56 protein-coding genes and 4 tRNA genes (2 of these 60 only partly in view) are annotated in these 54,649 nt (G+C 68.6%); 34 read left to right on the plus strand and 26 right to left on the minus strand.

The features are described from left to right. Together M3149_RS15770 and M3149_RS15775 are read right to left on the minus strand one after the other, a co-directional pair. Positions 1-227, minus strand: partial view of a response regulator transcription factor gene (locus M3149_RS15770; protein WP_251710572.1) — the 5' end (the start) only. Its footprint begins 787 nt before the window's first position; only the first 227 of its 1,014 coding nucleotides appear in the window; its start codon is at positions 225-227; its stop codon lies beyond the left edge, outside the window. Continuing rightward, positions 220-3,684: an ATP-binding protein gene (locus M3149_RS15775; RefSeq protein ID WP_285887183.1), complete on the minus strand. Its 3,465-nt coding sequence runs from the start codon at positions 3,682-3,684 to the stop codon at positions 220-222. The genes M3149_RS15770 and M3149_RS15775 overlap by 8 nt, the downstream gene beginning before the upstream one ends. Positions 3,685-3,743: 59 nt before the next feature. Between M3149_RS15775 and M3149_RS15780 the strand changes: the two genes are divergently transcribed. The 8 genes from M3149_RS15780 (at position 3,744) to M3149_RS15815 (ending at position 8,295) form a co-directional block, all read left to right on the plus strand. Then, a complete protein-coding gene (locus tag M3149_RS15780) occupies positions 3,744-4,046 on the plus strand; it encodes an urease subunit gamma (protein WP_251710501.1) in 303 nt (100 codons plus the stop codon). A 15-nt stretch (positions 4,047-4,061) separates the two neighbouring features. Then, on the plus strand, positions 4,062-4,226 hold the full coding sequence (locus M3149_RS15785) for a hypothetical protein (protein ID WP_251710502.1): 165 nt from the start codon (positions 4,062-4,064) through the stop codon (positions 4,224-4,226). A gap of 7 nt (positions 4,227-4,233) precedes the next feature. Continuing rightward, positions 4,234-4,539 (plus strand): urease subunit beta, encoded by a 306-nt coding sequence (locus tag M3149_RS15790; protein ID WP_251710503.1) that lies wholly within the window; start codon positions 4,234-4,236, stop codon positions 4,537-4,539. Beyond that, positions 4,539-6,257, plus strand: coding sequence for an urease subunit alpha (gene ureC / locus M3149_RS15795; protein WP_251710504.1), 1,719 nt, complete (start codon positions 4,539-4,541; stop codon positions 6,255-6,257). The genes M3149_RS15790 and ureC overlap by 1 nt, the downstream gene beginning before the upstream one ends. Further along, positions 6,257-6,838, plus strand: coding sequence for an urease accessory protein UreE (gene ureE / locus M3149_RS15800; RefSeq protein WP_251710505.1), 582 nt, complete (start codon positions 6,257-6,259; stop codon positions 6,836-6,838). Before ureC ends, ureE begins: the two co-directional genes overlap by 1 nt. Continuing rightward, positions 6,822-7,517: an urease accessory protein UreF gene (locus tag M3149_RS15805; RefSeq protein ID WP_435370753.1), complete on the plus strand. Its 696-nt coding sequence runs from the start codon at positions 6,822-6,824 to the stop codon at positions 7,515-7,517. The genes ureE and M3149_RS15805 overlap by 17 nt, the downstream gene beginning before the upstream one ends. Further along, entirely contained in the window at positions 7,514-8,176 is a 663-nt protein-coding gene (gene ureG / locus M3149_RS15810; protein ID WP_251710507.1) for an urease accessory protein UreG, read from the plus strand. Before M3149_RS15805 ends, ureG begins: the two co-directional genes overlap by 4 nt. Before the next feature lie 31 nt (positions 8,177-8,207). Further along, positions 8,208-8,295 (plus strand) — tRNA-Ser (locus M3149_RS15815). Between the two features lie 71 nt (positions 8,296-8,366). On the opposite strand, the gene M3149_RS15820 is transcribed toward M3149_RS15815, so the two are convergent. Next, a complete protein-coding gene (locus tag M3149_RS15820) occupies positions 8,367-8,735 on the minus strand; it encodes a DUF4148 domain-containing protein (RefSeq protein ID WP_251710508.1) in 369 nt (122 codons plus the stop codon). A 208-nt stretch (positions 8,736-8,943) separates the two neighbouring features. On the opposite strand from M3149_RS15820, the gene M3149_RS15825 reads away from it, so the two are divergent. Continuing rightward, on the plus strand, positions 8,944-9,624 hold the full coding sequence (locus tag M3149_RS15825; RefSeq protein ID WP_251710509.1) for a heavy metal response regulator transcription factor: 681 nt from the start codon (positions 8,944-8,946) through the stop codon (positions 9,622-9,624). Between the two features lie 64 nt (positions 9,625-9,688). Continuing rightward, positions 9,689-11,065, plus strand: a complete 1,377-nt coding sequence (locus tag M3149_RS15830) for a heavy metal sensor histidine kinase (protein ID WP_251710510.1) — start codon at positions 9,689-9,691, stop codon at positions 11,063-11,065. 6 nt (positions 11,066-11,071) lie between these two features. On the opposite strand, the gene hemW is transcribed toward M3149_RS15830, so the two are convergent. The 5 genes from hemW to M3149_RS15855 are packed head-to-tail and all read right to left on the minus strand — an operon-like array spanning position 11,072 to position 15,594. After that, positions 11,072-12,292, minus strand: coding sequence for a radical SAM family heme chaperone HemW (gene hemW, locus M3149_RS15835; RefSeq protein ID WP_251710511.1), 1,221 nt, complete (start codon positions 12,290-12,292; stop codon positions 11,072-11,074). A gap of 17 nt (positions 12,293-12,309) precedes the next feature. Then, positions 12,310-12,921, minus strand: a complete 612-nt coding sequence (gene rdgB, locus M3149_RS15840) for an RdgB/HAM1 family non-canonical purine NTP pyrophosphatase (protein ID WP_251710512.1) — start codon at positions 12,919-12,921, stop codon at positions 12,310-12,312. Positions 12,922-12,928: 7 nt separating this feature from the next. Continuing rightward, positions 12,929-13,657, minus strand: coding sequence for a ribonuclease PH (rph, locus tag M3149_RS15845; RefSeq protein ID WP_251710513.1), 729 nt, complete (start codon positions 13,655-13,657; stop codon positions 12,929-12,931). Between the two features lie 27 nt (positions 13,658-13,684). Continuing rightward, the gene (locus tag M3149_RS15850) at positions 13,685-14,587 is read right to left on the minus strand and encodes a PP2C family protein-serine/threonine phosphatase (protein WP_251710514.1); all 903 of its coding nucleotides are present in this window, start codon (positions 14,585-14,587) and stop codon (positions 13,685-13,687) included. Next, positions 14,584-15,594, minus strand: coding sequence for a serine/threonine protein kinase (locus M3149_RS15855; RefSeq protein ID WP_251710515.1), 1,011 nt, complete (start codon positions 15,592-15,594; stop codon positions 14,584-14,586). The genes M3149_RS15850 and M3149_RS15855 overlap by 4 nt, the downstream gene beginning before the upstream one ends. Before the next feature lie 59 nt (positions 15,595-15,653). On the opposite strand from M3149_RS15855, the gene M3149_RS15860 reads away from it, so the two are divergent. The 4 genes from M3149_RS15860 (at position 15,654) to M3149_RS15875 (ending at position 19,810) form a co-directional block, all read left to right on the plus strand. Then, positions 15,654-16,565, plus strand: coding sequence for a YicC/YloC family endoribonuclease (locus M3149_RS15860; RefSeq protein WP_251710516.1), 912 nt, complete (start codon positions 15,654-15,656; stop codon positions 16,563-16,565). Between the two features lie 7 nt (positions 16,566-16,572). Then, the gene (gene gmk, locus M3149_RS15865) at positions 16,573-17,193 is read left to right on the plus strand and encodes a guanylate kinase (protein ID WP_251710573.1); all 621 of its coding nucleotides are present in this window, start codon (positions 16,573-16,575) and stop codon (positions 17,191-17,193) included. Between the two features lie 15 nt (positions 17,194-17,208). Continuing rightward, entirely contained in the window at positions 17,209-17,412 is a 204-nt protein-coding gene (gene rpoZ / locus M3149_RS15870) for a DNA-directed RNA polymerase subunit omega (protein WP_251710517.1), read from the plus strand. A gap of 136 nt (positions 17,413-17,548) precedes the next feature. Next, positions 17,549-19,810 carry a RelA/SpoT family protein gene (locus tag M3149_RS15875; protein ID WP_251710518.1) on the plus strand — a complete coding sequence of 754 codons (2,262 nt, stop codon included), beginning with the start codon at positions 17,549-17,551 and terminating at the stop codon, positions 19,808-19,810. Here the strand turns inward: M3149_RS15875 and greB are convergent, their stop codons facing one another. The 4 genes from greB to hrcA all read right to left on the minus strand — a co-directional run bounded on the left by greB (position 19,811) and on the right by hrcA (position 21,660). Next, positions 19,811-20,368, minus strand: a complete 558-nt coding sequence (gene greB, locus M3149_RS15880) for a transcription elongation factor GreB (RefSeq protein WP_251710519.1) — start codon at positions 20,366-20,368, stop codon at positions 19,811-19,813. Positions 20,369-20,430: 62 nt separating this feature from the next. Further along, positions 20,431-20,507, minus strand: a tRNA-Arg gene (locus M3149_RS15885). A 27-nt stretch (positions 20,508-20,534) separates the two neighbouring features. Next, positions 20,535-20,611: transfer RNA gene (locus M3149_RS15890), tRNA-Ile, on the minus strand. 38 nt (positions 20,612-20,649) lie between these two features. Then, entirely contained in the window at positions 20,650-21,660 is a 1,011-nt protein-coding gene (hrcA, locus tag M3149_RS15895; protein WP_251710520.1) for a heat-inducible transcriptional repressor HrcA, read from the minus strand. A gap of 91 nt (positions 21,661-21,751) precedes the next feature. Between hrcA and M3149_RS15900 the strand changes: the two genes are divergently transcribed. From M3149_RS15900 to rapZ, 3 genes are read left to right on the plus strand one after another with little or no spacing between them, the layout of a single operon-like run. After that, positions 21,752-22,669: an NAD kinase gene (locus tag M3149_RS15900; RefSeq protein ID WP_251710521.1), complete on the plus strand. Its 918-nt coding sequence runs from the start codon at positions 21,752-21,754 to the stop codon at positions 22,667-22,669. A 40-nt stretch (positions 22,670-22,709) separates the two neighbouring features. Next, positions 22,710-24,353 (plus strand): DNA repair protein RecN, encoded by a 1,644-nt coding sequence (gene recN, locus M3149_RS15905; RefSeq protein WP_251710522.1) that lies wholly within the window; start codon positions 22,710-22,712, stop codon positions 24,351-24,353. After that, positions 24,353-25,234, plus strand: a complete 882-nt coding sequence (gene rapZ / locus M3149_RS15910) for an RNase adapter RapZ (protein ID WP_251710523.1) — start codon at positions 24,353-24,355, stop codon at positions 25,232-25,234. Before recN ends, rapZ begins: the two co-directional genes overlap by 1 nt. 4 nt (positions 25,235-25,238) lie before the next feature. Here the strand turns inward: rapZ and mutY are convergent, their stop codons facing one another. From mutY to mutM, 3 genes are all read right to left on the minus strand, one after another. Continuing rightward, positions 25,239-26,285 carry an A/G-specific adenine glycosylase gene (mutY, locus tag M3149_RS15915; RefSeq protein ID WP_251710524.1) on the minus strand — a complete coding sequence of 349 codons (1,047 nt, stop codon included), beginning with the start codon at positions 26,283-26,285 and terminating at the stop codon, positions 25,239-25,241. Continuing rightward, positions 26,282-28,225 carry a dynamin family protein gene (locus tag M3149_RS15920; protein ID WP_251710525.1) on the minus strand — a complete coding sequence of 648 codons (1,944 nt, stop codon included), beginning with the start codon at positions 28,223-28,225 and terminating at the stop codon, positions 26,282-26,284. Before M3149_RS15920 ends, mutY begins: the two co-directional genes overlap by 4 nt. A gap of 72 nt (positions 28,226-28,297) precedes the next feature. Next, positions 28,298-29,113: a bifunctional DNA-formamidopyrimidine glycosylase/DNA-(apurinic or apyrimidinic site) lyase gene (gene mutM / locus M3149_RS15925; RefSeq protein WP_251710526.1), complete on the minus strand. Its 816-nt coding sequence runs from the start codon at positions 29,111-29,113 to the stop codon at positions 28,298-28,300. A 104-nt stretch (positions 29,114-29,217) separates the two neighbouring features. Between mutM and M3149_RS15930 the strand changes: the two genes are divergently transcribed. From M3149_RS15930 to pth, 7 genes are all read left to right on the plus strand, one after another. Then, entirely contained in the window at positions 29,218-30,999 is a 1,782-nt protein-coding gene (locus M3149_RS15930; protein ID WP_251710527.1) for a tetratricopeptide repeat protein, read from the plus strand. Next, positions 30,999-31,478, plus strand: a complete 480-nt coding sequence (locus M3149_RS15935; RefSeq protein WP_251710574.1) for an outer membrane lipoprotein LolB — start codon at positions 30,999-31,001, stop codon at positions 31,476-31,478. The genes M3149_RS15930 and M3149_RS15935 overlap by 1 nt, the downstream gene beginning before the upstream one ends. Positions 31,479-31,480: 2 nt before the next feature. Continuing rightward, entirely contained in the window at positions 31,481-32,347 is an 867-nt protein-coding gene (locus M3149_RS15940) for a 4-(cytidine 5'-diphospho)-2-C-methyl-D-erythritol kinase (protein WP_251710575.1), read from the plus strand. 87 nt (positions 32,348-32,434) lie between these two features. Further along, positions 32,435-32,511 (plus strand) — tRNA-Gln (locus M3149_RS15945). Between the two features lie 96 nt (positions 32,512-32,607). Then, positions 32,608-33,582 carry a ribose-phosphate pyrophosphokinase gene (locus M3149_RS15950; RefSeq protein ID WP_251710528.1) on the plus strand — a complete coding sequence of 325 codons (975 nt, stop codon included), beginning with the start codon at positions 32,608-32,610 and terminating at the stop codon, positions 33,580-33,582. Positions 33,583-33,668: 86 nt separating this feature from the next. After that, a complete protein-coding gene (locus M3149_RS15955) occupies positions 33,669-34,298 on the plus strand; it encodes a 50S ribosomal protein L25/general stress protein Ctc (protein ID WP_251710529.1) in 630 nt (209 codons plus the stop codon). Positions 34,299-34,364: 66 nt separating this feature from the next. After that, positions 34,365-35,006 (plus strand): aminoacyl-tRNA hydrolase, encoded by a 642-nt coding sequence (gene pth / locus M3149_RS15960; RefSeq protein WP_251710530.1) that lies wholly within the window; start codon positions 34,365-34,367, stop codon positions 35,004-35,006. Here pth and M3149_RS15965 read toward each other — a convergent pair. The 5 genes from M3149_RS15965 to M3149_RS15985 are packed head-to-tail and all read right to left on the minus strand — an operon-like array spanning position 34,967 to position 39,103. Next, on the minus strand, positions 34,967-35,254 hold the full coding sequence (locus M3149_RS15965) for a YfhL family 4Fe-4S dicluster ferredoxin (RefSeq protein ID WP_251710531.1): 288 nt from the start codon (positions 35,252-35,254) through the stop codon (positions 34,967-34,969). The genes pth and M3149_RS15965 overlap by 40 nt on opposite strands. A gap of 10 nt (positions 35,255-35,264) precedes the next feature. Further along, positions 35,265-35,765, minus strand: a complete 501-nt coding sequence (gene coaD, locus M3149_RS15970) for a pantetheine-phosphate adenylyltransferase (RefSeq protein ID WP_251710532.1) — start codon at positions 35,763-35,765, stop codon at positions 35,265-35,267. Between the two features lie 21 nt (positions 35,766-35,786). Next, positions 35,787-36,368 (minus strand): 16S rRNA (guanine(966)-N(2))-methyltransferase RsmD, encoded by a 582-nt coding sequence (gene rsmD / locus M3149_RS15975; protein WP_251710533.1) that lies wholly within the window; start codon positions 36,366-36,368, stop codon positions 35,787-35,789. A 9-nt stretch (positions 36,369-36,377) separates the two neighbouring features. Beyond that, complete coding sequence (locus M3149_RS15980; RefSeq protein WP_251710534.1) at positions 36,378-37,721, minus strand: M16 family metallopeptidase; 1,344 nt, start codon at positions 37,719-37,721, stop codon at positions 36,378-36,380. Then, positions 37,718-39,103 carry a M16 family metallopeptidase gene (locus M3149_RS15985; protein ID WP_251710535.1) on the minus strand — a complete coding sequence of 462 codons (1,386 nt, stop codon included), beginning with the start codon at positions 39,101-39,103 and terminating at the stop codon, positions 37,718-37,720. Before M3149_RS15985 ends, M3149_RS15980 begins: the two co-directional genes overlap by 4 nt. A 29-nt stretch (positions 39,104-39,132) precedes the next feature. Between M3149_RS15985 and ftsY the strand changes: the two genes are divergently transcribed. Next, positions 39,133-40,146, plus strand: a complete 1,014-nt coding sequence (ftsY, locus tag M3149_RS15990) for a signal recognition particle-docking protein FtsY (protein ID WP_251710536.1) — start codon at positions 39,133-39,135, stop codon at positions 40,144-40,146. A 14-nt stretch (positions 40,147-40,160) separates the two neighbouring features. Here the strand turns inward: ftsY and M3149_RS15995 are convergent, their stop codons facing one another. The 3 genes from M3149_RS15995 to M3149_RS16005 all read right to left on the minus strand — a co-directional run bounded on the left by M3149_RS15995 (position 40,161) and on the right by M3149_RS16005 (position 41,405). Further along, positions 40,161-40,373 (minus strand): zf-HC2 domain-containing protein, encoded by a 213-nt coding sequence (locus M3149_RS15995; RefSeq protein WP_251710537.1) that lies wholly within the window; start codon positions 40,371-40,373, stop codon positions 40,161-40,163. Beyond that, positions 40,370-40,942: a sigma-70 family RNA polymerase sigma factor gene (locus tag M3149_RS16000; protein ID WP_251710538.1), complete on the minus strand. Its 573-nt coding sequence runs from the start codon at positions 40,940-40,942 to the stop codon at positions 40,370-40,372. The genes M3149_RS15995 and M3149_RS16000 overlap by 4 nt, the downstream gene beginning before the upstream one ends. Before the next feature lie 94 nt (positions 40,943-41,036). Continuing rightward, entirely contained in the window at positions 41,037-41,405 is a 369-nt protein-coding gene (locus M3149_RS16005) for a hypothetical protein (RefSeq protein WP_251710539.1), read from the minus strand. Between the two features lie 151 nt (positions 41,406-41,556). Here M3149_RS16005 and M3149_RS16010 point away from each other — a divergent pair, with 151 nt between their 5' ends. The 8 genes from M3149_RS16010 (at position 41,557) to M3149_RS16045 (ending at position 50,751) form a co-directional block, all read left to right on the plus strand. Continuing rightward, positions 41,557-42,774, plus strand: a complete 1,218-nt coding sequence (locus M3149_RS16010) for an ABC transporter substrate-binding protein (protein WP_251710540.1) — start codon at positions 41,557-41,559, stop codon at positions 42,772-42,774. Positions 42,775-42,781: 7 nt separating this feature from the next. Beyond that, positions 42,782-44,404: an ABC transporter permease gene (locus M3149_RS16015; RefSeq protein ID WP_251710541.1), complete on the plus strand. Its 1,623-nt coding sequence runs from the start codon at positions 42,782-42,784 to the stop codon at positions 44,402-44,404. Further along, complete coding sequence (locus M3149_RS16020; RefSeq protein ID WP_251710542.1) at positions 44,401-45,033, plus strand: ATP-binding cassette domain-containing protein; 633 nt, start codon at positions 44,401-44,403, stop codon at positions 45,031-45,033. Before M3149_RS16015 ends, M3149_RS16020 begins: the two co-directional genes overlap by 4 nt. Continuing rightward, positions 45,026-45,631, plus strand: a complete 606-nt coding sequence (locus M3149_RS16025) for a CDP-alcohol phosphatidyltransferase family protein (RefSeq protein WP_251710543.1) — start codon at positions 45,026-45,028, stop codon at positions 45,629-45,631. The genes M3149_RS16020 and M3149_RS16025 overlap by 8 nt, the downstream gene beginning before the upstream one ends. A gap of 77 nt (positions 45,632-45,708) precedes the next feature. Further along, positions 45,709-47,880, plus strand: a complete 2,172-nt coding sequence (locus tag M3149_RS16030; protein ID WP_251710544.1) for an FAD-dependent oxidoreductase — start codon at positions 45,709-45,711, stop codon at positions 47,878-47,880. Next, entirely contained in the window at positions 47,877-48,650 is a 774-nt protein-coding gene (locus M3149_RS16035) for a DUF3047 domain-containing protein (RefSeq protein ID WP_251710545.1), read from the plus strand. Before M3149_RS16030 ends, M3149_RS16035 begins: the two co-directional genes overlap by 4 nt. Before the next feature lie 23 nt (positions 48,651-48,673). Continuing rightward, the gene (locus M3149_RS16040; RefSeq protein WP_251710546.1) at positions 48,674-49,876 is read left to right on the plus strand and encodes an FAD-dependent oxidoreductase; all 1,203 of its coding nucleotides are present in this window, start codon (positions 48,674-48,676) and stop codon (positions 49,874-49,876) included. A gap of 59 nt (positions 49,877-49,935) precedes the next feature. Continuing rightward, positions 49,936-50,751 (plus strand): DUF4399 domain-containing protein, encoded by an 816-nt coding sequence (locus tag M3149_RS16045; protein ID WP_251710547.1) that lies wholly within the window; start codon positions 49,936-49,938, stop codon positions 50,749-50,751. A 2-nt stretch (positions 50,752-50,753) separates the two neighbouring features. Here the strand turns inward: M3149_RS16045 and M3149_RS16050 are convergent, their stop codons facing one another. From M3149_RS16050 to senB, 3 genes are read right to left on the minus strand one after another with little or no spacing between them, the layout of a single operon-like run. Continuing rightward, positions 50,754-51,452, minus strand: coding sequence for a haloacid dehalogenase type II (locus M3149_RS16050; RefSeq protein ID WP_285887186.1), 699 nt, complete (start codon positions 51,450-51,452; stop codon positions 50,754-50,756). 2 nt (positions 51,453-51,454) lie between these two features. Continuing rightward, positions 51,455-52,528: a selenide, water dikinase SelD gene (gene selD, locus M3149_RS16055; RefSeq protein WP_251710549.1), complete on the minus strand. Its 1,074-nt coding sequence runs from the start codon at positions 52,526-52,528 to the stop codon at positions 51,455-51,457. A 16-nt stretch (positions 52,529-52,544) separates the two neighbouring features. Then, positions 52,545-53,564 (minus strand): selenoneine biosynthesis selenosugar synthase SenB, encoded by a 1,020-nt coding sequence (gene senB / locus M3149_RS16060; RefSeq protein ID WP_251710550.1) that lies wholly within the window; start codon positions 53,562-53,564, stop codon positions 52,545-52,547. On the opposite strand from senB, the gene senA reads away from it, so the two are divergent. Then, positions 53,563-54,649: the 5' portion of a selenoneine synthase SenA gene (gene senA, locus M3149_RS16065; protein WP_251710551.1), read on the plus strand. The gene runs 107 nt beyond the window's last position; only the first 1,087 of its 1,194 coding nucleotides appear in the window; the start codon lies at positions 53,563-53,565; its stop codon lies beyond the right edge, outside the window. The genes senB and senA overlap by 2 nt on opposite strands.

Consider the following 54,649-nt stretch of genomic DNA (forward strand, 5'->3'; position numbering starts at 1 on the left):
TCGATGCCGGGCATCACGGCGTCGAGCAGCACCATGTCGGGCAACGCCTGGCGCGCACGGCGGATCGCGCTTTCGCCGTCAAGCGCCACCAGCACGGTATAGCCGGCGTCATCCAGCGCGTCGTGCAGGGGCGCCACGTTGTCCGGTACGTCATCGACGATCAGCACCACGCGGTGCTCGCCGCGCGGCAGGCGGGCGCTCTCGCCCAGGTTGTCGACCTCAGGCATGGCCATGCAGCAACCTCTGCTCGATGGCTTCGAAGCGGAACTCCCGCGCGAGTGTGGCCAGTGCGGTGGCGAGCGCGGCATGCTCGGGACGGCGGCGCACCCACTCGTCCAGCCATTGCAGGATGCCGCGGGTGTAGCCCAGGCGAACCAGCTCGAGCAGCGGCTCGATCTCTTCGCGTGCGGGCCGCTCGGTCTGCGTTGGCGGCTCCGCCGGCGCAGCGCCGGTCTCGATCCAGCGCAGGCCAAGCCGTTGCGCGAGCCAGGCAAGCAGTTCCTCGCGGCGCACCGGCTTGACGATGAAGTCCTGCGCGCACACGCCGTCCTCGCCATCGAGTTCCACGTGCAGACCCTTGTCGAAGGCATTGGCAGACACGATGGCCAGGGGCACATCGCCCCAGCCGCGCGCGCGCAAGCGCCGGCGCGTCTCCCAACCGTCGATACCGGGCATGGCGAGATCCAGAAAGATCGCGTGCGGGGCATCCGGGTCACCCGGTGCCATGCCGTCGAGCAGCGCCAGCGCATGCAAGCCGCTGGTAGCGGGTTGCACTTCGAATCCCAGTGGCACCAGCCAGCGCTGCAACAGTTCGCGGTCGGCCTCCTCGTTGTCGACGACCAGCACGCGGCGGCGGCGGCCTGCATAGCCCACGGGCTGTATCGCCAGCGGACGCACCGGTGGCGCCTCGCGCAACTCGGGCAGGAACAGGCGCACCGTGAACACGCAGCCCTCGCCGGAGGCACTGCGCACACCGAGTTCACCCCCCATCAAGTCGGTCAGCATCTTGGCGATGGTCAGGCCCAGGCCGGTTCCAGTGGCGTCCGCACCCTCGCCCTGGCCGCGCGCGAACGGTTCGAACACGCGCTCGATCTCGCCCGGGGTCATGCCCGGACCGGTGTCGTGGACCTCGAAATGCGCCATCTCTCGCGCGTGGCTCACGCGCAGGCGCACCTGGCCGGCACGCGTGAACTTCACGGCGTTGCCCAGCAGGTTGATGAGGATCTGGCGCAGGCGCTTCTCGTCGGCGCGCACCACCTCAGGCAGGCGGCCGTGCGCGTCGTAGACGAAACGCAGCCCCTTGGCCGCGGCCTGCAGCTCGAACATGCCGGCCACCTCGGCCAGCGTGGCGGCGAAGGGCACGGGCTTCACGTCAAGCGCGAGCTTGCCGGCCTCGATGCGCGCGATGTCCAGCGTACCGTCGATGAGCGAGAGCAAGTGCTCGCCGCCGCGCTGGATGACCCGCAGTGCCTGCGCGCGGTGCGGCGGCAAGCCGCTGTCTTCCTGCAGCAGCTGCGCGTAACCCAGGATGCTGTTGAGCGGCGTGCGCAGCTCGTGGCTGATGGTGCTGATGTAGCGCGTCTTGGCCTGGTTGGCCTGCTCGGCCGCGCGGCGCGCCTGCTGCAGCGCCTCGTCGGTGCGCTTGTGCGATTCGATCTCCTGCATCAGCAGGCGCGTCTGGCGGTTCGATTCTTCCTGCGCCACCACGCGGCTCTTGTGAGCCAGCACCAGCCACCAGGCCACGGTGGCGGCAATGAGCAGCAGCACCGCGTAGACACGCAGGAAGCCCGAGCGCAGCGCGGTGTCCAGCAGCGAGAGGTTGCCGCCCACGTCGTCGGCCAGGCTCTGCAGCTCCTGGCGGTACAGCAGGCCCAGCACGGCTGCCAGCAAGGGCGCAATGACGACCATGATGAGGAGGTAGTGCGCGAGCCCCGCATCCAGGTAAGGCCATACGCGTTGTGGCATGAGGCGCCTCAGCGTCGCCGTCCACTGCTCCGACAGCCGCGCATGCGGTTTGCACAGGTCGCCGCAACGCGCGTCCAGCGTGCAGCACAGCGAACAGATCGGCCCCTGGTAGGCCGGGCAGTGCGCCATGTCGGGGCCTTCGTATTCGCGTTCGCAGATGACGCAGCGCTGCGTGCGCAGCCGCGCGTAAGGACCCTGTGCCGACGCATCGGCCTCGCGGGCGATGTAGTAGCGCCCCTTGGTGGCCCAGGCGATCAGCGGTGCGGTGACGAAGGCGGTGACCATGGCGATCACGGCCGAGAACGCCTCGGCCGTGGGGCCCATGAGGCCCATGTGAGCCGCGATCGACACGACCGAGGCCAGCACCATGGCCCCCACGCCCACCGGGTTGACGTCATAGAGGTGCGCGCGTTTGAACTCGATGCCTTTCGGGCTCCAGCCCAGCGGCTTGTTGACCACCAGATCGGCCACCACGGCCATGATCCAGGCGATGGCGATGTTCGAGTACACACCCAGCACCTGGCCCAGCGCCTGGAACACGTTCATCTCCATCAGCATGAAGGCGATGAAGGTGTTGAACACCACCCACACCACCCGCCCCGGGTGGCTGTGCGTGAGGCGCGAGAAGAAGTTGCTCCACGCCAGCGAACCTGCATATGCGTTCGTGACGTTGATCTTCATCTGCGAGACCACGACAAACAGCGCCGTGGCCGCCACCGCCCAGCCGTAATCGGCAAACACGTACTCGTAGGCGGCCAGGTACATCTGGTTCGGGTCCACCGCGCGATCGGGCGGCACCATGTGGCTGATGGCCAGGTAGGCCAGCACGGCGCCGCCGAGCATCTTGACCACGCCGATCACCACCCAGCCCGGTCCGCCCGCCAGCACGCCCGCCCACCAGCGCCCGCGCCGCCCGGGCTGGGCAGCGGGCATGAAGCGCAGGTAATCGGCCTGCTCGCCCATCTGCGTGATGAGGGCGATACCCACGGTGAGAGCAGCACCAAAGAGGTGCCAATCGAACGATGCACCGGCGCCGGACGCACCACCGTAGTGCATCACCTCGGTGAACGCCTGCGGCGCCATCACGCCCACGGCCACGAAGGGCACCACCATCATCAGCAGCCACAGCGGCTGGGTCCACACCTGGAAGCGGCTGATGACCGAGATGCCGTGCGTGACCAGGGGAATCACGACCACCGCACAGATCAGGTAGCCCCAGTGCGGCGGAATGCCCAGCGCCAGTTCGAGCGCGTAGGCCATGACCGCAGCCTCGAGTGCGAAGAAGATGAAGGTAAAGGATGCGTAGATCAGTGAGGTGATGGTGGAGCCGATGTAGCCGAAGCCGGCGCCGCGCGTGAGCAGGTCCATGTCGACGCCGTGGCGTGCCGCGTACACGCTGATGGGCAGGCCGGCCAGGAAGATGATGAGCCCGGTGGCCAGGATGGCCAGCGCCGCGTTGACGAAGCCGTACTGCACCAGCAGCGTGGCGCCCACCGCCTCGAGAATGAGGAATGACGCGGCGCCGAAGGCGGTGTTGGCCACGCGCCACTCGCTCCACTTGCGAAAGCGCTGGGGCGTGAAGCGCAACGCGTAGTCCTCCAGCGTCTCGCGGCCGACCCAGCTGTTGTAGTCGCGGCGCACCTTGATGATGCGCTGCGGGGCGTCGGCGGGCACTTCGCTGGAGGTTGCGTTCACGGAGGCTGGTGGTGCAGCTTTCATGCCACGGCGCCCACCGGGTATGGCTCTTGCTGACCCCTTGCCCGAGGAGAGACGAACGAATGGACCTGACCCCGCGCGAGAAAGACAAGCTGCTGATCTTCACCGCCGCGTTGCTGGCCGAGCGTCGCAAGGCCCGCGGCCTGAAGCTCAACCACCCCGAAGCCATCGCCCTCATCACCGCCGCGGTGATGGAAGGCGCGCGCGACGGCAAGAACGTGGCGCAATTGATGAGCGAAGGCCGCAGCGTGCTCACGCGCGCCGACGTGATGGATGGCGTGGCCGAGATGATCCCCGACATCCAGGTCGAGGCCACGTTTCCGGACGGCACCAAGCTCGTTACCGTCCACCAGCCCATTCCCTGATACCCGGAGGACCCCATGCGAAACCCTTTCACGCTCGTTACGGCCCTGATCGCGGCCACCCCCGCCCTGGCCCACGAGGGCCATGGCCTGTTCGGGGCCCACTGGCACGCCTCGGACGCCTGGGGCTTCGTGGTGCTGGCTGCGCTGGTCGGCCTGGCCATCTGGTCATCGCGCAAGTGAGGCCGCGTTGATCCCCGGCGAGTACCTCATCGACGACGGCGAGCACGCCCTCAACCCGGGCCGGCGCACGCTCACACTGGTGGTTAAGAACAGCGCGAACCGGCCGATTCAGGTCGGCTCGCACTACCACTTCGCCGAAACCAACGGCGCCCTCGACTTCGACCGTGCAGCGGCGCGCGGCATGCGCCTGAACATCGCCAGCGGCACCGCGGTGCGCTTCGAACCCGGGCAGCAACGCACGGTGGAGCTGGTGGACTACGCGGGCGAGCGTGTGGTGTACGGCTTTCGCGCCCTCGTTCAAGGAAAGTTGTGATGGCCACCATCAACCGACGCGCTTACGCCGACATGTTCGGCCCCACCGTGGGCGACCGCGTGCGCCTGGCCGACACCGGCCTGCTGATCGAGGTGGAAAAAGACTTCACCCTGTCCGCCGGCGGCTACGGCGAGGAGGTGAAGTTCGGCGGTGGCAAGACCATCCGCGACGGCATGGCGCAATCGCAGCGCTCGCGCGCGCAGGGCGCCGTTGACACGGTGCTCACCAATGCGCTCATCATTGACCACTGGGGCATCGTCAAGGCCGACATCGGCCTGAAGGACGGCCGTATCGCCGCCATCGGCAAGGCCGGCAACCCCGACACGCAACCGGGTGTCGACATCGTGATCGGCCCGGGTACCGAAGTGATTGCCTGCGAGGGCATGATCGTCACCGCCGGCGGCATCGACAGCCATATCCACTTCATCTGCCCGCAGCAGGTGGACGAGGCGCTGGCCTCGGGCATCACCACCATGCTCGGGGGCGGCACCGGCCCGGCCACCGGTACCTTTGCCACCACCTGCACACCGGGGCCCTGGCACATCGAGCGCATGCTGCAGGCGGCCGACGGGCTACCGATGAACATCGGCTTCCTGGGCAAGGGCAACGCCAGCCGGCCGGACGCGCTGCGCGAGCAGATCGAGGCCGGCGTGATCGGCATGAAGCTGCACGAAGACTGGGGCACCACGCCCTCGGCGATCGACCAGTGCCTCGCGGTGGCCGAAGAAAGCGACACGCAGGTCGCCATCCACAGCGACACGCTCAACGAATCGGGCTTCGTGGAGAACACCATCGAAGCCACCAAGGGCCGCACGCTCTGCGCCTTCCACACCGAAGGCGCGGGTGGTGGCCACGCACCCGACATCATGCGCGTGGTGGGCGAGGCGAACTTCCTGCCCTCCTCCACCAACCCCACCATGCCCTACACCGTGAATACGCTCGACGAACACGTCGACATGCTCATGGTCTGCCACCACCTGGACGCCGGCATCCCCGAGGACCTGGCCTTCGCGGAGAGCCGAATCCGCAAGGAAACCATCGCGGCCGAGGACATCCTGCACGACCTGGGCGCGATCAGCATGATGAGCAGTGACAGCCAGGCCATGGGCCGCGTGGGCGAGGTGATCATCCGCACCTGGCAGACCGCGCACAAGATGAACGCGCAGCGCGGCACGCTGGCGGAGGACTCATCGCGCAACGACAACTTCCGGGTCAAGCGCTACATCGCCAAGTACACGATCAACCCCGCCATTGCTCACGGCATCTCGCACATCGTGGGCTCGCTGGAGGTGGGCAAGTGGGCCGATCTCGTGCTGTGGAAGCCGGCGTTCTTCGGTGTCAAGCCCTTCTTGGTGCTCAAGGGTGGCAGCATCGCGCTGGCCGCCATGGGCGACCCGAACGCCTCCATCCCCACCCCGCAGCCGGTGCACTTTCGCCCGCAGTTCGGCTCGCTCGGCGGGGCGCTCGCGCGCAGCAGCCTGAGCTTCGTCTCACAAGCGGCGCTGCAGGCTGGCGTGGGCCAACGCTACGGACTGCAGAAAACCCTCTCGGCTGTGCAGGGCTGCCGCGGCGTGACCAAGCGGCACATGGTGCACAACGCCTGGCTGCCGACCATGGAGATCGACGCGCAGACCTACAGCGTGCGCGCCGACGGCCAATTGCTCACCTGCGAGCCCGCCACCGTGCTGCCCATGGCGCAGCGCTACTTCCTCTTCTGATGCTGCAAGCCGCAAAGCTCATTCCCCGGGGCCAGGGCCTCGCCGCCGTGCTGTTGCGACGTGCGCCCACGGTCGAACTCGATTGGGACGTGCGCCAGAAGAGCCGCTTCGATGCGCCGCTCAGCGACGGCCGCCAGCTCGCCGTCTTCCTGCCGCGCGGCAGCGTGGTGCGCGGCGGCGACGTGCTGGTCACGGCCGACGGCGAACTGGTGCGCGTGGTGGCGGCGCCGCAGCCGGTGCTTTGCATCACCCCCTGCCCCGACCACCCCGCGGCCGAGCAGGCCTTCGACCTCATGCGCGCGGCCTACCACCTCGGCAACCGCCACGTGCCTATCGAGTTGCGAGCGGACCACCTCAAGATCGAGCCCGACCATGTGCTGGCCGACATGCTGCGCGCGATGCACCTGACCGTGGTGGAGGCGAAAGAGCCCTTTGAACCGGAGAGTGGCGCGTATGGCGGGCATGGCAATTCGCACGGGCACGGGCACGGGCACGGTGTCCACGCTCACGGCCACGGACACGAACAACCGCACCAGCACCACCCCCACGATCCCCCACACTACGATGACCATGGCCACTGATGGCGCCCTGCTGCGCACGCTCTGGCTGGCCTCGCCCGCGCTGCCGGTCGGCGGCTTTTCGTACTCCGAAGGGTTGGAGGCCGCGGTCGACGCGGGCCGCGTGCACGACGAAGCCACCGCCGCGGCCTGGCTGGTCGATCAATTGCTGATCGGCCCCGCGCGCAGCGACTTCGCGGTCGCGGCGCAAGCCATCATGGCCTGGCGTGCGAACGATCTGGCACGCGTGCGCGACCTCAACGCCTGGGTGCTCCACACACGCGAGACGAGCGAACTGCGGCTGCAGGCCGAACAGATGGGCCGCTCGCTGCTGGCCTGGGCGCAGTCGCTGGGCGACTTCGGCGCGCCGCTGCTGCGGCAACTGACCGATGCGCGACTGGACCCGCCCACCTGGCCCGTGGCCAGCGCCTGCGCCGCCGCGCACGGCGAGGCCACACCGCGCGACGCGCTCGTTGGCCTGGCCTTTGGTTGGGCCGAGAACATGGTGCAGGCCGCCATCAAGGCGGTGCCGCTGGGCCAGGGCACTGGCCAGCGCCTGCTGGCGCGCCTGGTCCAGGCCATTCCTGCTGCGGTGGACGAAGCGCTCGCCCTGGAGGACGATCAACGCCAGGCCTTCACCCCCATGCTCGCCATCCTCTCGTCACGCCACGAAACCCAGTACTCACGCCTGTTCCGATCATGACGCTGCACCACATCCCGAACCGCACCAAAGCCCTACCCCCGTTGCGCGTGGGCATCGGCGGTCCGGTCGGCTCCGGCAAGACCACGCTGCTCGAAATGCTGTGCAAGGCCATGCGCGAGCGCTACGACCTCATCGCCATCACCAACGACATCTACACCAAGGAAGACCAGCGCCTGCTCACCATCAGCGGCGCGCTGGAGGCCGAGCGCATCCTGGGGGTGGAAACCGGCGGCTGCCCGCACACCGCCATCCGCGAGGACGCCTCGATCAACCTCGAAGCAATCGACCGCATGCTGGAGCGCTTCCCCAATGCCGACGTGGTCTTCGTGGAAAGCGGCGGCGACAACCTCGCTGCCACCTTCAGCCCCGAGCTGAGCGACCTCACCATCTATGTGATCGACGTCGCCGCGGGCGAGAAAATTCCGCGCAAGGGCGGGCCCGGCATCACCAAGAGCGATCTCTTCGTCATCAACAAGACCGACCTGGCCCCGCACGTGGGCGCGGACCTGGCCGTGATGCAGGCAGACACCGCACGCATGCGCCCCGACCCGCAACGCCGCCCCTGGGTGATGACCAACCTCAAGACGCTCGCGGGCGTCGACGACGTCGTGCGATTCATCGAAACGCGCGGCCTGCTGCGCCACGCACAACCCGCCTGAACGTCCTCCGCACTAGAATCCCACCCGCTGCGGAGACGTGGGTGAGTGGTTTAAACCAGCAGTCTTGAAAACTGCCGACCCGCAAGGGTCCGTGAGTTCGAATCTCACCGTCTCCGCCAGAACGAAAAAAAGGGCAGCCCGTGGGCTGCCCTTTTCAACTTGGAGGAGACGAAAACGCGGGGCGCGGCGATCAGTTCGCGGCGGTGATGCTCTGCACGGCACGCAGGCCGGCCAGGCGGATCTGCTCGGCTTGCTCGGCGGTCGGCACCGGCAGGATCTCGCCGCTGGCGACCACGCCCAGGCGGTAAGCTGCGGCGGCTTCGGCCTGCACTTGGGCGCGGGTCACGTTGCTGGCGATGGTGGTGGCCTGGTCCTGGCCGCCGCTGGCTTCGCCGCGGGCGATGACGTCGGCCTTGTAGGCGGGTGCCACCTGGGCTTGCACTTCGGCGCGGCTCAGGGTCGACTGGAAGTTGAACACTTCGTTGCCCTGGATCGGGCCTTCGGCGAAGGCGGCACCGGCGGTCAGGGCGAAGGCGATGGGGAGAAGAGCAGCTTTCATGACAGTTCCTTTGAAGACGACAGACAGATTGAAGGGGGGACACACCACATGCCGTTTTGTGTCGGCATGGGGTGAACTGTAGAAACCGCATCTGTCAGATTCCGAACGCCAGAATTACCGATCCGTAACCCAAAAATGGGTCACTTTCCGTGACAATTTCGCATCGCGCGAACTGCGCCATGCCCTGTCACGCCCCTGCCCCATCGCCATGCGCATCCTGGTCATCGAAGACGAAGCCAAACTGGCCGACTACGTCAAACGTGGTCTGTCGGAGGCCGGCTATACGGTGGACGTGGCGCGTGACGGCATCGAGGGCCGTTACCTAGCCACCGAGGGCGACTACCAGCTCGTGGTGCTCGACATCATGCTGCCCGGGGTGGACGGTTTCGGCGTGCTCGCGTCCCTGCGCGAGAAGCACAACACGCCCGTGCTCATGCTGACCGCGCGCGATCTGGTGGAAGACCGTGTGCGCGGGCTGCAGGCCGGGGCCGACGACTACCTCGTCAAGCCCTTCGCCTTCTCCGAACTGCTGGCACGCGTGGCCGCACTGCTGCGCCGCGGCCCGGCGCACACCGAAGCCACCAACACGAAGCTCACGATCAACAACCTCGAGATGGACCTGATCGGCCGCAAGGCCTGGCGCGACGGCCAGCGGCTGGAACTCACCGCCAAGGAGTTCTCGCTGCTGGCGCTGCTGGCGCGGCGCAAGGGGCAGATCCTCTCTCGCACCACACTGGCCGAGCAGGTGTGGGACATGAACTTCGACTCCGACACCAACGTGGTCGAGGTCGCCATCCGGCGCCTGCGCGCCAAGATGGATGACCCGTTCCGGCCCAAGCTGCTGCACAACGTGCGCGGCATGGGCTATGTGCTGGAGGACCGTACATGAGCATGAGCGCCGCCCGGCCGCCCGAAGACGCTCGCACCGCAGTGCGCTGCACGGAGGTTTCCGAATGAACACCCAGGCCGTGGCCGCCGCCGCGAGCGACCTCAAGGTGCCGCCCACGCCGTGCACCTACTCGATCGGCAAACGCCTGTCGCTGCTGCTGGCGCTGCAGACCATCATTGGTCTGGGCGTGCTGCTGGCCGCCATCTATGGCGTCACGCACATGATGTTCGTGTCCAAGCAGGACGAACACCTCCAGGGCTATTCGGCGGTGCTCGCCGAGGTGCTGCGCGAGGCCGACGCCAAAGGCGGCGAAGCCGAGATGGCCAACAAGCTCGCCTGGCTGGGCGAACGCCAGCCGGGTACCTTCGTACAGGTGCTGCGGGCCGACGGCAGCGAGTTCTACCGCGATGCGTCACCTACCTTCGACCCACAGACGGCGCCCTCGCGCGAGCGGCGCTTCGAGGTTGCGCGCGCCGATGGCAGCGCGCCGCTGCAGGCGCGCGTGGTGATCGACTGCACCAGCGACGCGCAGTACGGCCAGCGCATGGCGCTGCTGCTGATCGCCGCCACGCTGGCCGGTGGTGCCTTTGTGGCATGGGCCACCTTCTGGCGCGTGCGCTGCAGCCTGCGCCCGCTGCAGGATCTGGCCGCGCAGACGCGCGCCGTGGACGTGCGCCGCCTCGACCAGCGCCTGTCGCTGCCCGAACCCATCGAAGAGCTGCAACCCCTGGTCGACCAGTTCAACGGGCTGATGCAGCGGGTGGAGCGCACCTATGTGCAGCTGGAGGGCTTCAACGCCGACGTGGCGCATGAGTTGCGCACGCCGCTGGCCAACCTGATCGGCCACACCGAAGTGGCGCTCAGCCGTGAGCGCACAGCGCCCGAGCTGGAAGAGGTGCTGCTCTCCAACCTGGAAGAACTGCAGCGCATGGCGGGCATCGTCAATGACATGCTGTTCCTCGCGCAGGCCGACCGCGGCGTGAAGGCGCGGCGTGGCGAACCAGTCAGCCTGGCCGAACTGGTGCGTCAGGTGGTGGAGTTCCACGAGGCGCCGATGGAAGACGCCAACCTGGGCATCGACATCGTGGGCGACGCGAAGCTGGCGGTGGACGAGCCGCTGTGCAAGCGCGCGCTGTCCAACCTGCTGGGCAACGCCATTCGCTATGCCGAGAAGGGCTCGCGCCTGTGCGTGCGCATCCTGCCCGAGGGCGAGCGCGGCGCCCGCCTGTGGGTGGAGAACGTGGGCCCGGCGATCGAGCCCTCACACTTGCCGCGCCTGTTCGACCGCTTCTTCCGCGCCGACGCTTCGCGCTGCGAGCTGGAGAAGCCGCACCATGGCCTGGGCCTGTCCATCGTTGCGGCCATTGCACGCATGCACGACGGCTTTGCTGCCGCCGAATCGGACGCAGGCCGCACCCGCGTGGGCTTCAGCCTGACTTGACGGGCCTCATGCCGGCAGGAACAGTTCCTGCAGATCGCTGAGGAAGTCAAACCCGCGCTCGCTGGGGCGCACCCAACCGCCGTCGCGCACGATCAGGCCCTTCGTTTCGGCCTCGCGCAGCGGCGCGTCGATGCTGGACAGCGGCAGCCCGGTGCTGGCCATGAAGTCGGCCAGCGCGAAGCCCTCGCGCAGGCGCAGGGCGTTGAGCATGTATTCAAAGGGCAGCTGCGCACGGGGCACTTCGTCCATGCTGCTCACCGCATCGCCAGCCAGCGCGCGTTCCATGTAGAGGCGCGGCTCGCGCACGCGCACCGTGCGCGCCACGCGGTGCGCGAAGCTGAGCTTGCCGTGTGCTCCGGCGCCGATGCCGAGGTAATCGCCGAAGCGCCAGTAGTTCAGGTTGTGCCGGCAGGCATGCCCTGGCCGCGCGTAGGCCGACACCTCGTAGCGTTGCAGCCCGGCGCTGACCGTGAGCTCGGTGATGCGATCGAGCATGTCGTAGGCCTCGTCGTCGCCCGGCAGCGTGGGCGGGTACTTGGCGAACAGCGTGTTCGGCTCGAGCGTGAGGTGGTAGACGGACAGGTGCGGCGGTGCGTAAGACAACGCGGTGCGCAGGTCGGCCTCCAGCATCGCCAGCGTCTGGCCCGGCAACGCGTACATCAGATCAAGGTTGAAGGTGTCAAAGACCTGCGCGGCTTCATCGAGCGCAGCACGTGCCTGGCGGCTGTCGTGCACCCGGCCCACCGCTTTCAGCGCGGCATCGTCAAAGCTCTGCACGCCCACCGACAGCCGGGTGACGCCGGCCTCGCGGAAGGCGCGGAAGCGGTCCCGCTCGAAGGTACCGGGATTCGCTTCCAGCGTGATCTCGGCATCGGGCTCCAGGGGCAGACGCGCCCGCACATCGGCCAGCAAACGGTCGATGGCCTCGGGCGAGAACAGGCTGGGCGTGCCGCCACCGATGAACACGCTGACCACCGGGCGCCCCCACACCAGCGGCAGCGAGGCCTCCAGGTCGGCGCGCAAGGCGTCGAGGTAGCGCGCCTCGGGCATGGCCTCACCGGGCGCGGCGGTGGCACTCCATTCGTGCGAGTTGAAATCGCAGTAGGGACACTTCTTCAGGCACCAGGGCAGATGGATGTAGAGCGACAGCGGCGGCAGGGCCGTGAGCTGCAAGGTGCCGGGGCGCATCCAGTGGCGCGGGTCGCGCAGCGTGGCGGTGTCGGTCATTGGGGGGCAGCGTGCGGTCAGATCGCGGGCGCAAACCAGCGTTCACGCATCAGCGCGAGCATGGCGCGCGCGGCCTGGCCGCGGTGGCTGTGCTGGTTCTTCACCGCGGGGTCGAGTTGCGCGAAGGTCTTGCCCAAAGCAGGAATGAACATCACCGGGTCGAAACCGAAGCCGTGCTCGCCCATGCGCTGCTCGGTGATGAGCCCGGGCGCGCGGCCGGTGGCCACCAGCGGTTCGGGGTCGTCGGCGTGGCGCAGGGCCACCAGCGTGCTCACCAGGGCGGCGCGGCGGTCGCTCACGTCACGCATCTGTGCGAGCAGCGCGGTCACGTTGTGGTCGTCGCCCTTGGGCAGGCCGTGTTGCGTGGCGTAGTGGGCCGTGTCCACGCCGGGCAGGCCACCAAACGCCTCCACGCACAGGCCGGCGTCATCGGCGAGCGCCGGCAGGCCACTGATGCGCGCGGCGTGGCGCGCCTTGGCCAGCGCGTTCTCGATGAAGGTGCGGTGCGGCTCGGGCGCCTCGGGAATGCCGAGCTCCGCCTGGCGCACGAGTTGCACACCCAGCGGCGCGAACAGGTCCTGCAGCTCGGCCAGCTTGCCCGCGTTGTTGGACGCCAGAACCAGCTTCATGCACGACTCAGCCCGCCAGGGCGGCCTTCTGCAGCGCCACCAGCTCGGCAATACCCTTCTCGGCCAGCGCCAGCAGCGCGTCCATCTCGCGGCGCGTGAACGCGGCGCCTTCGGCCGTGCCTTGCACCTCCACGTAGTGGCCGGCGCCGGTCATCACCACGTTCATGTCGGTGTCGCAGGCGGAGTCTTCCACGTATTCCAGGTCAAGCAGCGGCGAGCCGCCGAGGATGCCGACCGAGATGGCGGCGACGTGGTCCTTGATGGGCGACGCGGTGATCTTGCCGTCGGCGATCAGGCGATTGACCGCGTCCTGTGCGGCCACGAAGGCGCCGGTGATGCCCGCGGTGCGGGTACCACCGTCGGCCTGGATCACGTCGCAGTCGAGCGAGATGGTGCGCTCACCGAGCGCCTTGAGGTCGAACACGGCGCGCAGCGAGCGGCCGATGAGGCGCTGGATCTCCTGGGTGCGACCACTCTGCTTGCCTTTGGCGGCCTCGCGGTCGCTGCGGGTGTGGGTGGCGCGCGGCAGCATGCCGTACTCGGCCGTCACCCAGCCCTCCCCGCTGCCGCGTTTGTGCGGGGGCACTTTTTCTTCGACCGACGCGGTGCACAGCACCTTGGTGTTGCCGAACTCGATGAGCACCGAGCCTTCGGCGTGCATGGTGTAGCCGCGGGTGATGCGCACCGGGCGCAGGGCATCGGCGGCCCGTTGGCCGGGTCGGGAGACAACCGTCATGAAAAACCTCGGGGAGAAACGAAAGACTCAGGAATTGCGCGCCGCGGCGCTGCGCTGGATCGCTGCGTTGATCTCGGCGATCGAGCGCTCGATGGCGGCGTCGTCCAGGTCTTCGATGGTGGGGTCGGGCACGCCCGACTGGATGGTGGAGGCGAAGACGCCTTCCTCGATGTCGTCGGTGGACACGCGGGTGGTCTGGTACTCGTCGGCGGTTTCCCACTCCATGGCGAGCACGGTCACGTTGTCGCAACGCGCGCCGCCGCGGCGCAGCGCGGTTTCCACGAGTTCGGGAATGGCCTGCTCCAGCGGGCGCTCGGAGAGTTCGTGCACGATCTCGTCGTCCTCGACTGTGCCCCAGAGGCCGTCGGAGCACAGCAACACGCGGTCCCCCTGCACCAGCTGCACCGGGCCCGACAGGTCGTAGACGGGTTTGGCTGGCGAGCCCAGGCAGGTGAACAGGATGTTACGGTTGATGTGCTCGGTGGTGCGTCCCAGGTGGGCCTGCTGCTCCATGTAGGAGTGGTCGCGCGTGCGGGTGAGCAGCTGGCCGTCGCGCACGATGTACAGGCGCGAGTCGCCGCAATGCACCCAGTGGATGTGGCCACGCTCCATGATGGCCGCGACCAGCGTGGTGCGCGGCGTGTCGAGCATGCCCTTCTCGGCCGCGTAACGGATGATCTGGTGGTGAGCCGCCATGAGCGCGCTCGAGAGGAACTCGGGCACCTCGCGCACGGTGGGGTTGGCGGCCTTCTGGAAGTAGGCGGAGAGCGTCTGCAGCGCGAGCTGGGCCGCCATGGCACCTTCGGGGTGGCCGCCCATGCCGTCGGCCAGCACGAACAGGCCGGACTCGCGCGTGTACGCGTAGCCCATGCGATCCTCGTTCCGCTCACGGCCCCCCTGGCGGCTGATCTGGTAGACCGAGAATTTCATCGGAACTTGGTGCCGACGTCGGTGGATTTGCGCAGCAGCGACTTCTGCTTGTCAGAGACGATGTTGTCGAACTGCAGGCGCATCTTCTCGGCCACCGTGAGCTTGGTGTAGCTGCGCTCGGTCTCGCGGCTGAGCTCCTTCTGCAGCGCGAAGACGGATTGCGGGCGCGAGAGTGGGTCGAGGGACATGCACCATTCGACCACCTCGATGAGGTTGTCGGAGTACACGCCGCGCAAGCGCGACAACGCCAGCGACAGGCGGTCTTTTTCGAGGCGCTGGGGCGCGTCGTTCGGGGGGTAGCCCTGCATGCTGGCGTAAATGCAGGCGCCGATGGCGTAGATGTCGGTCCATGGGCCCATGGACGAATCGCGCCGGTACATCTCGGGTGCGGCGAAGCCGGGCGTGTACATCGGGCGGATGAAGTTGCCTTCCTTGCTCAGCACCTCGCGCGCGGCGCCGAAGTCGATCAGCACGGCGCGGTTGTCGTCGGTGATGAAGATGTTGGCCGGCTTGATGTCCAGGTGCAGCATCTTGTGCTGGTGCACGATGCGCAGCCCGCGCAGCACCTCGTCATAGAGGGAGCGGATGGTCGATTCGCGGAACACCTTCTGCTTCTTGAGTTCGCGCGCGGTGATGATGAACTCCTGCAGGGACGAGCCCTCCAGGTAGTTCATGACCATGTAGACGGTCTCGTTCTCGCGGAAGAAGTTGAGCACGCTCACCACCGACTGGTGGGAGATCTGCGCGAGCGCACGGCCCTCTTCGAAGAAGCTCTTGAGGCCCAGGCGGTACAGCGACAGTTTTTCGGGCTGCACCTGCGGCAGCAACTCGCCGGGCGCGCGCGAGGCCAGCGATGAAGGGAGATATTCCTTGACGGCAACCTGCTGGCCTTCGGTGTCGACGGCCAGATAGACCACACCGAAACCGCCGGCCGCGAGCTTGCGGACGATGCGGTAACCACCGATCACGGTGTCGGGCGGCAAGGGTGCGGGTTTGACCTTTGACATAATTCGACCGGCTTCCGAAACGCCCCGTTTTGGACCACCACCACGACCGGCCCAGAGCGATGGCAGTTTACAGCATGACCGGATACGCCACCGCCCAGCAAGGCGGTGCCGCCACGCCGGCCGCGGGCGATTCCAGCCCGTCCGTCGGGGTCGAAATCCGCGCCGTCAACAGCCGCTTTCTCGATCTGGCGTTCAAGCTGCCCGAAGAGCTGCGATCTGCCGAACCCGCCTTGCGTGAGTTGCTCACGCAGGCGCTCAAGCGCGGCAAGGTCGAGGTGCGGGCCTGGTTCGAGAACCGCCAGGACACCGCATCGCGCGCGCCGTCGAGCGCCGAACTGCAGCGTCTCATCGCCACCCAGGACGCGATCCACACGTGGCTGCCCCAGGCGCAGCCGTTGACGGTGGCGAACGTGATGGAACTCACGGTGCGGCAGCCGCGTTTGCCCGAGGACATGCAGGAACGCGTGGTCGATGTCACGCGGCACGCCATCGGCCAGCTCCTGGAGGCACGTGCGCGCGAGGGCACGCGCCTTGCGGCCACGCTGAGCGAACGCGTCGCGCAACTGCGCACGCTGGCCGCCGCGGCCGCACCACTCATACCGCAACTGGTCGCCCAGCAGCGCCAGCGCTTTCTGGACCGCTGGAACGAGGCGCTCGGCGCCGAGGGCGGCGCGGCACTCGCCAGCAGCGACATGGCGCGCGACCGCGCCCTGGCCGAGGCGACCGCCTTCGCCATCCGCATCGACGTTGCCGAGGAGCTGACCCGGCTCGCCTCGCACCTCGACGAAATCGATCGCCTGCTCTCGCGCGGCGGCGAAGTCGGCAAACGGCTCGATTTCCTGATCCAGGAACTGCATCGCGAAGCCAACACCCTGGGGTCCAAGTCCTCCAGCCTCGAGCTCACCCGCATTTCGGTCGACATGAAAGTGTTGATCGAGCAGATGCGCGAGCAAGTACAGAACCTTGAATGAACCGCTGATGGATTACCCCGGCAACCTGTTCGTCGTCGCCGCCCCCAGCGGGGCTGGCAAATCCAGCCTCGTGAAGGCACTCATGGAGCTCGACGCGCGCGTTCAGCCCTCCATCTCGCACACCACACGCCCGCCCCGCGGCCAGGAGGTGCACGGCCGCGAGTACTACTTCGTGAGCCAGGACACCTTCGACCAGATGGTGTTGCAGGGCGCCTTCGTCGAGTGGGCGCAGGTGCACGGCAACCGCTACGGCACCTCCAAGCTGGCGCTGGAGCAGCGCATCAAGCAGGGCGCCGATGTGGTGCTGGAGATCGACTACCAGGGTGCCATCCAGGTCAAGCGCATCTTTCCGAACGCGGTGCTGGTCTTCATCCTGCCGCCAAGCTGGGAGGAGTTGCGCTCGCGCCTGGAGCGACGTGCCGAGGACAGCGCGGAGGTGATCGAGGTGAGGCTACAAAACGCGGCCACCGAGATGGCGCACGCCAAGGATTTCGACTTCGTTATAATCAACGAGTTATTCGAACGGGCCTTGTTCGACCTCAAGGCCATCGTTCACGCGCAGCGCCTGAAGTACGCGGCCCAGCGCAATGCCCGCGGCGACACCTTCCGGGCACTCAACATTTCCTGATCGTTTGGAGCCCACATGGCACGCATCACCGTCGAAGACTGCCTGGAAAAGATTCCCAACCGCTTCCAGCTCGTGCTCGCTGCCACCTACCGTGCGCGCATGCTCAGCCAGGGCCACGCCCCCAAGATCGAGAGCAAGAACAAGCCCGGCGTGACCGCGTTGCGCGAGATCGCCGAGGGCAAGGTCGGGCTCGAAATGCTCAAAAAAGTGCCGATCTGAGGCGCTTCCCGCTCCCTTGCAAAGGCACCCACCGCGGTGCCTTTGTGCTTTTCTGGTCAGCACATTCCTGCGCCCTGCCCATGGCCTAGGCAGGCCGCTCAAGGCAGCTTGCACCCCATCGCGCTACAGTTGCACGATGATGTCCACCACCGAAGGCCCCGTGGCGACCCCGGCGCAAGACGCGGCCAGCGCTGCTGCGAGCGCCGCCGCGGCCAGCTTTGCCTCACTGCTGGGCAAGCTCGATTACCTCGGCGCCGGTGACATCGAGAACATCCGCCAGGCCTACCGCTTTGCCGACGAGGCCCACCTGGGCCAGCTGCGCAAAAACGGTGACCCCTACATCACCCACCCGATCGCGGTTGCCGCCCAGTGCGCGGAATGGAAGCTCGACGCGCAGGCGCTGATGGCCGCGCTCATGCACGACGCGATCGAGGACTGCGGCGTGACCAAGCAGGAGCTGGTGGAGCGCTTCGGCGCGCCGGTGGCCGAACTGGTCGACGGCCTCACCAAGCTGGAGAAGCTGGAATTCACCTCGCGCGAGCAGAACCAGGCGGAATCGTTTCGCAAGATGCTGCTGGCCATGGCCAAGGATGTGCGCGTCATCCTCATCAAGCTGGCCGACCGCACCCACAACATGCGCACCATGGGCGACATGCCGCGCAGCAAGTGGCACCGCATCAGCAGCGAGACCCTGGAGATCTACGCCCCCATCGCGCACCGCCTGGGCCTGAACTTCACCTACCGCGAACTGCAGGACCTGGCCTTCCGCTTCCTGAACCCCTGGCGCTATGAGGTGTTGTCGAAGGCGCTGGATCGCGCCCGCGGCCGGCGCAGGGACCTGATCGCACGCGTGCAGCGCGAGGTGGAGGACGTGTTCGGCCGCCACGGCATGTCCGTGCGCATCCTGGGGCGCGAGAAGACGCTGTATTCCGTCTACCGCAAGATGGACAGCAAGCACCTGTCGTTCGCCCAGGTCACCGACATCTACGGTTTTCGCATCGTCGTGCCCGAGCTAACCGATTGCTACACCGCACTCGGGCTGCTGCACCAGCTCTACAAGCCCTTGCCGGGCAAGTTCCGCGACTACGTCGCCATCCCCAAGCTCAACGGCTACCAGTCGCTGCACACCACGCTCGTGGGCCCGTTCGGCACCAACATCGAGTTCCAGGTGCGCACGCACAGCATGGACGTGGTCGCCGAATCGGGCGTGGCCGCGCACTGGCTCTACAAGGCCAACGAGCCAGGCAGCGAGACCTCGCAACGCCTGGGCACGCAATGGCTGCAGTCGTTGCTGGACATCCAGCAGGAAACGCACGACGCCAGCGAGTTCTGGGACCACATCAAGATCGACCTCTTCCCCGACGCGGTCTATGTGTTCACACCCAAGAGCAAGATCCTGGCGTTGCCACGTGGCGCCACGGTGGTGGACTTCGCCTACGCCATCCACAGCGATGTCGGCCACCGCACGGTGGGCGGGCGCATCAACGGCGAGCAACGCCCGTTGCGATCGGAGCTGGCCAATGGCGATGTGGTGGAGGTGATCACGGACGACAAGGCCGAACCGAACCCGGCTTGGTTGTCGTTTGTGAAGACCGGGCGCGCGCGATCGAAGATCCGCCACCACCTCAAGGCCGCGGCACAAGAGAAATCGCTGGAACTGGGCGAGCGCATGCTGCGCCAGGCGCTGCGCTCCGAAGGCATCGCCCAACTGCCGGAAGAAACCGGCGAGTGGGCCGGCGTGTGGGACAAGCTGCTGCGCTTCACCGGCAACAAGAACCGCGCCGAGTTGTTGTCGGACATCGGCATGGGCAAACGCATCGCCAGCATGGTGGGCAAGAAGCTCGCCGTGCTGCTGGCCGAAACCGGGCTCAAGCCCGACGCCCTGCTCATCAGCCGCGAACGCTACGACACAGGGCGCGAAGAGACCGTGTCGCAAAGCGTCACGCTCGATGGCAGTGAAGGCCTCTCGGTGCAGTACGCGCCGTGCTGCAAGCCCATCCCCGGTGACCGCATCGTCGGCTACCTGGGCCGTGGCGAGGCGCTGGTAGTGCACGCCGAAGACTGCCCGACGGCGCGCCGCCTGCGCGGCCGCGACGCCGAGCGCTTCATCGAAGTGGAATGGGCCGAAGAGCCGGTGCGCTCCTTCGACACCACCGTTCTGGTGACGGTGACCAACGGCAAGGGCGTGCTGGCGCGCGTGGCCTCGGCCATTGCCGCGGTGGAGGCCGACATCACCCATGTCGACATGGGCGACGAGCCGGCACAGACCGCTACCGACATCCGCTTCTCGGTCGCGGTGCGCGACCGTCAGCACCTGGCCGATGTGCTGCGCAGCCTCAAGCGCACGCCGTCGGTGCTCAAGGCACAGCGCTTCAAGAGCACACCCAAGGCGGGTTGATCAGGCGCCCGGCGCCGGGTAGCTGACCGCCAGCACTTCCAGCTCCTGCGTGCCGCCGGGCACGGCCAGCTTCACCACGTCGCCCACGCGCGCCTTGAGCAAGGCGCGCGCCACCGGCGCAACCCAACTCACCTGCCCTTGCGTGCTGTCGGCTTCGTCGGTACCCAGGATGGTGATGGTGGTCTCGCGCCCGGACTCGTCGGCGTAGGTCACGGTGGCACCGAAGAAGACCTGGTCGCCGCCGTGGTGCAGCGACGGATCGACCACCTCGGCGATTTCCAGCCTCTTGGTGAGAAAGCGGATGCGGCGATCAATCTCGCGCAGGCGCTTCTTGCCGTAGAGGTAGTCGCCGTTCTCGGAGCGGTCGCCGTTCTTGGCCGCCCAATGCACCGCCTCCACGACCTTGGGGCGCTCCTCGTCCATGAGCACCATCAACTCGCGGCGCAGACGCTCATAGCCGGCACGCGTGATGTAGTTCTTGCCGCCGGGCACGACGCTCGCGACGCCGTCTTCGGCGTCATCGTCTGCGTCGGTCTCGCGGGTGAAAGCCTTGCTCATGGTGTGCGCACGACGTGAAAGAAAAAAGCCTGCAGTGCGTTGGCACTGCAGGCTTTTCATTGTGGCGCGGCTGGCAGGATTCGAACCCACGACCCCTTGGTTCGTAGCCAAGTACTCTATCCAACTGAGCTACAGCCGCGAAGCCATGTAGTATAGCAGGAAATTTTGGTAGGCCGTGTTGGGCTTGAACCAACGACCAAAGGATTATGAGTCCTCTGCTCTGACCAACTGAGCTAACGGCCCGCGGGCGGGATTGTAGGTGGGGGCGTGAAGCGCTCGCGCTATTTGGTGTGGCTCAGCGCGTTGCTCACGAGCTTGGCGGTCACGTCCACGATCTGGATCATGCGGTCGTAGGGCATGCGTTGCGGGCCGATCACGCCCAGCGTGCCGACCACCTGGCCATCCACCTCGTAGGGGGCGGTGACGACGGACAGGTCCTCGAAAGGCACGACCTGGCTTTCACCGCCGATGTAGATGCGCACACCATCGGCCTGGGTGGACACGTCGAGCAGGCGCACCAACTTCGTCTTCTGCTCGAACAGGTCGAAGAGACGGCGCAGGTTGCCCAGGTCGCTGCTGAATTCGCTGACCGACAGCAGGTTTCGCTCACCCGCCACCACCACCTCGTCCTGCTCGGCGGGCTGTGCGCCGATGTCCACCGCCTGCTTCATCAGGTCGGCGATCTCGCCGCGCAGGGCTTCGAGCTCGGTCTTCAAGCGCTCGCGCACAGCCTCGATGGTGAGGCCGGCGTAGTGGGCATTGAGGAAGTTGGCCGCCTCCACCAGTTGCGACTGTGTGAAGTTCGCCTGCGTATGGATGATGCGGTTCTGCACCTCACCGTCGGGCGAGACGATGATGACCAGCACACGGTGGTCCGACAGGCTCAGGAACTCGATGTGGCGGAACACCGAGGCACGCCGCGGCGCCATGACCACCCCGACGAACTGGGACAGGCTGGAGAGCAGGTGCGCTGCCTGGCTGATCACGCGCTGCGGCGATTCGATGCCCGGCGCCCCGATGGCCGAGACGGGCGGCAGCTCTTCACGCCGCACGGTCAGCATCGTGTCCACGAACAGGCGGTAGCCACGCGCCGTGGGCACGCGCCCGGCCGAGGTGTGCGGGCTGGCGATCAGGCCGAGCTCCTCGAGGTCGCTCATCACGTTGCGGATGGTCGCTGGCGACAGATCCAGCCCGGCGGCGCGCGCCAGTGTGCGCGAGCCCACGGGTTGGCCGTCGGCGATGTAGCGTTCCACCAGCGCCTTGAGCAACAGCTTCGAGCGATCGTCCAGCATGCAAACGATTCTACGGAAGGGCTTCGATGCGGGGTGAGAAACCAAAGGTCGAGCAGGGCCACGGGCGGTGGCCCTATGTTGTAATTTGCGCATGAATGCCCCGCTCGATCCCCGCGCCACTGCGCCCGTGGCCCAACGCCCACTGCGCTTCGCGCATGTGGTGATCGTCGGCAAGTACCAGGCGCCGGGCGCGCGCCATGTGGTGGAGGAGATCGCGCAGTTCCTGCTGTCCGAGGGCTGCGAGGTGTCGCTGGAGCACCAGACCGCCCTGAACACCGGCCTGACCGACCACCCCAGCCTCGATGTCGCGGCCATTCCCTGCAGCGCTCAGCTCGCGCTGGTGGTGGGGGGCGACGGCACACTGCTGGGCATCGGGCGCCAGATGGCGCGCCACGGGGTGCCGCTGGTGGGCGTGAACCAGGGCCGCCTGGGCTTCATCACCGACATCCCGTTCGACGAGTACCGCGACGCCCTTCGGCCCATCCTGCATGGCGAGTACCAGGAAGAATCGCGCAGCCTCATGGCAGCCAGCGTGTGGCGCGACGGCCGGTGCGTGTTCGAAGCCACCGCGCTCAACGACGTGGTGGTCAACCGCGGTGCGGTGGCCAGCATGATCGAGCTGCGGGTGGAGATCGACGGCCGCTTCGTTGCCAACCAGCGCGCCGACGGCCTGATCATCGCGTCACCCACGGGGTCCACCGCTTACGCCCTGTCTGCCGGCGGGCCGCTGCTGCACCCCGACATCGGTGGCTGGGTGATGGTGCCGATCGCGCCGCACACGCTGTCCAACCGGCCGGTGGTGCTGCCCTCGCACAGCGAGATCGCGATGGAGATCGTCGCCGGGCGCGACGCCAGCGCGAGCTTCGACATGCAATCCTTCGCAAGCCTGCTGCACGGGGACCGCATCGTCGTGCGCCGCTCGGAGCATTCGCTGCGCCTGCTCCACCCCGTGGGCTGGAACTACTTCGACACGTTGCGGCGAAAGCTCCATTGGAACGAAGGGGCCTGAGCGGCCGGCGACAATTGCGCTTCATTTCCTGCGCCCTGCCATGAGCCTTCGCCGCATCGCCCTGCGCGACTTCGTCATCGTGCCCTCGCTGGACCTCGAGCTGGCCAGCGGCTTCAGCGTGCTCACTGGCGAGACCGGCGCCGGCAAATCCATCCTCGTGGACGCCTTGCAGCTTGCGCTCGGCGCACGGTCCGACGCGGGCGTGGTGCGTGAAGGCGCACAGCGCTGCGAGATCGCAGCCGAGTTCGACCGCCCCGACCCGTTGCGCGGCTGGCTGGAGGAACAGGGATTCGCCGACGACGACAGCCTGCTGCTGCGCCGCGTGATCGACGCCGACGGTCGCAGCCGCGCCTGGATCAACGGCAGCCCGGCCACCCTCACCCAACTGCGCCAGGCTGCCGATTCGCTGGTGGACATCCACGGCCAGCACGCCTGGCAAAGCCTCACACGCGCCGATGCCGTGCGCGATCTGCTCGACGGCTTTGCCGGCATCGACACCGGGCCGCTCGTGAAGGCCTGGGGCGCGTGGCGGGAAGCCCAGACCGCACTGACCGCTGCGCGCGAACGCCAGGCCTCGCTGCGCCAGGACAGCGAACGCCTGGCCTGGCAGATCGGCGAGCTCGACAAGCTGGCGCCGCGAGCCGGTGAGTGGGAAGAGCTCAACACGCGCCACGCACGCCTGGCCAACGCCCAGGCATTGATCGACGCCACGCAAGCCGCCCTGCACGCGCTGGACGAAGCCGACGACAACGCCACCGGCCTGCTGAGCCGCGCCATCGCCGCCCTGCAAGCCCAGGTGCACATCGAGCCGGCGTTCGCGCAACCGCTGGACGCGCTGCAAGGTGCGCTCGCGCAGATGCAGGACGCGGTGCACGACCTGCACCAGCACCAACGCCATGCGGAACTCGACCCGCAGGCCCTGGCCGATCTCGATCAGCGCCTGTCGCAATGGTTGTCGCTGGCGCGGCGCTACCGCACGCCGGCCGAGGAACTGCCGGCCTTGCTGGCGCAGTGGCGGGCCGATCTGCAGCGGCTGGACGAAGCCAGCGACCTGCAAGCCCTGGAGGGCCGCGAGCGCGCGGCACGTGCCGCCTTCGATGTGGCGGCCAAGGGCGTGAGCCAGCTGCGCCAGAAAGCTGCGCCGCGCCTGAGCAAGGCGGTCACCGAAACCATGCAGACGCTGGGCATGGAAGGCGGGCGCTTCGAGGTCGCGCTGCTGCCGCTGGAGACACCGCAGTCCCACGGCCGCGAACAGGTCGAATTCCGCGTCGCCGGCCACGCGGGCAGCACGCCGCGGCCGGTGGCCAAGGTGGCTTCGGGCGGTGAACTCTCGCGCATTGCACTCGCCATCTCGGTCATCACCAGCCGGCTGGGCCAGGCGCCCACCCTGATCTTCGACGAGGTCGACGCCGGCATCGGCGGCGCGGTGGCCCATACCGTGGGCAAGCTCATGCGCCAGCTCGGGCGCGACCGCCAGGTGCTGGCCGTCACGCACCTCGCACAGGTGGCCGCCGCGGCAGATCACCACCTGCTGGTGGCCAAACGCGTTCAGGAAGGCCGCACGCAAAGCATGGTGCAGGGCATCGACGATGAGGCCCGCGTGCGCGAGCTCGCGCGCATGCTGGGCGGCAACGAGCGCTCCGACGTCTCGCTTGCGCACGCGCGCGAGCTGCTCACCGCGTGATGAAAACCGCCGCCACCGAACTCGTCGTCATCACCGGCATGTCCGGCTCGGGCAAGACCGTGGCCCTGACGGCGCTGGAGGACGTGGGCTTCTACTGCGTGGACAACCTGCCGCCGGAGTTGCTGGAGTCCTTCGTCGAGCTCGAGCGCAACCATCGCGCACCGAAGGTCGCGATCGCGATGGATGTTCGCAGTGCATCGTCGCTGCCTGGACTGCCGCGCCGCCTGGCCGCCCTGCGCGGCAACGATCTGCAGCTCACCACCGTCTTTCTCGACTCGACCACCGACACGCTGGTGCGGCGCTTCTCGGAAACCCGGCGGCTGCACCCGCTGTCGCTGCAGGGCGCACACGATCAGTACCGTGCGCTGATCGATGCGATCGAGCACGAACGCGAGTTGCTGGCCGAGTTGCGCGAGCAGGCACTGGTGCTCGACACCAGCCTGGTGCGCCCGGCGCAGTTGCGAAGCCAGGTGAAGGAGCTCGTCGGCGCCACCCAGACGCCGCTCACGCTGGTGTTCGAGTCGTTCGCGTTCAAGCGCGGCATTCCCATGGACGCCGATTTCGTCTTCGACGTGCGCATGCTGCCCAACCCGCACTACGAACCCGAACTCAAACCCATGACCGGGCGCGACGCGCCGGTGGCGGCGTTCCTGGCGGCCAGCGCCGACGTGCAGGCCATGGAGGAGCAGATCCGCACCTTCCTCACCCACTGGCTGCCGCAGATGATGCGAGACCATCGCAGTTACGTGACCGTGGCCCTGGGGTGCACGGGCGGCCAGCACCGCTCCGTCTATCTCGTCGAGCGCCTGGCGGGGCATTTCGGCACGCGCTGGGTGACGCGCGTGCGTCACCGCGAAGCGGACCACTGGGGCAAAGGCTGACTCCTCAGGGCTGCTGCAGCGACTGCAGCAGCGTGCGCACGGGCGCCGGCAGGCCCAGCGCCAACGCGGCGGGCAACGCAACCCACTGGCCCGGCATTTCCGGGGTGTGGGACGGCTCGGTGGCAAGCCGGTGGGGCAGCAACTGCAACTCGCGGTGCGTGAGGCTGTGCGCCACCGGTTCCCAGGCTTGCAGTGCCCCCGCGCCGTTCCCCACTGCCTCGTGCAGGGCGGCCTGCGTGTCGAACACCGGCGGTGAGTACAGGCCCGCCCAGATGCCACGCTCGGGCCTGCGTTGCAACCAGACGGCATCACCCTGCACCATCAACAACAACCACCAGCGCTCGAAGCGTCGCACGGCCTTGCGCGCTTTCACCGGAAACCGCTCGGGCGCCCCGGTGCGCAGGCCCTCACACAGGTGGTTCATGGGGCAAACGTCGCAGCGCGGTTTGCTGCGCGTGCACACGGTGGCGCCCAGGTCCATCAGCCCTTGTGTGTAGGCCGACATGTCGTCGCTCGACGGTGTTGGCGGCAGCAGCGCCTGCGCGTGCGCGGCCAGTTCGCGTTGCGTGGCGGTGTCGGCGACGTCGCCCTCGATCGCCAGCACCCGGGCCAGCACGCGGCGCACATTGCCGTCGAGGATGGACACGCGCTCACCGAAGCAGAACGCCGCGATCGCGGCCGCCGTCGAAGCGCCGATGCCGGGCAGCGCCTGCAACGCGGCCGCACTGCGCGGAAACTGCCCCCCATGCTGGCTCACCACCACCTGCGCGCAGCGGTGCAGGTTGCGCGCGCGGCTGTAGTAGCCCAAGCCGCTCCACAACGCCATCACCTCGTCGGCGGGCGCGGCGGCCAGCGCCGCAACATCGGGGAAACGATCGAGGAAACGCGCGTAGTAGGCCAGCACCGTGGTCACTTGCGTCTGCTGGAGCATCACCTCGGAAAGCCACACGCGGTACGGATCGCGCGTGCCTTGCCAGGGCAAACCATGCCGGCCGGCGCGCCGCTGCCAGTCGATCAGGCGAGGGGCGAACTCGCGCGCCAGCGCCGTCATGCGGCCAGGGCTTCGGCGGGTTCTTCTTCGGAGGCCGTCAGCAGGTGCTCGGTGAGTTCACCGAACTTGGCTTCGAGCAGGTTCAGCGCCGACTGCTGCGACTGCAGCTCGCGGATGCGCTCGTCCAGGCCGCTGGCGGCCTGCTGGATGCGAGACACCGCCTCGATGCGGCGGGTGAAGTTGCGCCGCCGCTCGCGCAGCTGCGCGTCGAGCTGGGCCGCTGCGGATTTGTTCCACAACTCGACTTCGTTGACCGCTGTGTCGTAGACCACACGCAGGCGGCTCATGAGTGCGCGCGCCAGCCGCTCGGCGAACTCGGGCTGGGCCAGGCGCAGCGCGTTGCCCAGGCTCAGGTACTGCAAATGGCTCTTCTCGATGAGATCAAGGTCCTTGCGGTAGCTGCCCAGTTGCGGGCCGCTGGGTGCCTGCAGAGAGAACCCGTATTCCGCGTTGAGATTCTTGAAGCTGCCTTCGAGCATCGACTGGATCTCGTTGGCCATGCGGTCGGCCTTGGCCAGGTCCTCGCGCAGGCGGTCGAAGGTCTGGTCGTAGGCGCGGCGCACGCCCAGCTTGATGCCCGGGCTCTTGAGCTGCTTGGCCAGGGACGACACCTCGGCCTTGAGGTGCGACGGGCTGAGCAAGGCAAACAGGTCCTTGAGCAGGCGCAGGTGCACCGAGCGCACGGCCTGGATCTTGGCGCCACTGGCATCGAAATCGGCCTGCTCCTGCTCGATGCGCAGGCGCATCTGCTTGATCACGCCGGCGTTCTTGCCACGCAGGCCTTCGAGTTCCTGGATCTGTTCGACCAGGTCGCGGGCACGGGCGTGCACCATGCGGCCAGTCTCGGCGCGCAGCGAATCGACACCTGCGGCCACGGCAGCGCCGAGGATGCGTCGGCGCTGGCCGAGCAATCCGTCGCTGAGCGCACGCTCCAGGTCGAGCAACTGGCTGGCCTTGAGCAGGTCGTCATCGCGATTGACTTTGGCCAGCAGGCCCTTCTGCGCCGAGACGGCCAGCACCTGCGGCAGCGGCACGCCCAGGATCTCCGCCGAATCGGCCCGCTGCGCTGCGATCTGCAACTGCACCTGCTCGGGCGAGCTCAGCGCGTCCCACATGGTGTCGATCTTGTTGAGCACCACCAGGCGCGAGGCCTGGCCATCGCCCACGGCAGAAAGGTGCTGACGCCAGATGCTCAGGTCGGATTTGGTGACGCCAGCGTCGGCCGCCAGGATGAACACCACCGCGTGGGCCTGCGGCAACAGGCTCACGGTGAGTTCGGGCTCGGCGCCGATGGCGTTGAGCCCCGGCGTGTCGAGAATCACCAGCCCCTGCTTGAGGAGCGGGTGGGCCATGTTGATGAGCGCGTGGCGCCAGCGCGGCACCTCGATCAGGCCGTCGGCCCCGGGCAAGGGGTTGTCCTCGGGCACTTCGTCGTGCCAGAAGCCGAGCGCCCTGGCCTCCTCCATGCTCACGCGTCGCACCTCGGCGACCTTGTGGATGGCCTTGGCGAGTTGCTTCGGGTCGTTCACGTCGAGGTCGACGCGCTCCCACTTGTGCGGCGCATTGCGCCAATCGAGCAGCGACTGCGGCTGCAACCGGGTCTCGATGGGGAGCAGGCGCAGGCAGGGCGGCAGGTCGGCGTCGTAAGCGAGCTCGGTGGGGCACATGGTGGTGCGCCCGGCGCTGGCCGGCATGATGCGGCGCCCGTAACCGGCAAAGAACACGGCGTTGATCAACTCGGACTTGCCGCGCGAGAACTCGGCCACGAAGGCCACCGTGATCTTGTCGTTCTTGACTTGGGAATGGAGCTGATCGAGCCGCTCGCGAATGCCCGGCTCCATCAGTTCGTGGTCGGTGAGCCACTCGGAAAGCAGCTTCAGGCGCAAGGCAAACTGCTTGCGCCACGCACCGTGCTGATCGAAGGCTTGTATGAAACTCATGCAGCGGGTTCCCGACGATCGGCCAATATAGCACCCGCTATTGGTGCCGGCCGTGGCCCGGCGGACACAAGGTCAGGGCCGCTGGCAGAGCGGGCAGAAGAAGGTCGAGCGCTGGCCCTGGCGGATGGCTCGCACGGGCGTGGCGCAGACACGGCAGGGTTGACCGGCACGGTCGTACACCATGGCGTCGAGCTGGAAATAGCCGCTTTCGCCCTGCGCACTCGAGAAATCCCGCAGCGTGCTGCCACCCAGCGCCAATGCGCGTTGCAGCACGTCGATGATGGCCCGATGCAGCCGCGCGGCCCGCGGGCGGCTGATGCGATCGGCCCGTGCGGTGGGGCGGATGCCGGCCAGGAACAGCGCCTCGCTTGCGTAGATGTTGCCCACGCCGACCACGATGTCCCCCGCGAGCAGCACCTGCTTGATCGACGCACGGCGCTTGGCGAGCGACCGGTGGAACGCCACCGGATCGAACCCGGGCTCCAGCGGCTCGACGCCCAGGCCATCGAGCAACTTCCGCGCGCGCGCATCGTCGAGCGAGGGCACGTGCACCACGGCACCGAACCGGCGCGGATCGTGCAGGCGCAGCACGCCGCGATCGGTCTGCATCTCGAAGTGATCGTGCACCCCCGGGGCAGGCAAGGTGGGCGCGAACTGAAGGCTGCCCGACATGCCCAGGTGCAGCAGGAGGCAGCCGTGGTCCAGATGCACCAGCAGGTACTTGCCACGCCGATGGACGCTCGACACACGCCGACCGAGCAGGACGGACGGCTCGCAGCCCAACGGCCACCGCAAGGGTTTGCCCAGGCGCACACCTTCGATCGTCGCGCCGGCAATGCGCTCGGCAAAGCTGCGGCGAGTGACCTCGACTTCGGGCAGTTCAGGCACGGGAGGGACCGGGAAACCGGGATGGCGAAGGGATGGGGGAACGCGGGTCGGGGAAATCGAATCCACCGGACGGGCACTCCGGACCCAGCCATTATCATGACCCGATGAACCCCCTCTCGTGCCCGCGAACCACCCGCCCGCGCAGGCTCACTGCGGCGCTGGCGATCGCATTCGGCCTGGGCGGTGCCGCCCACGCCCTGGCCCAGACACCTGCACCGGCGTCCCCGCCCGAAGTCCCGTCGAGCTCCTCGCTCGACGCCATGCTGTTCTATCAACTGCTGCTCGGCGAACTCAATGTTCGCGGCGGCGACCCGGGGGCTGGCTACTCGCTCATCCTCGACGCGGCCCGGCGCCAGAAAGACCCGGCCTTGTATCGACGCGCCGTCGAGGTGGCCTTGCAGGGGCGTTCCGGTGAGTCGGCGCTGGCCGCTGCCCGCGCCTGGTCGCAGGCCTTGCCGGGCGACAACGAGGCGGATCGCTTCGTGCTGCAGATCCTGCTCGCGCTCAACCGCGCGGGCGAGACCGGCCCCGTGCTGCGCGAGCTGCTCCAGTCCACCCCGGCCGCCAGCCGCAACGACGCCATCAATGCGATCCCGCAGACCTTTGCGCGCGCCAGCGACAAGGCCCTGGCACTGGCTGCGGTGCGCGACGGGCTGACGCCCTTCATGAACCAGCCTGCCCATGGCGCGTCCGCCTGGACCACCCTGGGCCGCATGGAGCTCCTCAACGACCGGCCCGCGGCCGCCGTGGATGCAGCCCGCCGCGGCCATGCCATCGACCCGGCATCCCCCTACCCCGCACTGCTCGCCGTCGAACTGCTGGAGCGCGGTGAGAGCGAGGCAGAGCCCTTGATCCGCCAGCAGATCGACGCCGCCCGCAGCAACGGGCCTCGCGATCTGGGTGTGGCGATCAGCTACGCACGCGCGTTGCTCGATCTGCAGCGGCTGCGCGATGCGCGCGTGCAACTGGAGCGGTTGACCACGCGTGCCGCCGACCAGCCCGAGCCCTGGTTGCTGCTGGGCTCGCTGCAGCTCCAGGACCGCGCCTACGACGCGGCCAACCTGTCGCTGCAGACCTACATCGGGCTGGTGCGCGACGCCCCGGACGAGCGCGTGCGCCGCGGTCTCACGCAGGCCTACCTGCTGATGGCCGAGATCGCCGAGAAACAGCAGGATTTCGTCGCCGCCAACGCCTGGATCGACCGCATCGACAACCCCCAGGACATCATCGCGGCACAGCAGCGTCGCGCCTCGGTGCTGGCGCGCCAGGGGCGGCTCGCCGAGGCCCGCCAGTTGCTGCGCGAACAACCCGAGCGGCGGCCCGAGGATGCGCGCCTCAAACTCCTGGCTGAAGCCCAGCTGTTGCGCGACTTCAAGGCCTGGCGCGAGGCTTACGAGGTCTACACCGAGGCCGCAAAGCGCTTCCCGGACGATCCGGACCTGCTGTACGACCAGGCGCTGATGGCCGAGCGCGCCGGGCTGCCCGTGGAGATGGAGCGTCTGCTGCGCCAGCTCATCCAGGCGCGGCCCGAGCACCACCATGCCTACAACGCGCTGGGCTACTCCCTGGCCGATCGCAACGAGCGCCTGCCCGAGGCCAAGCAGCTCATCGAGAAAGCCGTCAGCCTCGCTCCCAACGACCCCTACATCCAGGACAGCCTGGGCTGGGTCGAATTCCGCCTGGGCAACACCGAGCGCGCGCTCACGATCCTGCGCGAGGCCTACGGGAAGCGCCCGGACGCCGAAATAGCCGCCCACCTGGGTGAGGTGCTCTGGGTGAAAGGTCAGCGCGACGAGGCGCTCAGGATCTGGCGCGAAGGCCTGCTGCTGGCCAACGACAACGAAACCCTGCAACAGACGCTGCGGCGCCTGAACGTGAAGCCGTGATGGCTGCCGCCGCGCTCAGCCGGCGGGCCGCCGCGCTGGCCCTGGTGTCCTTGCTGGGGGCTTGCGCCACACGGCCGCCACTGCCTGCCGGTGGCTGGAGCGGGCGCCTCGCGCTGCGGGTGGATAGCCAGCCGCCCCAGGCCTTTTCTGCGCTGTTCGACCTGCACGGCACCGCCGAGGCGGGTGAACTGCAACTCACCTCGGTCCTCGGGCAGACGCTGGCGACGGTGCGCTGGTCGCCCGCGGGCGCCGAACTGCAGCGCGGGAATGATCTGCAGCGCCGCGGCAGCCTGGACGAACTCACGCGCGAGCTCACCGGCGCGGCGCTGCCGGTGGCGGCGCTGTTCGACTGGCTCGCCGGCCGCACCAGCGAGGCCAGCGGCTGGCAGGCCGACCTTTCAGCCCAGTCGCAGGGCCGCCTGGTCGCCCGGCGTGAACAACCCGCTCCAGCGGCCGAACTGCGGCTGGTGGTGCGATGAGCCTGTTGCGCCTGTACGACCTGCCCGCACCGGCGAAGGTCAACCTGTTCCTGCACGTGGTTGGCCGCCGGGCCGACGGCTACCACCTGCTGCAGTCAGTGTTCATGCTCATCGACTGGTGTGATCGCCTGCACGTCGAACGTCGCGGCGACGGTCGCATCGAGCGCGAAGACATCCGGCCGGGCAACCTGCCCGCCGACGATCTGTGTGTGCGCGCCGCCCGCGCCCTGCAGCAGGCCACGGGCTGCACCCTGGGCGCGCGGATCACGCTCGACAAGCACCTGCCCGCGCAAGCCGGGCTCGGGGGTGGTTCATCGGACGCGGCCACCGCCCTGCTGGCCCTCAACCGCCTCTGGGGGTTGAACCTGCCGCGGGCCGAGCTGGCCCGCATCGGGCTGGCGCTGGGCGCCGACGTGCCGTTCTTCATCGGTGGGCGCAATGCGTGGGTGGAAGGCATCGGTGAGCACATCACCCCGCTGAGCCTGCCCGCCGGACGGCTGGTGGTGGTCAAACCCCCCGGCGGTGCGTCCACCCCGGACATCTTCGGTTCGCCCGCGCTCAAACGCGATTCAGAAACTGCTACAATCCAAGGCTTTGCTGCAAACAGCTCGTCAAATCTTGAGGCCTGCATGGCCTTCGGTCGAAACGATCTGCAACCGGTCGCGCAAGCGCTCTGCCCCGAGGTGGGCGAATGCATCGACTGGCTGGCTTCGCAAGGTCTGTCTGCCCGCATGAGCGGCTCTGGTACCGCGGTCTTCGCCGCCCTGCCGGAATCCATGACGGCCCTTGATGAAGCACCGAACGGTTGGCAGGTGCGGGTCTGCAGCAACATGGATGTGCATCCACTGGCCGACTGGTGCGCGGATTGACGCCGCGACACAAGACAGCCGATCCGGTGGTTGCACAACCTGCGACAATTCGGGGGTTCGTGCACTTGTGGTACGGGCCTCCTGCGTAGGGGAGTCGCCAAGTTGGTTAAGGCACCGGATTTTGATTCCGGCATGCGAGGGTTCGAGTCCTTCCTCCCCTGCCACCGTTTTTGTTCACATCACTCACACTGGCCATCCCCGATGGCCGTTGTTTTTTGATCGCGGCCGCGCCGGTGGCCGCTCTGACCGCCGGGATCGCCATGCAAGTTCAGCCTCCGGATTTCATGATCTTCACCGGCAATGCCAACCCGGTGCTGGCGGCGGAGATCGCCCAGCACCTGGGCACGCAGCTCGGTTCGGCCAACGTGGGCCGCTTCTCCGACGGCGAGGTCACGGTCGAGATCACCCAGAACGTGCGCGCCCGCCATGTGTTCGTGGTGCAGTCCACCTGCGCGCCCACGAACGAGAACCTGATGGAGCTGCTCATCATGGTCGACGCGCTCAAGCGCGCCTCGGCCGAGCGCATCTCCGCGGTCATCCCCTACTTCGGCTACGCCCGCCAGGACCGCCGGCCGCGCTCGAGCCGCGTGCCCATCAGCGCCAAGGTCGTGGCCAACATGCTGCAGACCGTGGGCGTCAACCGCGTGCTCACCATGGACCTGCACGCCGATCAGATCCAGGGATTCTTCGACATTCCAGTCGACAACATCTACGCCTCGCCGGTCCTGCTGGGCGACCTGCGCACCAAGAACTACGAAGACCTGCTGGTGGTCTCGCCCGACGTGGGCGGCGTGGTGCGTGCGCGTGCACTGGCCAAGCAGCTCAATTGCGACATGGCCATCATCGACAAGCGCCGCCCCAAGGCCAACGTGTCGGAAGTGATGCATGTGATCGGCGACATCGAAGGCCGCAACTGCGTGATCATGGACGACATGATCGACACCGCCGGCACGCTGGTGAAGGCGGCCGAGGTGCTCAAGGAGCGCGGCGCCCGCAACGTCTACGCCTACTGTACCCACCCGATCTTCTCGGGCCCGGCCATCGACCGCATTGCCAAGGGCAGCGCGCTTGACGAAGTGGTCGTGACCAACACCATTCCCCTGTCGCAGGCCGCACAGGCCTGCGGCAAGATCCGCCAGCTCTCCGTGGCGCAGCTGATGGCAGAAACCATCGCGCGCATCGCCTCGGGCGAGTCGGTCATGAGTTTGTTCGCCGATCAGGACAACCTGTTCTGAAGGGCAGCAAGTAGCCGGCCGCCCTCGGGCGGCCATCGTTGAAACAGAGGCGTTCTGGTCGCGGAACCCCTCAACTGGAGTCAGTCATGCAATTTGTCGCTTTCGAGCGCGCCAAGCAGGGCACGGGTGCGAGCCGCCGCCTGCGCATCACCGGTCGCGCGCCCGGTATCGTTTTCGGTGGCAACACCGCCCCCGCCACGATCGAACTCGATCACAACGCCCTGTGGCACGCGCTGAAGAAGGAAGCCTTCCACGCTTCCATCCTCGACATGGAGCTCAACGGCAAGGTCGAGAAAGTCCTGCTGCGCGATGTGCAGTACCACCCCTACAAGCCGCTCGTGCTGCACGTGGACTTCCAGCGCGTGGACGACAAGACGCGCCTGCGCAAGAAGGTGCCGCTGCACTTCACCGGCGCCGAAGAGTCGCCCGCCGTCAAGCTCGACAAGTGCCTCGTGAACCACGTGGCCAACGACATCGAGATCGAGTGCCTGGCCACCGCCCTGCCCGAGTTCATCACGGTCGACCTGAGCCAGGTCACCAAAGGTGCCACCGTGCACGGTGCCGACATCAAGCTGCCCAAGGGCGTGAAGATCGTCACCCACGGCCGCAAGGACATCACGATTGCCACCGTGGTGGAGCCGGTCGAGGAAGTCGTGGCCGCTCCGGTGGCTGCAGGGCCCGCCGACGACAAGAAGAAGGCCAAGGGCAAGAAGTAAGCTTCTGTCCCGGCACGAACAAGGCCCGCCCTGCGCGGGCCTTTTCTTTTGGGACAATCGCCAGCCATGATCAAACTGATCGCCGGCCTGGGCAACCCGGGCCCCGAATACGAACACACGCGCCACAACGCCGGCTTCTGGTGGGTGGATGAGGCCGCGCGACTGCTCAAGGTGTCGCTGCAGATGGAGCGCTCGCACTTCGGCCTCGTGGCGCGTGCCAACGTGGGTGGCCAGTCGGTCTGGCTGGTCGAGCCGCAGACCTTCATGAACCTGTCGGGCAAGTCGGTGGGCTCGCTCGCGCGCTTCTACAAGATCGCACCCGAGGAGGTGCTGGTGGTGCACGACGAGCTCGACCTTCCGCCCGGCGAGGCCAAGCTCAAGAAGGGCGGCGGCCACGCGGGGCACAACGGCCTGCGCGACATCCACGCACAGATCGGCGCCGACTACTGGCGCCTGCGCATCGGCATCGGCCACCCGGGCAACAAGAACGACGTCGCCAACTGGGTGCTCAAGAAGCCGTCACCCGACGACCGCATTGCCATCGAACAAGCGCTCGAGCGCAGCCTGAAGGCGCTGCCGCAGCTGATCGCGGGCGAGATGGACAAGGCCACCGCGCTGATCCACACCAGCAAGCCGCCGCGGCCCAAACCACCAGGGCCGGTGCCGCCTCAGGCCGGAGGCGCCTCGCCAGCGGCCGACAAGCCCTGACCGGCCTTCTGCAGGCGCTGGTACTTCTGCCACAGCGTCTCGCGCGACTCCACATGCGCGGGGTCGACCGGAATGCACGCGACCGGGCACACCTGCACGCACTGCGGCTCGTCGAAGTGCCCCACGCACTCGGTGCAGCGCGCCGGATCGATCTGATAGATCTCCTCACCCATGGAGATCGCCTGGTTCGGGCACTCGGGCTCGCAGACGTCGCAGTTGATGCACTCGTCGGTGATGAGCAAGGCCATGGCGACGTCCTCAGGCCTGCAAAGGCGGCGGGTTGAGGCGTACCGCCACGGAAGGGTTCACCATGGCCGACACATCGCCACCGAGCTTGGCGATCTCGCGCACCAGCGTGCTGCTGATGCATTGCAGCTCCGCCTGCGGCAGCAGGAACACGGTCTCCACCCCGGGGTGCAGCTTGCGGTTCATGGCCGCCATCTGCGCTTCGTAATCGAAGTCGGTGATGTTGCGGATGCCGCGCACCACGGCCTGGGCACCCTGCTCGCGGCAGAAATCCATGATCAGCCCGTCGAAACGCAGCGCACGCACGCGCCCGGGCATGCGCTGCGCGGCCTCGCTCACCATGTCCAGGCGCTCGGCGAGGGTGAACAGCGTGCGCTTGTGGTGCGCCGCCGCCACCGCGACGATCACCTCGTCGAACAGGCCGGCGGCGCGCCGCACCACGTCCTCGTGGCCGAGCGTGAGCGGATCGAAGGTGCCGCTGTAGACGGCAATGCGTGGGGATGGCGCAGACATGGCCGGATTATCCCGCGCCGCTCAGGGGGCCGTCGGGCGCAGCAGGTGAAAGGCCACGGCGCCGGCGCGGCCGTGGCGGTGCAGGGCGAGGCCCAGCGCGGCCAGCTCGTCCTCGGCCCAGGGGCGCGGCGCCTCCAGGTAGACGAAGCCATTCGCACCGATGGCCTCGCGCGCCGCGCGCAGCGCGGGCTCGAACAGGGCAGCGGCGTCGAACGGCGGATCGAGGAACACCAGATCCAGCCCCTGCCCTGCCGCGGCACGCAGCGCGGCCAGACCGTCGCCACGTTGCACGCGCAGGGTTTCGGCCTTCAGCCGGGTGCGTGCGGCCTGCAGGGCGGCCACCAGCGCCGGATCCTGCTCCACCAGCAGCACCTCGCGCGCGCCGCGTGACGCGGCCTCGAAGCCGAGCGCGCCGCTGCCGGCGAAGGCATCGAGCACACGCCAGCCCGTCAAATCCTGCCCGAGCCAGTTGAAGAGCGTTTCGCGCACGCGCGACGGCGTGGGCCGCAGGCCCGGGCGATCGGCCACGGGCAGCTTGCTGCGTTTCCACTGGCCGCCCAGGAGGCGCACCTCCTGCGGCGGCCCACCGGCCTTGTGTTTCATGGGCCGAGCTTAACGCGCGGCTGCGGCCTCGCTGGCACCCACCACCACCGTGACCATGCGATCGGCGCGCAGAACCCGCTGCATCGCCCGGTGCACCTGCTCGCGCGTGAGTCGCTCGATCTGCGCCGTCCAGGTGTCGAGGTAGTCCAGCGGCAGGCCGTTCCAGGCGATGTTGGCCACGTTGTCGAGCAGCTTGCGGTTGCTGTCGATGCGCAGCGCAAAACCGTTGATCAGGTTGTCCTTGGCGGCCCGCAGTTCGTCGTCGGTGGGGCCTTCGGCCAGGAAGCGCGTCAGCGTTTCGCGCACCACTCGCACCGCCTCGTCGGCCTGATCGGGGCGCGTTGTCATGCCGATCTGGAACGCGCCCGCGTGGCGGCCGGGCGAAAAGCCACTGTAGACACCGTAGGTCAGCCCGCGCTTTTCGCGCACCTCGAGCGTGAGGCGCGCGGTGAAGCCGCTACCGCCCAGGATGTGGTTGCCCACCAGCAGCGCGAAGAAATCGGGGTGATCACGGGCGATGCCCGGCTGGCCGATGAGGATCTGCGCCTGCGCGGCCTTGAACGGCAGGCGCTGCTCGGCCGCCTGCGCCAGCGGTGCGACCTCGGGCACCGTGGTCAACGACGGGCAACCGTGGGGCGCGATCGCGCTCAGCAGCGGCTCGACGATGGCTTGCGTGGCGGCGCGATCGACCGCACCGACCACCACCACCTGCGCGCGGCACGCAACCATGTGCTGCCGGTAAAACGCCTGCATGTCGCTCACCGCAATGGCTTGCAGGCTCTCGGGCGTGCTGTAGCGGCCGTAGGGATGATCGCCGTACACCGCACGCGCAAACGCCTGCCCGGCCACGGTGGCGGGGCGGTTCTGCGCCTCGCGCAGCGCGGCCACGGCGCGCTCGCGGTCGCGCTGCCACACTGCCTCGGGCCAGGCGGGCGCCGCCAGTTGCTGTGCCGCCAGCGCCACTGCGCGCGGCAGGATGGCGGGGTCCGTGAGGCTGCGCAACTGCGCCGAGAAGCGATCGCTGCCGGCACTGATGCCGAACTGTGCGCCCAGGTCCACCCAGGCGGCCGAGAGCGCGTTCTCGTCGCGTGCGGGCTGGCCCGCGTGGGCGCGTACGCCTGCGCTCAGCAGGCTCGCGGTGGTGCCGGCCAGACCGGTCTTGCCCGCGGGCTCACGCCGGCTGCCCCCATCGACGTCGATCTGCACGTCAACCATCGGGATGCCCGGGCTGCTGACGAGATAAATGCGTGCACCGCTGGCGTGCGTCCAGTGTTCGATGGGGATGACGGCCTGCGCCCAGGTGGACCACGCAAACGCTCCCAGTGCCAGCAGGTGGCGTGCAATGCGGCTCATTTCGCGCCCTCCTTGGCGATGCCCTCTGCGGCTTCGGGCAACAGCAGGCCTGTGTTGAGCGTGCGCTCCGTGAAATAGCGTTGCGCCACCGCCTGCACCTGTGCCGACGTGACCTCGCGCAGCCGTGCAATCAGCTGCTCGCCAGCGTCCAGCGGCAGCCCGTTGATCCAGTAGCTGCCCAGCTCCTGCGCCTGTCCCATGATCGAGTCGAGCTTGTAGACCTCGCTCGCGGTCCACTGCGTCTTCACGCGCTGCAATTCCACGTCGCTCACGCCCTCGCGCGCGATGCGTTCGATCTCCAGCTTGAGCGCGGCTGCGGCCATCTCGGGGGTGACACCGCGCGCCGGAACGGCCGACAGCGTGAACACCTGCGGGCCGCGCCCGAGCAGGCCATAGCCGGCACTGGCGCTGTCGGCCACGCGCTTGCCCGCATTGCCCTGGCCCTGCACCAGCGCGCGGTCCAGCCGGGCACCGCTGTAGCCGTCGAGCACGCCCGCCAGCGCCGCCAGCGCCAGGGCGTCGCGGCTGGCCTCGTCGTCCTGTCCGCTGTATCGCGGTGCATGCCAGACCATCACCACCATCGGCTGATCGGTCACGCCGCGGTACACCAGGCGCCTGGGCCCCTGCTGCGCGGGCTCGGTACGGGGCTTGCGCGCTGGCACGGCACCCGCGGGAATGCGCCCGTAATGGCGCTCGGCCATCTCGCGCACGCGCTGCACGTCGACGTCGCCGGTGATCACCACCGCCGCGTTGGCGGGCACGTACCAGCGGCGGTGGAAGTCGCGCGCGTCCTGCGGCGTCATCGCTTCGATGTCGCTCATCCAGCCGATGACGGGCCGGCGGTAGGGACTCGCCTGCCACACCATGGCGTTGAAGGCCTCGAACATGCGCGCGCGTGGCGACTCCTCGGTGCGCTGACGCCGCTCCTCCTTCACCACGGCGATCTCGCGAGCGAACTCCTCGTCGCTCCAGCGGTTGGTGGCGAAGCGATCGGCGCCCAGGCGCATCACTTCTTCCAGGCGATCGGCCGGTACCTGCTCGTGATACGCCGTGGCGTCACGGCTGGTGAACGCGTTGAGCCGGCCGCCAAGCGCGGACACGCGCTGCGAGAACTCGCCCGGTTTGAGCAGTTCGCTGCCCTTGAACATCATGTGTTCGAGCACGTGCGCCACGCCGCTGGTGCCGTCCACCTCGTCCATGGAACCCACGCGCACCCACAGCATGTGCACCGCGGTGGGCGCGCGCCGGTCGGGCCGCACGATCAGCGTCATGCCGTTGGAGAGGGTGAATTGCTGCGCGGCCGGCGTGGCGGGCGGCGTCTGTGCGGGCGCCGGTGCCACCAGCGCGGCCAGGAGGGAAAAGGCGATCAGAAGTCGTTTCATAGAATGGACCAGATTCTCCTGGTTCAAAAATGTTCTCGTTCTTTCGCAAGAAAAGCCCCGCACCGGCGCCCGAGCAAGCCCCCGGCCAAGTTCCTGGCCAGGTGCCTGCCCAGGCGCCTGCCACCGACGTCGCTCCCGCGCCCGCACGCCAGGGCTGGCTCGACAAGCTGCGCGCCGGCCTGCGCAAGACCGGCGGCAGCATCGCCACCGTCTTCACCGGCACGCGCATCGATGAAGACCTCTACGAGGAGCTCGAATCCGCCCTGCTGATGGCCGACAGCGGCGTCAACGCCACCCAGCACCTGCTGGCCGACCTGCGCCGCCGCGTGAAGGACGCCAAAGCCACCGAACCCGCCGCCGTGAAGGCCTTGCTGGCCGACGCCATCGCCGACCTGCTCGCGCCGCTGCAAAAGCCCCTGGTGATCGGCGAGCACAAGCCGACGGTGATCATGGTCGCGGGCGTCAACGGCGCGGGCAAGACGACCTCGATCGGCAAGCTGACACGCCACCTGGCCGACGAGGGCGCCAGCGTGCTGCTGGCCGCAGCCGACACCTTCCGCGCCGCAGCGCGCGAGCAACTCGCGGTCTGGGCCGACCGCAACACGGTGGAGATCGTCACGCAACAAGGCGGTGACCCGGCCGCCGTGTGCTTCGACGCGGTGAGCGCCGGCAAGGCGCGCGGCAAGGACGTGGTGCTGGTCGACACCGCGGGGCGCCTGCCCACGCAGCTGCACCTGATGGAAGAGTTGCGCAAGATCCAGCGCGTGGTGGCCAAGGCCGAACCCACGGCGCCCCATGAAGTGCTGCTGGTCATCGACGGCAACACGGGCCAGAACGCGCTCGCGCAGGTGCGCGCCTTCGACGATGCGCTCAAGCTCACCGGCCTGGTGATCACCAAGCTGGACGGCACGGCCAAGGGCGGTGTGCTGTGCGCCATTGCGCGCGAGCGGCCGGTGCCGGTCTATTTCATCGGCGTCGGCGAAAAGCTCGAGGACCTGGAGACCTTTGACGCGCGCGAGTTCGCGCAGGCACTGCTGAGCTGAACACGGCCCTTCGCTCAGTCGAGCGAATCGTCCGCGTAGTGGCGCCAGTGGCCCATGGCTTCGCGCATGGCCAGCACCTGCCGCTCGAAGCGCGGGCAGGCCTCGCAGATCGCCAGGTGCAACCGCAGCCCGACGCGATCCGTCCACGGCAGGGCACGGTCCTCGCGTGCGATCAGCAGCGCGGACACTTCCTTGCAGGTGCGGCGAAACGGGTACAGCGGCTTCATGGCGTTCGGGGGCGGGCAAACCAGTTGAGCTCCAGGCATTCGCGCAAGCGCAAGCGCGCCCGGTGCAACTGAACATACAAATTGGTCGGCGTCAGCGAGAGGGTCTTACAGATCTCCTCGCTGGACAACTCCAGCCACCCGCGCATCAGGAACAAACGCCCCTGCGCGGGCGGCAGTTGGTCGGTGCAGGCTTCGAGCACCGCCAGGAACTGGCGCGTGCGCAGGTCCTGCTCGGGGTTGCCCCAGTCAGCAGGCGCTTCCATGAAGTGGCCATCGGCGTGGAAAGCCATGTGCTCCAGCGGGTCGGCCTCGTCGTCCTCGCCCTGACCGAGCGCCACTTCGCGCCCCTGCACGCGCAGCAGGTCCACCACCTTGTGCTTGAGGATGCCCACCAGCCAGGTCTTGAGCTGCGAGCGTCGCTCGAACGCCTGCGGCTTCGCGATCGCCGCCAGCACGGTCTCGGACACCGCGTCCTCTGCCCACGTCTCGTTGCGCAATTGCAGCCGCGCGAACTTCAGCAGGTAGGGCCGCAGATCGGCGACTTCCTTTTCGAATGGCGTGGGCGTCATGGGGCGGCAGTGTACTGACGCGGGATGTCGCACCGACACCCGTTCGATCCAGCGACCCGATGCCGCGCCCGGTCGCTGTGACGGGATGTTGCGCTCAGTTGCCGCGACCGGGACCACCGCCTCCCGGACCACCGCCGGGGTCCGGCGCCGGAAACACCCCCGGCCCGCGGCCGGGCGGCGGCGCTTCGGGCAGCGTGATGCCGCGCTCCCGGGCGCGCTGCACCATGCGCTCATGATGTTCCGCGCGGATGCGCTCCCGCTCTTCGTTCGTACGCGCGGCGCGCATGCGTTCGCGGTACTCGTTGCGTTCGGCCGGCGTCATCATCTGGTAGCCGTACATGTCCTGGTCCCGCAAGGTCTCGCGGGTGCGGTCCTGCGTCTGGTCGCGGGTCTGATCCTGCGCCAGCGCACCTGCGCCGATCAGGGCCGCCAGCAGTGCGGTGGTGAGGGTGTATCGGTTCACGTTGCATCCTTTCAATGGGTCGCATTCCAAGTCGAGCGCGGGGCCATCCCCGCGTCCTCACAATCTCGCCCCAGGCACTGCCGGCGTGTTTGCGCCAGCACAAGTTCGATGACGGGGCGCGGTCGATCCGCGTCCACCACCCGAGGCACGCATGATTGAAGACACGCCGATGCGGCGACGACACCTGCTGCTGGCGACGGGCGCCTGGCTCGCAGCACCAGCACTGCAGGCGCAGGGCGCCAGGCCCGACTGGCCTTCCATCGAGCGGGCCGCGCGCGGCCAGACGGTGTACTGGAACGCCTGGGGCGGCAGCGAGCAGACCAATGCCTACATCCAGTGGGTGGCGCAGTCGGTGCAATCGCGCCACGGCATCCGGCTGCAACACGTGAAGGTGGCTGACACCGCCGACGTGGTGCGCCGCGTGCGGGCCGAGAAAGCCGCAGGCCGCGGTGTGGGTGAAGGCACGGTCGACCTCGTGTGGATCAACGGCGAGAACTTCGCGGCCATGAAGCGCGAGGGCCTGCTGTTCGGTCCCTTTGCCGAGCAACTGCCCAACTTCCAGTGGGTCGACGTCGAGGGCAAGCCCACGGTGCGCAACGACTTCTCCGTGCCCACCGACGGTTTCGAGTCACCCTGGGGCATGGCGCAGTTCACCTTGTTTGCGGACAGCCGCCGGCTGGCCACGCGTCCGCAAAGCATGCAGGCATTGCTGGCGCTGGCGCGCGCGCAGCCCGGGCGCATCACCTATCCGCGCCTGCCCGACTTTCATGGCACCGCCTTCGTCAAACAGGCGCTGGTGGAGCTGGCCCCCGACACCGGCGCGCTGGCCCGTCCAGTGAGCGAGGCCGCACTGGCCGAGCAGGCCGCGCCGCTGTGGCGATTTCTCGACGCGCTGCGTCCGCACCTGTGGCGTGGCGGCCGCCAGTACCCGGCCAGCGGTGCCACGGTGCGCCAGATGATGGCCGATGGGGAATTGCTGCTGGCCATCACCTTCAACCCGAACGAGGCGGCCGGCGAGATCGCTGCGCGGCGCTTGCCCGACAGCGTGGTGAGCTGGCAGTTCTCACGCGGCACGATCGGCAACACGCACTTTGTCGCCATCCCATACAACGCGCGCGCCAGCGCGGCAGCGCAGGTGGTGGCCAACGTGCTGCTCTCGGCCGAGGCGCAGGCCCGCAAGGCCGACATCGCGCACTGGGGCGACCCGACCGTGCTGGACATCGAACGCCTGCCCGCCGATCAGCGGGCGCTGTTCACCGGGCGACAGCGGCCTGGCCAGGTCACCGAACCAGCGCCCACGCTGCCCGAGCCGCACGCCTCCTGGGTGGAGCCGATCGAGCGCGAGTGGCTGCGCCGCCACGGCGCGTGAAAACGCGATGAACCGCCTGCTGGCCCTGGCTCTGCTGGCGGTGGTCGGCCTGCCGGTTGCCGCAGCGGCGTTGGCCGCGCTGGCCAGCGCGGCGCAGCCCGCCGCCTGGGCAGACCTGCTGCTGCAGCCCGCGCTCGGCCGGGCAGTGGCCCACACGCTGTGGACCGGCCTGTGCGCCACAGCGCTGTCGTGGTGGTTGGCCGCTGCGCTCATCTCGCGTGCCTTCGTGCAGTGCAGCCTGCAGGCCTTGCTGCGCCACGTGCCGGCCATGCTGGCCATGCCGCACGCGGCGATGGCCATCGGCCTGGTGTTCCTGCTCTCGCCCAGCGGCTGGCTGATGCGCGCCGTCTCGCCCGGGCTCAGCGGCTTCGAACTTCCGCCGCCCTGGCCCACCACGCAGGACCCGTGGGGCCTGGGTCTGATCCTCGCACTGGTGCTCAAGGAGGTGCCGTTCTTCCTGTGGACCGCGGCCACGCAGTTGCAGCGCGCCGATGTGGCAGCGCGCTGGCAGGCCGAGCACGCGCTGGCGCAGACACTGGGCCACGGCCCGCGGCGGGCGTTCTGGCGCGTGGTCTGGCCACAGCTCGCACCGCGCCTGCGCTGGCCCTTGCTCGCAGTGTTGGCCTATGGGCTCACGGTGGTCGACATGGCGCTGGTGATCGGCCCGGCCGCGCCGCCCACGCTGGCGGTCCTGGCCTGGCAATGGCTGGGTGACGTAGAGCCCGCCACGCACGCACGTGGAGCCACCGCGGGGCTGCTGCTGCTCGCACTGGTGCTGCTGTGCGCCGCGCTGTGGGCCGTTGCCGCCGCTTTCGCGCAGCGCTGGCGCGCCACGCCCGGCACGGCGGGCAGACCCGAGCACGCCGTCTCGCGTCTGGCGCCTGGGCGACGCGCATTGGTCGGGGTGTACTCGGTGGTCATGGCCGCCTTGCTCGTGGGCAGCGTGAGCGGTGTGTGGGCCTTCCCGGCCTTCTGGCCGCAAAGCCTGAGCCTGGACGCGTGGGCCTCGGTCGCGCGCAGCAGCACCACGGTGGGGCACACGCTGTGGCTGGCGCTGGCGAGTTCGGCCCTGGCGCTGGCCTGGAGCGTGGCGTGGCTTGAATGCGCGCCGCGCCGCTGGGACAACGCCGCGCGCGCGCTTCTCTACCTGCCGATCCTGCTGCCCGCGGTGCTGTGGGTGGTGGGGCTGTACCGGGTGGGGCTGTGGCTGCGCTGGGAGGGCAGCGCCGCCGGGCTGCTGCTCGCGCACACGACGATGGTGCTGCCCTATGTGCTGATTGCGCTGAGCCCGGCCTACCTCGGCTTCGATCCGCGCTACGCGCAACTCAACGCCAGCCTGGGCCATGGGCGCTGGCGCCTGCTGTGGCAAGTGAAATGGCCGCTGCTCAAGCGCTCGATCGCGGCCAGCGCGGCGGTGGGATTCGCGGTCAGCGTGGCGCAGTACCTGCCCACGCTGTATCTGGGCGCGGGCCGCTTTGCCACCGTGACCACCGAGGCGGTGAACCTCGCGGCCGCCGGTCAACGCTCGCTCACCGCGGCCTACGCGGTGCTGCAGTTCACACTGCCGGTGCTGGGCTTTGCGCTGGCGGCCTGGGTGGGGCGGCCGCGCCGCTTCAGAATCGCGGCATGACGCTGACGGTTCACCTCGAACGCCTGGGCACGCCCGAGCGCTCTTTCCTGCAATCGCTGCACCTGTCGGTCAAGCCGGGGGAGATCCTCACGCTCATGGGGCCCAGCGGCTGCGGCAAGAGTTCGCTGCTGGCTGCCATTGCCGGCACCCTGGGCGAGGGCATTCGTTTCGACGGCTCGGTGCATCTCGATGGCGAGCCGATCGACCAGTTGCCCACGCACCGACGCGGCGTGGGCCTGCTGTTCCAGGACGACTTGCTGTTCGCCCACATGAGCGTGGCCGAGAACCTGCTCTTCGCGTTGCCCGCGGGGCCACGGGCGCCGCGCGATGCCGCGGTCCAGGCGGCGCTGGCAGAAGCCGGCCTGCAGGGCCTGGGCGAGCGCGACCCGGCCACGCTCTCGGGCGGGCAGCGCGCGCGCGTGGCGCTCATGCGTGCGCTGCTGGCGCGCCCGCGCGCGCTGCTGCTGGACGAACCATTCTCGCGCCTGGATGCCGCGCTGCGCGAGCAGGTGCGCGGCTTCGTGTTCGAACACGCGCGCCAGCGCGCCATTCCCGTGTTGCTGGTCACGCACGAACGCGACGACATCGCCGACCCGGCGCGTGTGATCGATCTGGGCCAGCATGCTTGACCGCGCCATCCAGCAAGGCCTGCGTTCGCTCTTCACGCGGGCCGCGCGGCAACTGGTGAGCCTGGGCATCGGCGCGGACGCGTTGAGCTGGACCGGCTTCGCGTTCGGCATCGCTGCCGCGGTTTGCATCGCCTTCTCGCAGTTCCACGCTGGCCTCGCGCTGCTGCTCGCCTCACGCCTGATGGACGGGCTCGACGGTGCGGTGGCGCGCGCCACCACACCCACCGACCGCGGCGGCTTCCTCGACATCACGCTCGACTTTTTGTTCTACGCCGCCATCCCGCTCGGCTTCGCGTTCGCCGACCCCGCCGCCAACGCCCTGCCCGCGGCCGTGCTGCTGGCGAGCTTCATCGGCACCGGCAGCAGCTTCCTCGCTTTCGCGGCCCTGGCCGCGCAGCGCGGCCTGCAGGACTCGGCCCTGCCCGGCAAGAGCTTCTACTTCCTCGGCGGCCTGACCGAGGCCACCGAGACGATCACGGCCTTCGCGCTGATGTGCCTGTTCCCGGCGTGGTTCCCGGTGATCGCGGGTATCTTTGCCGGCCTGTGTGCGATCACCACCGTCACGCGCCTGGTGTGGGGCTGGCAGCGTCTGCGCTGAACGAGCCGGGCACACGCTGCGTTTGCAAGATTTCCAACGGCAAAGCGACCCATCCGCATCCCCACCGAAGCCCTGTCGTGACCCTTCGCAAAACCTTGCTGCTGCTGACCCTGGCCAGCGCGCTCGCGCTCTTCTGGGCCTTCGATCTCGGCCGCTTCCTGAGCCTGGAGCAACTCAAGGCCAGTCAGGCCGGGCTTGCAGCGCTCTACCAGCGCCACCCGTGGCAAGTGGCGGGCGCCTACTTCGGCATCTATGTGCTGGCCACGGCACTCTCGCTGCCGGGGGCGGTCCTGCTCACGCTGGCCGGTGGCGCGCTGTTCGGCCTGCTCTGGGGCACGGTGATCGTGTCCTTCGCGTCCAGTGTGGGGGCGACGCTGGCGTTCCTGGCCTCGCGCTTCCTGCTGCGCGATGTGGTGCGCGAGCGATTCGGCCGGCGCCTGGCCGAGATCGACCGCGGTCTCGAACGCGACGGCGCGTTCTACCTGTTCACGCTGCGGCTGATTCCGGTGGTGCCCTTCTTCCTCATCAACCTGCTGATGGGCCTCACGCGCATGAAGACCCTGACTTTCCACGCAGTGAGCCAGGTCGGCATGCTCGCGGGCACGCTGGTCTATGTGAACGCGGGCACGCAGCTGGCGCGGCTGGATTCGCTGCAGGGCATCCTGAGCCCGGCGCTGATCGGCTCGTTCGTGCTGCTCGGCCTGTTCCCCCTGATCGCGCGCCGGCTCGTCGCCGCATGGCAGCAGCGCAGGGCAACTGCGCGCTGGCGCGGCGTGCGCCCGCGCCACTTCGATCGCAACCTCATCGTCATCGGCGCTGGCGCGGGCGGGCTGGTCACGGCCTACATCGCGGCCGCCGTGAAGGCGCGCGTAACGCTGGTGGAAGCGCACAAGATGGGCGGCGACTGCCTCAATTACGGCTGCGTGCCGAGCAAGGCGCTGATCCGCAGCGCGAAGCTGGCGCACCAGATGCGCCACGGCGCGCGCTACGGGCTGCACGACACGGAACCGGTGCTGTCGTTTCGCGCGGTGATGCAACGCGTGCGCGACGTGATCCGCGACATCGAACCGCACGACAGCGTGGAACGCTACACCGGCCTCGGGGTGGAGGTGCTGCAGGGTCACGCTCGTCTGGTCGATCCATGGACGGTGGAGATCGCGCTCAACGGTGGCGGCACACAGCGGCTCACGGCGCGCAGCATCGTACTGGCCACCGGTGCGCGGCCCTTCGTGCCACCGCTGCCCGGCATTGAGCAGGTGGACTGCGTCACCAGCGACACGCTCTGGGACCGCTTCGCCGCGCTCGACCACCCGCCCGCGCGCCTGGTGGTGCTGGGCGGCGGGCCGATCGGCTGCGAGCTCGCACAAGCCTTCGCGCGCCTGGGCTCGCAGGTCACGCTGGTGGAGATGGCGCCGCGTCTGCTGCTGCGCGAGGACGAGGACGTGAGCGCTTTCGCCCTGAAGACGCTGCAGGGCGACGGAGTACAGGTGCGCACCGGACAACGTGCGCTGCGCTGCGAGCGCAATGGCGAGGAAGATGGCGGCACCCAGTGGCTGGTGGTCGACAACGCCGGCCGCGAGGAACGCATTGCCTTCGACCACCTGATCTGCGCGGTGGGACGCGTCGCGCGGCTGGAGGGTTTCGGCCTGACCGAGCTGGGCATTCCCACCGGGCGCGTGATCGAGACCAACGAATACCTGCAGACGATCTACCCGCACATCTACGTGGTGGGTGACGCAGCGGGACCGTACCAGCTCACCCACGTGGCAGCGCACCAAGCCTGGTACGCCGCGGTCAACGCGCTGTTCGGCGAATGGCGCCGCTTCAAGGTGGACTACCGCGTCATCCCCTGGACAACCTTCATCGACCCCGAGGTGGCGCGCGTGGGACTCAACGAGCAGGAAGCGCGCGAGCACGGGCTTGCGTTCGAGATCACGCGCTTCGACATCGGCGAGCTTGACCGCGCGATCGCCGACAGCGAGGCGAGCGGCTTCGTGAAGGTGCTCACCGAGCCGGGCAAGGACCGCATCCTGGGCGTGACCATCGTGGGTGCGCACGCCGGTGAACTGCTGGCCGAGTACGTGCTGGCCATGAAGCACGGGCTGGGGCTCAACAAGGTGCTCGGCACGATCCACACCTACCCCACCCTGGCCGAAGCCAACAAATACGCGGCTGGCACGTGGAAACGCGCCCATGCGCCGCAGGGCCTGCTGCGCTGGGTGCAGCGCTACCACGACTGGAAGCGATGAAGCACACGCGCAACCATGGCCCGCGCTGTGCGCTGCTCAGCGCCTTGCTCGCAGGCGGCTTGCAGGCACAGCCACTGCCGGCCGAACTGCCGCCCCTGCTGGACACCGGGGGCGGACTTGCTGCGCCATGGCGTGTGCTGGCGTACCCCAAGGCGCACCGCCAGATCCCGCCCACCCGGTTCGTACCGGGCACGCGCGACGGTATGCGCGGTGTGCAGGTGATCGCCGATCGCTCGTACGGCACGCTGGCCCTGTCGCTGCCGCCCACGCCGCCCACGCCGCCGATACCGCTGCAATGGCGCTGGCGGCTCGAGCGCCCGCTGGCGCTGGGCGCCGACGCGCCCGATCTGTTCCAGAAGGCGGGCGATGACGCCGCACTCAAGGTCTGCGCGATGTTCGATCATCCGATGGAGCGCGTGCCCTTCTTCGAGCGGCAGGTGCTGCGCCTGGCGCGCAACGCCGCTGGCGAGGCGTTGCCGGCCGCGACCGTCTGCTACGTGTGGGACCAACGCCATGCGCCGGACACCGAGGGCGACAACCCCTACAGCCGCCGCGTGCGTTTCGTGGTGCTGCGAGGCCGCGACGACGCCACCGGCCGATGGGTGAGCGAGCAGCGCGACCTGGCCGGTGATTTCCTGCGGCTGTTCGGCGATGAACATCCCGCCGGGCGGCCCGCGCCTGCGCTCACGCAGCTCGTGATCGGTGCCGACGCCGACAACACCGCCTCCAGCAGCGAGGGTTGGGTCGCCGACGTGCAGTGGGCGCGCTGAAGTCCGACGTACCATCGCCGCCCATGCACAGCGGCATCCGTCGTCTCCTTCTACTGGGCGCGGGCCACGCGCACCTGCACGTGCTGGCGCGCCTGGCCGAGTACCACCCGGCCGATCTGCAGGTGACGCTCATCACCCCCTTCGACACCCAGACCTACAGCGGCATGGTGCCGGGCCTGGTGGCTGGGCACTACAGCAAGGCCGAGGTGCAGATCCCGCTGGCGCCGCTGCTGCAGGCCGGGCACGTGCGATGGCTGGCCGGCCGTTGCACGGGCATCGACGCCGCGGCGTCGCGCGTGACCTGGCAGGCCGAGGGCGATGCGGTGGCGCAGACGTTCAACTACGACCTGCTCTCCATCGACACCGGCGCCGTGCTTCGACCCGAGCGCATGGACGCCGAGATGCCGGGCGCCCGCCGCCACGCACTGGCCTTGCGACCGATCGAGACCTTCGCTGCGCTGTGGCCCGACGTGGTGGCGCTCTCGCGCGAGCGCGCGCTCTCGCTGGCGGTGATCGGTGCCGGTGCGGCCGGCATCGAGACCGTGTTCGCCGCCGCGGCCTGCCTGCGACGCGAAGGTGTGCCCGGCGCCACCTTCACGCTGATCACCGGCGGGCCCGAGGTGGGCAGTGGCTACGGCATCGGCGTGCGCGAACGCGTGCTGCGACGGCTGCGGCGTGAAGGCATCCAGGTGCTGCGCGAACCCTGCGTGGGCATCGACGCGCAAGGCGTGCGCCTGGGCAATGGCGCGCTGCTGTGTTGCGACGTGCCCCTGCTGGCCATCGGCACGCACGCACCGGCCTGGCTCGAAGGCAGCGGCCTGGGCTTGTGCGGGCAGGGTCATGTGCTGGTGAACCGCTATCAGCAAAGCGTGAGCCACCCCAACGTGTTCGCCGCTGGCGACGTGGCCACGCGCGACGATGCGCCCCACGCACGCAGCGGCGTGTACGCGGTACGCGCCGGCCCACCGCTGGCGCACAACCTGTTCGCCACACTCGAACAACAACCACTCAAGGCACACCGTGTGCCGCAGCGCACCCTCAACCTGCTGTCGTGCGGGCCGGGCCACGCGATCGCGAGCTGGGGGCCGCTCCACGCCGAGGGCGCCTGGGTGTGGCGCTGGAAGGACCGCATCGACCAACGGTTCGTGGGGTCTTATCAACGGAACGTGCCCGCGCGCACCCACCCAGCGTCACCACAAACGAAGGACGTTGGTACCCCGCCGTGAGACGGGGAATGGGGGTGGCGACGTAGACTGCGCCATACCCCTATCCCGTATCGCTCGTCATGCTTCACCCCGATCGTTCTGCCACCGCCCGCCTGCTGGTGGTGCTTGCCCTGCTGCTGCCGCTGCCGTTGCGGGCACAGGCCCCCGCCACCGAAACACGCGCCCTTCACCCCTGGCAGGTGCCCGGGCCGCGCCTGTCGGCCGAGGCCTATTTCACCAACCTCAAGGACGGTGATCGCATCGAGACGCCTTACCTGGTGAAGTTCGGCCTCTCGGGCGGCTGGGGCCTGGCGCCCATTGCCCAGGCCGGCCAGGGCAAGAGCGGCCACCACCACCTGCTGGTCAATCGCGACCTGCCACTCAACTTCAAGGAAGCACTGCCGTTCAACGACCAGTACATCCACTTCGGCAAGGGGCAGATGGAGACCGTGCTCACGCTGCCGCCGGGCGAGTACACCCTGCGCATGCTGCTGGCCGACCAGCAGCACCTGCCGCACTTCGTCTACAGCAAGCCGACGAAGATCACCGTCACGCGCAAGAACGACACGCCGCCCGCGTCGCTGCAGAAGAAGGGCATTGAGATCGGCCTGGACGCGCCGTCGGCGCGCGCGCCGGTGCGTGTGCAGTTCCACGCCTCGATGCTCGACGTGGCGCAGATGGGGCAGAAGATCGCGAACACCGGGCACTTTCGCCTCACGGTGACCGGCGAAGGCAGCAATGCCGCGCCCGCGGTGATGGATTTCGTCGATGGTGAAACCGAGGTCTGGCTCGCGCCGCCCGCGGGCCGCTACACGCTCAAGCTCGACATGCTCGACAACGCCGACGGCCGCAAGCCGATGGCCGAACCGGTGACGGCGAAGCTCGAGGTGCGCTGAGCTCAGCAGCCGAGCTGATCGGCCAGGTGCACCAGGTCGCGCGCGTGCCAGGTGTTGGCCGCATCGGGCGACACGTCCTTCACGCGCCTGGCACCAAACTCCAGCGGCCGCTCGATATAGGCCGTGGCCAGACCGCAGGCGCGCGCGGCGTCCAGATCGTCCTGGTGCGCAGCCACCAGCATCACCTGCGCGGGTGAGACGTCGAACACCTCGGCCACGCCGAGGTAGGTGCGCGGGTCGGGCTTGTAGGCGCGGAACACCTCGGCCGAAAGCACGCAGTCCCAGGGCAGTCCGGCGCGCTTGGCCATGTTCGTGAGCAAGCCGATGTTGCCGTTGGACAGCGAGGCGATGGTGAAGCGCGTCTTGAGCCGCGTGAGCCCGGCCACGCTGTCGGGCCAGGCATCGAGCCGGTGCCACACACGGTTCAGGTGTGCGCGCTCGGCCTCGGCCAGATGCGCCAGGCCGAAGCGCGGCAGGATGTCATCGAGGATGCCGCGGTGCAGTGCGTCGAGCTTGACGAAGCCGATCTCGCCGCTGCGCACGCGCTGCATCGCGGGCTGGTAACCAGCGCGCCATGCCAGCGCAAAGGCATCGGCATCGACCTGCGGGTACAGCGACGACACCTCGCGCACGATGCTGCCGTGCCAGTCGACCACGGTGCCGAAGATGTCGAAGACGAGGATGGAGATCGGTGCGGTCAAGGTCACCCCACCGTCAATCGAATACCGCCAGCCATGGCCGGCACGATCTCGCCGATTTCGGCCGCTTGCGCAAAGCCGTGGCGCTGGAAGGTGGCCAGTACCTCGGGCACCGCGTCGGCGCTGCACGAGACCAGCAGGCCGCCGCTGGTCTGCGGGTCGCTCAGCAAGGCCTGGTCGGGCGCCTGCAAGGCCGCGCCCATCTGCACCTCGTGGCCGTAGGCCGCCCAGTTACGGCCTGACGCGCCGGTCACCAGACCCGCGCCGGCGAGTTCGCGCACGCCAGGCAACAAGGGCACTTTCGCCCAATCGATGCGCACCGTGGTGCCGGCGCCGCGCGCCATCTCCATCGCGTGGCCCGCGAGACCGAAGCCGGTGATGTCGGTGAGCGCGTGCACGCCGGCGAGCTTTGCGAGCTCGGGCCCCGGCGTGTTGAGCTTGGTGGTGTTGGCGATCATCTGTGCGTAGCCCTCGGGCGCAAGCTGGTCTTTCTTGAGCGCGGCCGACAGCACGCCCACACCGAGCGGCTTGCCCAGCACCAGGCGGTCGCCCACCTTCGCATCGGCATTGCGCTTCACGTACTTCGGGTGCACCAGGCCCAGTGCCACCAGGCCGTAGATGGGTTCCACCGAATCGATGGTGTGACCACCGGCGATCGGGATGCCCGCGGCCTGGCACACGTCCTGCCCACCCTTGAGGATGCGGCCGATGGTGTCGGTGGACAGCACGTTGACCGGCATGCCCACCAGCGCCAGCGCCATGATGGGCGTGCCGCCCATGGCGTACACATCGCTGATGGCGTTGGTGGCCGCGATGCGCCCGAAGTCGTACGGGTCGTCGACGATGGGCATGAAGAAGTCGGTGGTGGCGATCAGCGCCTGCTCGTCATTGAGGCGATACACCGCCGCGTCGTCGGCGGTCTCGATGCCCACCAGCAGCTCCTTGGGCACCGGCATCTGCGTGGTGCCCTTGAGGATCTCGCTCAGCACGCCGGGCGCGATCTTGCAGCCGCAGCCGCCACCGTGGGAGAGGCTGGTCAATCGGGGTTGCGTGGCACTGGGTGGGGTGGGTGCGTTCATGGGGGTGGTCTCCGGCTCAGGCGCCATGGGGCATGTCGACGCGGGCGCCGTGCAGCAGTTCGTTCAACAGATCGATCAGGGCGCGCTGCTCGGCCTCGGGGGCGAACAGCGGCGCGCGCTCTGCGCATTGTGCGGCCAGGCGCGCGAGGCTGCCATCGGCCTGCGCCATGTCCGCACGGCAGGCGCGCAGGTGCATCGCCAGCGCCTGCGCATCGCCGGGTGCAAAGTAGCCCGCGTAAGCCTCGCCAAGCATGCCCACATTGCCGTCGATGTGCGAGGCCAGCACCGGCACGCCGCAGCGCACCGCCTCCAGCACCGCGTGCGCGCCGCCTTCGATGCGACTGGTGTGCACCAGCACGTGCGCACGCCGCAGCCGGCGCTGCACCTCGGGGTGCGGCAGGCCACCGAGCCAGCGGTAGTGTGGGCAGGCCGCAGCGGTGGCGCTGGCGGCCTCGCCGAGCGCAGGGTCGAGCGCGGCACCGATGTGGTCGATTCGAATGCCCTCGTGGGGCGCGATCAGGCGCGCGGCCTCGAACAGGGTCTGCGGGGCCTTCTCGTCGCGCAGATGGCCCACCATCACCGCACGCAGGAAGCCGCTTGGCCGCGGCAAAGCCGCGCGGGCGGGTGTGGACTGGAACACCACACGGCAGCGTGCCCGCAAGTGCTCGGGCAGCGCCAGCGGACCACGCGCCTGCAGCACCACCAGGCGATGCGCCAGCCCGATCGAACGCTGCGCGTCGGCATCGATCGCGATATCGCGATAGAGGTCGGTGCCGGTGAGCACCACCACCAGCGGGGCATGTCCATCGGCCGCAGCCCAGGCCGCGATGGAGGCCGCCGAGCGACGAGCGTGCAGCGCGATCAAGGCCGCGGGGCGCTCGGTCATGGCGGCATCGGGCCACTGGCGCAAGAGGGCCACCCGATAATGGCTCGCGAGCAGGCGCGACCAGCGCCGTGCGGTCTGCCAGTTGCCGTTGTTCGCGTCGGCCAGCGCCGGCGTGACGATGCACACCAGGGGTTTGCGGATGGGGGCCATGGAGCCAAGCATTGTGTCCGAGCCGTACGGCGAGGCCGCGCAGCGGGCCCGCTGCGCCGGGCGCACCGAACTGGCCGCGTTGCTGCGGGCCACCCGCGCGCGCACGCTGCGCCTGCTCGACGCCTGCGAGGCCGCGCTCGGCCCCACGTTGCGGGTGCCGCAAGCCGATGGGCTGAATCCGCTGCTGTGGGAGCTCGGACACATCGGCTGGTTCGCCGACCGTTGGGTCGCGCGCAACCCGCAGCGTGCTCGGGGCACGATGGCCGACCCGCTCGCCCCCCTTTCGCCCGCGCGCCAGGCCGCCCGCGGTGTGGACGCCGACGCGCTGTACGACAGCAGCGCAGTGCCGCACGAGGCGCGCTGGCACCTGCCCCTGCCCGACCTGGCCACCACGCGCGCCGACCTGCACGCGCAACTGCACGACACCCTCGCGCTGCTCGCGCGCGCCGACGCCACCGAGGCCTCCGACGCGGGCCTGTATTTCTTCCGCCTCGCGCTGTTCCATGAGGACATGCACGCCGAGGCCTGGGTCTACATGGCGCAGGCATTGGGTATCGACGTCGGCGAGACCGCACCATCGCCCGCTGCGCCCGGCGAGCGGCCGCTGCACCTGCCCGCGGGCGAATGGGCGCAAGGCTGGCCCGGCCCGGGCTTTGCCTTCGACAATGAGTTGTGCGGGCAAACGGTGAAGCTCGGCGCCTTCGACATCGACGCGCACGCGGTGCACTGGGCGCGCTACCTGCCCGCCGTGCGCGCCGGTGCCGTTCCCTTGCCACGCCACCTGCGCCACGAGGACGGCCAGTGGCAGCAACGCGTGCACGGCCAGTGGCGTGCGCTGGACCCCCTGGCCCCGGCCTGCCACCTGAGTTTTCACGACGCGCAAGCCTGGTGCGCCTGGGCCGGCCGGCGCCTGCCCACCGAGGCCGAGTGGGAGTACGCCGCACACCACGCCCGAGGCTTTGCCTGGGGCCACGTGTGGGAATGGACAGCCAGCACGTTCGCGCCCCTGCCTGGCTTCTCGCCCCACCCCTACCGCGACTATTCGCAGCCCTGGTTCGATGGCCGCCCGGTGCTCAAGGGTGCCA

Source organism: Hydrogenophaga intermedia, assembly GCF_023715105.1.
Classification (GTDB): domain Bacteria; phylum Pseudomonadota; class Gammaproteobacteria; order Burkholderiales; family Burkholderiaceae_C; genus Hydrogenophaga; species Hydrogenophaga intermedia_A.

Bases quoted from the DNA above. Each gene is read 5' to 3' on its own strand.
- M3149_RS15775 (WP_285887183.1), bottom strand. From the start codon at position 3,684: ATGAAAGCTGCACCACCAGCCTCCGTGAACGCAACCTCCAGCGAAGTG.
- M3149_RS15780 (WP_251710501.1), top strand. From the start codon at position 3,744: ATGGACCTGACCCCGCGCGAGAAAGACAAGCTGCTGATCTTCACCGCC.
- M3149_RS15785 (WP_251710502.1), top strand. From the start codon at position 4,062: ATGCGAAACCCTTTCACGCTCGTTACGGCCCTGATCGCGGCCACCCCC.
- ureC (WP_251710504.1), top strand. From the start codon at position 4,539: ATGGCCACCATCAACCGACGCGCTTACGCCGACATGTTCGGCCCCACC.
- ureE (WP_251710505.1), top strand. From the start codon at position 6,257: ATGCTGCAAGCCGCAAAGCTCATTCCCCGGGGCCAGGGCCTCGCCGCC.
- M3149_RS15805 (WP_435370753.1), top strand. From the start codon at position 6,822: ATGACCATGGCCACTGATGGCGCCCTGCTGCGCACGCTCTGGCTGGCC.
- ureG (WP_251710507.1), top strand. From the start codon at position 7,514: ATGACGCTGCACCACATCCCGAACCGCACCAAAGCCCTACCCCCGTTG.
- M3149_RS15820 (WP_251710508.1), bottom strand. From the start codon at position 8,735: ATGAAAGCTGCTCTTCTCCCCATCGCCTTCGCCCTGACCGCCGGTGCC.
- M3149_RS15825 (WP_251710509.1), top strand. From the start codon at position 8,944: ATGCGCATCCTGGTCATCGAAGACGAAGCCAAACTGGCCGACTACGTC.
- M3149_RS15830 (WP_251710510.1), top strand. From the start codon at position 9,689: ATGAACACCCAGGCCGTGGCCGCCGCCGCGAGCGACCTCAAGGTGCCG.
- hemW (WP_251710511.1), bottom strand. From the start codon at position 12,292: ATGACCGACACCGCCACGCTGCGCGACCCGCGCCACTGGATGCGCCCC.
- rdgB (WP_251710512.1), bottom strand. From the start codon at position 12,921: ATGAAGCTGGTTCTGGCGTCCAACAACGCGGGCAAGCTGGCCGAGCTG.
- rph (WP_251710513.1), bottom strand. From the start codon at position 13,657: ATGACGGTTGTCTCCCGACCCGGCCAACGGGCCGCCGATGCCCTGCGC.
- M3149_RS15850 (WP_251710514.1), bottom strand. From the start codon at position 14,587: ATGAAATTCTCGGTCTACCAGATCAGCCGCCAGGGGGGCCGTGAGCGG.
- M3149_RS15855 (WP_251710515.1), bottom strand. From the start codon at position 15,594: ATGTCAAAGGTCAAACCCGCACCCTTGCCGCCCGACACCGTGATCGGT.
- M3149_RS15860 (WP_251710516.1), top strand. From the start codon at position 15,654: ATGGCAGTTTACAGCATGACCGGATACGCCACCGCCCAGCAAGGCGGT.
- gmk (WP_251710573.1), top strand. From the start codon at position 16,573: ATGGATTACCCCGGCAACCTGTTCGTCGTCGCCGCCCCCAGCGGGGCT.
- rpoZ (WP_251710517.1), top strand. From the start codon at position 17,209: ATGGCACGCATCACCGTCGAAGACTGCCTGGAAAAGATTCCCAACCGC.
- M3149_RS15875 (WP_251710518.1), top strand. From the start codon at position 17,549: ATGATGTCCACCACCGAAGGCCCCGTGGCGACCCCGGCGCAAGACGCG.
- greB (WP_251710519.1), bottom strand. From the start codon at position 20,368: ATGAGCAAGGCTTTCACCCGCGAGACCGACGCAGACGATGACGCCGAA.
- hrcA (WP_251710520.1), bottom strand. From the start codon at position 21,660: ATGCTGGACGATCGCTCGAAGCTGTTGCTCAAGGCGCTGGTGGAACGC.
- M3149_RS15900 (WP_251710521.1), top strand. From the start codon at position 21,752: ATGAATGCCCCGCTCGATCCCCGCGCCACTGCGCCCGTGGCCCAACGC.
- recN (WP_251710522.1), top strand. From the start codon at position 22,710: ATGAGCCTTCGCCGCATCGCCCTGCGCGACTTCGTCATCGTGCCCTCG.
- rapZ (WP_251710523.1), top strand. From the start codon at position 24,353: ATGAAAACCGCCGCCACCGAACTCGTCGTCATCACCGGCATGTCCGGC.
- mutY (WP_251710524.1), bottom strand. From the start codon at position 26,285: ATGACGGCGCTGGCGCGCGAGTTCGCCCCTCGCCTGATCGACTGGCAG.
- M3149_RS15920 (WP_251710525.1), bottom strand. From the start codon at position 28,225: ATGAGTTTCATACAAGCCTTCGATCAGCACGGTGCGTGGCGCAAGCAG.
- M3149_RS15930 (WP_251710527.1), top strand. From the start codon at position 29,218: ATGAACCCCCTCTCGTGCCCGCGAACCACCCGCCCGCGCAGGCTCACT.
- M3149_RS15935 (WP_251710574.1), top strand. From the start codon at position 30,999: ATGGCTGCCGCCGCGCTCAGCCGGCGGGCCGCCGCGCTGGCCCTGGTG.
- M3149_RS15950 (WP_251710528.1), top strand. From the start codon at position 32,608: ATGCAAGTTCAGCCTCCGGATTTCATGATCTTCACCGGCAATGCCAAC.
- M3149_RS15955 (WP_251710529.1), top strand. From the start codon at position 33,669: ATGCAATTTGTCGCTTTCGAGCGCGCCAAGCAGGGCACGGGTGCGAGC.
- pth (WP_251710530.1), top strand. From the start codon at position 34,365: ATGATCAAACTGATCGCCGGCCTGGGCAACCCGGGCCCCGAATACGAA.
- M3149_RS15965 (WP_251710531.1), bottom strand. From the start codon at position 35,254: ATGGCCTTGCTCATCACCGACGAGTGCATCAACTGCGACGTCTGCGAG.
- coaD (WP_251710532.1), bottom strand. From the start codon at position 35,765: ATGTCTGCGCCATCCCCACGCATTGCCGTCTACAGCGGCACCTTCGAT.
- rsmD (WP_251710533.1), bottom strand. From the start codon at position 36,368: ATGAAACACAAGGCCGGTGGGCCGCCGCAGGAGGTGCGCCTCCTGGGC.
- M3149_RS15980 (WP_251710534.1), bottom strand. From the start codon at position 37,721: ATGAGCCGCATTGCACGCCACCTGCTGGCACTGGGAGCGTTTGCGTGG.
- M3149_RS15985 (WP_251710535.1), bottom strand. From the start codon at position 39,103: ATGAAACGACTTCTGATCGCCTTTTCCCTCCTGGCCGCGCTGGTGGCA.
- ftsY (WP_251710536.1), top strand. From the start codon at position 39,133: ATGTTCTCGTTCTTTCGCAAGAAAAGCCCCGCACCGGCGCCCGAGCAA.
- M3149_RS15995 (WP_251710537.1), bottom strand. From the start codon at position 40,373: ATGAAGCCGCTGTACCCGTTTCGCCGCACCTGCAAGGAAGTGTCCGCG.
- M3149_RS16000 (WP_251710538.1), bottom strand. From the start codon at position 40,942: ATGACGCCCACGCCATTCGAAAAGGAAGTCGCCGATCTGCGGCCCTAC.
- M3149_RS16010 (WP_251710540.1), top strand. From the start codon at position 41,557: ATGATTGAAGACACGCCGATGCGGCGACGACACCTGCTGCTGGCGACG.
- M3149_RS16015 (WP_251710541.1), top strand. From the start codon at position 42,782: ATGAACCGCCTGCTGGCCCTGGCTCTGCTGGCGGTGGTCGGCCTGCCG.
- M3149_RS16020 (WP_251710542.1), top strand. From the start codon at position 44,401: ATGACGCTGACGGTTCACCTCGAACGCCTGGGCACGCCCGAGCGCTCT.
- M3149_RS16025 (WP_251710543.1), top strand. From the start codon at position 45,026: ATGCTTGACCGCGCCATCCAGCAAGGCCTGCGTTCGCTCTTCACGCGG.
- M3149_RS16035 (WP_251710545.1), top strand. From the start codon at position 47,877: ATGAAGCACACGCGCAACCATGGCCCGCGCTGTGCGCTGCTCAGCGCC.
- M3149_RS16040 (WP_251710546.1), top strand. From the start codon at position 48,674: ATGCACAGCGGCATCCGTCGTCTCCTTCTACTGGGCGCGGGCCACGCG.
- M3149_RS16045 (WP_251710547.1), top strand. From the start codon at position 49,936: ATGCTTCACCCCGATCGTTCTGCCACCGCCCGCCTGCTGGTGGTGCTT.
- selD (WP_251710549.1), bottom strand. From the start codon at position 52,528: ATGAACGCACCCACCCCACCCAGTGCCACGCAACCCCGATTGACCAGC.
- senB (WP_251710550.1), bottom strand. From the start codon at position 53,564: ATGGCCCCCATCCGCAAACCCCTGGTGTGCATCGTCACGCCGGCGCTG.